The sequence below is a fragment of the Chitinophaga sp. genome, assembly GCF_039596455.1.
Taxonomy (GTDB): Bacteria; Bacteroidota; Bacteroidia; order Chitinophagales; family Chitinophagaceae; genus Chitinophaga.
Genome location: NZ_JBCNJR010000003.1, coordinates 403,701 through 460,723 on the forward strand (window position 1 = coordinate 403,701; position 57,023 = coordinate 460,723).

The 57,023-nt window shown below is 52.5% G+C and carries 56 protein-coding genes (2 of these 56 cut by a window edge); 25 read left to right on the forward strand and 31 right to left on the reverse strand.

From position 1 onward, the window contains the following. From lon to ABDW36_RS14395, 4 genes are all read right to left on the reverse strand, one after another. A protein-coding gene (gene lon / locus ABDW36_RS14380) for an endopeptidase La (RefSeq protein ID WP_343702607.1) crosses the window boundary here: on the reverse strand, positions 1–1,170 show its 5' portion. The gene continues 1,233 nt to the left of window position 1, outside the view; the window shows 1,170 of its 2,403 coding nt (coding positions 1–1,170); the start codon lies at positions 1,168–1,170; its stop codon lies off the left edge, out of view. Positions 1,171–1,340: 170 nt separating this feature from the next. Then, entirely contained in the window at positions 1,341–1,955 is a 615-nt protein-coding gene (locus ABDW36_RS14385; RefSeq protein ID WP_343702608.1) for a porin family protein, read from the reverse strand. 118 nt (positions 1,956–2,073) lie between these two features. Beyond that, the gene (locus ABDW36_RS14390; RefSeq protein WP_343702609.1) at positions 2,074–3,054 is read right to left on the reverse strand and encodes a hypothetical protein; all 981 of its coding nucleotides are present in this window, start codon (positions 3,052–3,054) and stop codon (positions 2,074–2,076) included. Positions 3,055–3,137: 83 nt separating this feature from the next. Beyond that, the gene (locus ABDW36_RS14395; protein WP_343702610.1) at positions 3,138–4,370 is read right to left on the reverse strand and encodes a metallophosphoesterase; all 1,233 of its coding nucleotides are present in this window, start codon (positions 4,368–4,370) and stop codon (positions 3,138–3,140) included. 13 nt (positions 4,371–4,383) lie between these two features. Here ABDW36_RS14395 and ABDW36_RS14400 point away from each other — a divergent pair, with 13 nt between their 5' ends. From ABDW36_RS14400 to ABDW36_RS14430, 7 genes are all read left to right on the forward strand, one after another. Next, on the forward strand, positions 4,384–4,581 hold the full coding sequence (locus ABDW36_RS14400) for a hypothetical protein (RefSeq protein WP_343702611.1): 198 nt from the start codon (positions 4,384–4,386) through the stop codon (positions 4,579–4,581). 80 nt (positions 4,582–4,661) lie between these two features. Further along, positions 4,662–5,342 carry a metal-dependent hydrolase gene (locus ABDW36_RS14405; RefSeq protein ID WP_343702612.1) on the forward strand — a complete coding sequence of 227 codons (681 nt, stop codon included), beginning with the start codon at positions 4,662–4,664 and terminating at the stop codon, positions 5,340–5,342. A gap of 45 nt (positions 5,343–5,387) precedes the next feature. After that, positions 5,388–6,209, forward strand: coding sequence for an AAA family ATPase (locus tag ABDW36_RS14410; protein WP_343702613.1), 822 nt, complete (start codon positions 5,388–5,390; stop codon positions 6,207–6,209). After that, entirely contained in the window at positions 6,193–7,110 is a 918-nt protein-coding gene (locus ABDW36_RS14415) for a ParB/RepB/Spo0J family partition protein (protein WP_343702614.1), read from the forward strand. Before ABDW36_RS14410 ends, ABDW36_RS14415 begins: the two co-directional genes overlap by 17 nt. After that, entirely contained in the window at positions 7,100–7,780 is a 681-nt protein-coding gene (locus ABDW36_RS14420; protein ID WP_343702615.1) for a DUF5683 domain-containing protein, read from the forward strand. The genes ABDW36_RS14415 and ABDW36_RS14420 overlap by 11 nt, the downstream gene beginning before the upstream one ends. Positions 7,781–7,800: 20 nt before the next feature. Next, the gene (gene dapB, locus ABDW36_RS14425) at positions 7,801–8,517 is read left to right on the forward strand and encodes a 4-hydroxy-tetrahydrodipicolinate reductase (protein WP_343702616.1); all 717 of its coding nucleotides are present in this window, start codon (positions 7,801–7,803) and stop codon (positions 8,515–8,517) included. Positions 8,518–8,593: 76 nt separating this feature from the next. Continuing rightward, the gene (locus ABDW36_RS14430; protein ID WP_343702617.1) at positions 8,594–9,010 is read left to right on the forward strand and encodes an Rrf2 family transcriptional regulator; all 417 of its coding nucleotides are present in this window, start codon (positions 8,594–8,596) and stop codon (positions 9,008–9,010) included. A 103-nt stretch (positions 9,011–9,113) separates the two neighbouring features. On the opposite strand, the gene ABDW36_RS14435 is transcribed toward ABDW36_RS14430, so the two are convergent. After that, complete coding sequence (locus tag ABDW36_RS14435; protein ID WP_343702618.1) at positions 9,114–10,037, reverse strand: hypothetical protein; 924 nt, start codon at positions 10,035–10,037, stop codon at positions 9,114–9,116. A 463-nt stretch (positions 10,038–10,500) separates the two neighbouring features. Between ABDW36_RS14435 and ABDW36_RS14440 the strand changes: the two genes are divergently transcribed. From ABDW36_RS14440 to ABDW36_RS14450, 3 genes are read left to right on the forward strand one after another with little or no spacing between them, the layout of a single operon-like run. After that, positions 10,501–11,190, forward strand: a complete 690-nt coding sequence (locus ABDW36_RS14440; protein WP_343702619.1) for a phosphoadenylyl-sulfate reductase — start codon at positions 10,501–10,503, stop codon at positions 11,188–11,190. A gap of 20 nt (positions 11,191–11,210) precedes the next feature. After that, a complete protein-coding gene (cysD, locus tag ABDW36_RS14445) occupies positions 11,211–12,116 on the forward strand; it encodes a sulfate adenylyltransferase subunit CysD (RefSeq protein ID WP_343702620.1) in 906 nt (301 codons plus the stop codon). Between the two features lie 17 nt (positions 12,117–12,133). Further along, positions 12,134–13,378 carry a GTP-binding protein gene (locus ABDW36_RS14450; protein ID WP_343702621.1) on the forward strand — a complete coding sequence of 415 codons (1,245 nt, stop codon included), beginning with the start codon at positions 12,134–12,136 and terminating at the stop codon, positions 13,376–13,378. A gap of 73 nt (positions 13,379–13,451) precedes the next feature. Here ABDW36_RS14450 and ABDW36_RS14455 read toward each other — a convergent pair whose 3' ends face one another. After that, positions 13,452–15,071 (reverse strand): hypothetical protein, encoded by a 1,620-nt coding sequence (locus ABDW36_RS14455; RefSeq protein WP_343702622.1) that lies wholly within the window; start codon positions 15,069–15,071, stop codon positions 13,452–13,454. Positions 15,072–15,262: 191 nt separating this feature from the next. Further along, positions 15,263–16,222, reverse strand: coding sequence for an NAD-dependent epimerase/dehydratase family protein (locus ABDW36_RS14460; RefSeq protein WP_343702623.1), 960 nt, complete (start codon positions 16,220–16,222; stop codon positions 15,263–15,265). Positions 16,223–16,382: 160 nt separating this feature from the next. Here ABDW36_RS14460 and kdsA point away from each other — a divergent pair, with 160 nt between their 5' ends. Next, positions 16,383–17,201, forward strand: a complete 819-nt coding sequence (gene kdsA, locus ABDW36_RS14465) for a 3-deoxy-8-phosphooctulonate synthase (protein WP_343702624.1) — start codon at positions 16,383–16,385, stop codon at positions 17,199–17,201. A gap of 73 nt (positions 17,202–17,274) precedes the next feature. Further along, positions 17,275–17,649 carry a hypothetical protein gene (locus ABDW36_RS14470; protein WP_343702625.1) on the forward strand — a complete coding sequence of 125 codons (375 nt, stop codon included), beginning with the start codon at positions 17,275–17,277 and terminating at the stop codon, positions 17,647–17,649. A gap of 65 nt (positions 17,650–17,714) precedes the next feature. On the opposite strand, the gene ABDW36_RS14475 is transcribed toward ABDW36_RS14470, so the two are convergent. Beyond that, complete coding sequence (locus tag ABDW36_RS14475) at positions 17,715–18,533, reverse strand: DUF4382 domain-containing protein (RefSeq protein WP_343702626.1); 819 nt, start codon at positions 18,531–18,533, stop codon at positions 17,715–17,717. A 152-nt stretch (positions 18,534–18,685) separates the two neighbouring features. Beyond that, complete coding sequence (locus ABDW36_RS14480; RefSeq protein WP_123844707.1) at positions 18,686–18,907, reverse strand: PspC domain-containing protein; 222 nt, start codon at positions 18,905–18,907, stop codon at positions 18,686–18,688. A 204-nt stretch (positions 18,908–19,111) separates the two neighbouring features. Here ABDW36_RS14480 and ABDW36_RS14485 point away from each other — a divergent pair, with 204 nt between their 5' ends. Together ABDW36_RS14485 and ABDW36_RS14490 are read left to right on the forward strand one after the other, a co-directional pair. Next, the gene (locus ABDW36_RS14485; RefSeq protein ID WP_343702627.1) at positions 19,112–21,385 is read left to right on the forward strand and encodes an aconitate hydratase; all 2,274 of its coding nucleotides are present in this window, start codon (positions 19,112–19,114) and stop codon (positions 21,383–21,385) included. 106 nt (positions 21,386–21,491) lie between these two features. Then, positions 21,492–22,121 (forward strand): hypothetical protein, encoded by a 630-nt coding sequence (locus ABDW36_RS14490; protein WP_343702628.1) that lies wholly within the window; start codon positions 21,492–21,494, stop codon positions 22,119–22,121. Here ABDW36_RS14490 and ABDW36_RS14495 read toward each other — a convergent pair. From ABDW36_RS14495 to ABDW36_RS14530, 8 genes are all read right to left on the reverse strand, one after another. After that, complete coding sequence (locus ABDW36_RS14495) at positions 22,118–23,152, reverse strand: DUF4421 domain-containing protein (protein WP_343702629.1); 1,035 nt, start codon at positions 23,150–23,152, stop codon at positions 22,118–22,120. The two genes, ABDW36_RS14490 and ABDW36_RS14495, sit on opposite strands and share 4 nt — an antisense overlap. Before the next feature lie 27 nt (positions 23,153–23,179). Then, positions 23,180–23,653 (reverse strand): metallophosphoesterase family protein, encoded by a 474-nt coding sequence (locus ABDW36_RS14500; protein ID WP_343702630.1) that lies wholly within the window; start codon positions 23,651–23,653, stop codon positions 23,180–23,182. A gap of 14 nt (positions 23,654–23,667) precedes the next feature. After that, complete coding sequence (hutG, locus tag ABDW36_RS14505) at positions 23,668–24,687, reverse strand: formimidoylglutamase (protein ID WP_343702631.1); 1,020 nt, start codon at positions 24,685–24,687, stop codon at positions 23,668–23,670. Between the two features lie 47 nt (positions 24,688–24,734). Then, positions 24,735–25,934, reverse strand: a complete 1,200-nt coding sequence (gene hutI, locus ABDW36_RS14510) for an imidazolonepropionase (RefSeq protein WP_343702632.1) — start codon at positions 25,932–25,934, stop codon at positions 24,735–24,737. Between the two features lie 30 nt (positions 25,935–25,964). Next, positions 25,965–27,638 (reverse strand): urocanate hydratase, encoded by a 1,674-nt coding sequence (hutU, locus tag ABDW36_RS14515; protein WP_343702633.1) that lies wholly within the window; start codon positions 27,636–27,638, stop codon positions 25,965–25,967. After that, positions 27,613–29,181, reverse strand: coding sequence for a histidine ammonia-lyase (gene hutH, locus ABDW36_RS14520; RefSeq protein WP_343702634.1), 1,569 nt, complete (start codon positions 29,179–29,181; stop codon positions 27,613–27,615). Before hutH ends, hutU begins: the two co-directional genes overlap by 26 nt. A 6-nt stretch (positions 29,182–29,187) precedes the next feature. Next, on the reverse strand, positions 29,188–29,706 hold the full coding sequence (locus ABDW36_RS14525) for a MarR family transcriptional regulator (protein WP_343702635.1): 519 nt from the start codon (positions 29,704–29,706) through the stop codon (positions 29,188–29,190). A gap of 64 nt (positions 29,707–29,770) precedes the next feature. Further along, positions 29,771–30,160 (reverse strand): SET domain-containing protein, encoded by a 390-nt coding sequence (locus ABDW36_RS14530; RefSeq protein WP_343702636.1) that lies wholly within the window; start codon positions 30,158–30,160, stop codon positions 29,771–29,773. 91 nt (positions 30,161–30,251) lie between these two features. Here ABDW36_RS14530 and ABDW36_RS14535 point away from each other — a divergent pair, with 91 nt between their 5' ends. Then, on the forward strand, positions 30,252–31,127 hold the full coding sequence (locus ABDW36_RS14535) for a bestrophin family protein (RefSeq protein WP_343702637.1): 876 nt from the start codon (positions 30,252–30,254) through the stop codon (positions 31,125–31,127). 28 nt (positions 31,128–31,155) lie between these two features. Then, positions 31,156–32,532, forward strand: a complete 1,377-nt coding sequence (mgtE, locus tag ABDW36_RS14540) for a magnesium transporter (RefSeq protein ID WP_343702638.1) — start codon at positions 31,156–31,158, stop codon at positions 32,530–32,532. Between the two features lie 3 nt (positions 32,533–32,535). Here the strand turns inward: mgtE and ABDW36_RS14545 are convergent, their stop codons facing one another. Then, complete coding sequence (locus tag ABDW36_RS14545; protein ID WP_343702639.1) at positions 32,536–33,087, reverse strand: histidine phosphatase family protein; 552 nt, start codon at positions 33,085–33,087, stop codon at positions 32,536–32,538. 50 nt (positions 33,088–33,137) lie between these two features. On the opposite strand from ABDW36_RS14545, the gene ABDW36_RS14550 reads away from it, so the two are divergent. The 5 genes from ABDW36_RS14550 to ABDW36_RS14570 all read left to right on the forward strand — a co-directional run bounded on the left by ABDW36_RS14550 (position 33,138) and on the right by ABDW36_RS14570 (position 43,899). After that, a complete protein-coding gene (locus ABDW36_RS14550) occupies positions 33,138–35,489 on the forward strand; it encodes a prolyl oligopeptidase family serine peptidase (RefSeq protein ID WP_343702640.1) in 2,352 nt (783 codons plus the stop codon). Between the two features lie 42 nt (positions 35,490–35,531). Further along, complete coding sequence (locus ABDW36_RS14555; RefSeq protein WP_343702641.1) at positions 35,532–39,137, forward strand: TraB/GumN family protein; 3,606 nt, start codon at positions 35,532–35,534, stop codon at positions 39,135–39,137. A 148-nt stretch (positions 39,138–39,285) separates the two neighbouring features. Continuing rightward, a complete protein-coding gene (gene glmS, locus ABDW36_RS14560) occupies positions 39,286–41,124 on the forward strand; it encodes a glutamine--fructose-6-phosphate transaminase (isomerizing) (protein WP_343702642.1) in 1,839 nt (612 codons plus the stop codon). A gap of 7 nt (positions 41,125–41,131) precedes the next feature. After that, positions 41,132–43,333 (forward strand): DUF4954 family protein, encoded by a 2,202-nt coding sequence (locus ABDW36_RS14565; RefSeq protein WP_343702643.1) that lies wholly within the window; start codon positions 41,132–41,134, stop codon positions 43,331–43,333. Further along, the gene (locus ABDW36_RS14570) at positions 43,330–43,899 is read left to right on the forward strand and encodes a DNA-3-methyladenine glycosylase I (protein WP_343702644.1); all 570 of its coding nucleotides are present in this window, start codon (positions 43,330–43,332) and stop codon (positions 43,897–43,899) included. Before ABDW36_RS14565 ends, ABDW36_RS14570 begins: the two co-directional genes overlap by 4 nt. Before the next feature lie 3 nt (positions 43,900–43,902). Here ABDW36_RS14570 and ABDW36_RS14575 read toward each other — a convergent pair whose 3' ends face one another. From ABDW36_RS14575 to ABDW36_RS14620, 10 genes are all read right to left on the reverse strand, one after another. Continuing rightward, the gene (locus ABDW36_RS14575; protein ID WP_343702645.1) at positions 43,903–44,346 is read right to left on the reverse strand and encodes a septal ring lytic transglycosylase RlpA family protein; all 444 of its coding nucleotides are present in this window, start codon (positions 44,344–44,346) and stop codon (positions 43,903–43,905) included. An 87-nt stretch (positions 44,347–44,433) separates the two neighbouring features. Next, positions 44,434–45,477, reverse strand: a complete 1,044-nt coding sequence (locus ABDW36_RS14580) for a cytochrome c peroxidase (protein WP_343702646.1) — start codon at positions 45,475–45,477, stop codon at positions 44,434–44,436. Beyond that, positions 45,474–46,214, reverse strand: coding sequence for an MbnP family protein (locus ABDW36_RS14585; protein WP_343702647.1), 741 nt, complete (start codon positions 46,212–46,214; stop codon positions 45,474–45,476). Before ABDW36_RS14585 ends, ABDW36_RS14580 begins: the two co-directional genes overlap by 4 nt. A 355-nt stretch (positions 46,215–46,569) precedes the next feature. Next, positions 46,570–47,820 (reverse strand): L-fucose:H+ symporter permease, encoded by a 1,251-nt coding sequence (gene fucP / locus ABDW36_RS14590; RefSeq protein ID WP_343702648.1) that lies wholly within the window; start codon positions 47,818–47,820, stop codon positions 46,570–46,572. Positions 47,821–47,872: 52 nt separating this feature from the next. Further along, a complete protein-coding gene (locus ABDW36_RS14595; RefSeq protein WP_343702649.1) occupies positions 47,873–48,655 on the reverse strand; it encodes an SDR family oxidoreductase in 783 nt (260 codons plus the stop codon). Between the two features lie 13 nt (positions 48,656–48,668). Continuing rightward, positions 48,669–49,493, reverse strand: a complete 825-nt coding sequence (locus tag ABDW36_RS14600; protein WP_343702650.1) for an amidohydrolase family protein — start codon at positions 49,491–49,493, stop codon at positions 48,669–48,671. After that, entirely contained in the window at positions 49,490–49,819 is a 330-nt protein-coding gene (locus ABDW36_RS14605) for an L-rhamnose mutarotase (RefSeq protein ID WP_343702651.1), read from the reverse strand. The genes ABDW36_RS14600 and ABDW36_RS14605 overlap by 4 nt, the downstream gene beginning before the upstream one ends. A 7-nt stretch (positions 49,820–49,826) precedes the next feature. Further along, positions 49,827–50,681: a fumarylacetoacetate hydrolase family protein gene (locus ABDW36_RS14610; RefSeq protein ID WP_343702652.1), complete on the reverse strand. Its 855-nt coding sequence runs from the start codon at positions 50,679–50,681 to the stop codon at positions 49,827–49,829. An 8-nt stretch (positions 50,682–50,689) separates the two neighbouring features. Next, positions 50,690–51,442, reverse strand: a complete 753-nt coding sequence (locus ABDW36_RS14615) for a hypothetical protein (protein WP_343702653.1) — start codon at positions 51,440–51,442, stop codon at positions 50,690–50,692. Between the two features lie 4 nt (positions 51,443–51,446). Beyond that, the gene (locus ABDW36_RS14620) at positions 51,447–52,229 is read right to left on the reverse strand and encodes an SDR family oxidoreductase (RefSeq protein ID WP_343702654.1); all 783 of its coding nucleotides are present in this window, start codon (positions 52,227–52,229) and stop codon (positions 51,447–51,449) included. A 115-nt stretch (positions 52,230–52,344) separates the two neighbouring features. Here ABDW36_RS14620 and ABDW36_RS14625 point away from each other — a divergent pair, with 115 nt between their 5' ends. Together ABDW36_RS14625 and ABDW36_RS14630 are read left to right on the forward strand one after the other, a co-directional pair. After that, positions 52,345–53,019, forward strand: coding sequence for a M15 family metallopeptidase (locus ABDW36_RS14625; RefSeq protein ID WP_343702655.1), 675 nt, complete (start codon positions 52,345–52,347; stop codon positions 53,017–53,019). 45 nt (positions 53,020–53,064) lie between these two features. Beyond that, positions 53,065–53,898, forward strand: coding sequence for a DUF1080 domain-containing protein (locus ABDW36_RS14630; RefSeq protein ID WP_343702656.1), 834 nt, complete (start codon positions 53,065–53,067; stop codon positions 53,896–53,898). Between the two features lie 75 nt (positions 53,899–53,973). Here the strand turns inward: ABDW36_RS14630 and ABDW36_RS14635 are convergent, their stop codons facing one another. Beyond that, positions 53,974–54,249 carry a barstar family protein gene (locus ABDW36_RS14635; protein ID WP_343702657.1) on the reverse strand — a complete coding sequence of 92 codons (276 nt, stop codon included), beginning with the start codon at positions 54,247–54,249 and terminating at the stop codon, positions 53,974–53,976. A 196-nt stretch (positions 54,250–54,445) separates the two neighbouring features. On the opposite strand from ABDW36_RS14635, the gene ABDW36_RS14640 reads away from it, so the two are divergent. After that, positions 54,446–54,646, forward strand: coding sequence for a hypothetical protein (locus tag ABDW36_RS14640; RefSeq protein WP_343702658.1), 201 nt, complete (start codon positions 54,446–54,448; stop codon positions 54,644–54,646). Then, positions 54,634–55,260 (forward strand): hypothetical protein, encoded by a 627-nt coding sequence (locus ABDW36_RS14645; RefSeq protein WP_343702659.1) that lies wholly within the window; start codon positions 54,634–54,636, stop codon positions 55,258–55,260. The genes ABDW36_RS14640 and ABDW36_RS14645 overlap by 13 nt, the downstream gene beginning before the upstream one ends. 409 nt (positions 55,261–55,669) lie before the next feature. Here ABDW36_RS14645 and ABDW36_RS14650 read toward each other — a convergent pair whose 3' ends face one another. Together ABDW36_RS14650 and ABDW36_RS14655 are read right to left on the reverse strand one after the other, a co-directional pair. Continuing rightward, complete coding sequence (locus ABDW36_RS14650) at positions 55,670–56,200, reverse strand: ORF6N domain-containing protein (RefSeq protein ID WP_343702660.1); 531 nt, start codon at positions 56,198–56,200, stop codon at positions 55,670–55,672. Between the two features lie 146 nt (positions 56,201–56,346). Beyond that, a protein-coding gene (locus ABDW36_RS14655; protein WP_343702661.1) for a 2-isopropylmalate synthase crosses the window boundary here: on the reverse strand, positions 56,347–57,023 show its 3' end. It continues 832 nt past the right edge of the window; the window shows 677 of its 1,509 coding nt (coding positions 833–1,509); its start codon lies beyond the right edge, outside the window — the gene reads right to left on this strand; its stop codon occupies positions 56,347–56,349.

The window sequence follows — 57,023 nt, forward strand, 5'->3', positions numbered from 1 at the left end:
GGAGGTTTTACCAATGCCCGGAGGGCCTACAAAACAGAGGATGGGAGATTTCATGTCTCCTTTCAGCTTCAGCACCGCCAGATATTCCAGTATGCGGTCCTTGATGCGGTCCATACCATAATGATCTCCGTCCAGCACAGTTTTGGCCTTCTTCAGGTCATAGCTGTCAAGCGTATATTCCTGCCATGGCAAATCCAGCATCAGGTCAAGATGGTTGTACACCACGGAGTAGTCAGGCGTGCTGGGATGCATCCTTTCCAGCTTTTCAATGCCTTTTGAAAACAGGTCTTTTGCAGCATCGGGCCATTTTTTCAGCTCTGCCTTGCGCTGCATCTCCTTGATCTCCCGGTCATTTGTATCACCGCCCAGCTCTTCCTTGATAGACTTCATCTGCTGCTGCAGGAAGTATTCCCGCTGCTGCTTGTCAAGGTCTGCCTTGGTTTTGTTGTTGATCTTGTTTTTCAGCTCCGCCAGCTGCAACTCCACCTGCAGCAGCTTCATCAGCAATTCCGCCCTTATGCGCAGGTTGTTGATTTCCAGCAGTTGCTGTTTCTCCTTCAGGTCACTGTTCAGGTTGGAAGACACGAAGTGAATAAGGAAGGGCGCATTTTCTATGTTTTTGAGAATGATGCTGGCTTCCGAAGGAATGTTGGGAGACAGCTGTATGATCTGCCCTGCCAGATCCTTGATGGAAGAAACATAGGCGTCAAATTCAGAATCGTTCTCGTCCAGCTGGTCTTCCAGCAGTTCATAGCTGGCCTTGAAATAAGGATCTTCCGCCAGTATGGCCTTTATCTTGAAACGCCGGCGGCCTTGTATGATAATGGTGGTACCGCCGTCCGGCATTTTGATGAGTTTCACAATTTTTGCTACCGTGCCTACATCCGTCAGGTCAGACACTACCGGCTCTTCCACGTTACTGTCTTTTTGCGCTACCACACCAATCATTTTGTCAGTCTTGTAGGCGTCATTTACAGCTTTGATGGACTTATCCCGTCCCACCGTGATGGGTAAAACCACCCCGGGAAAAAGTACTGTATTTCTCAGGGGTAACAGTGCCAGCTCCTCCGGTATCTTCTCTTCCTCCTGCCCTTCGCCATCTTCATTCAAAGGTATAATTGGCATAAACTCCATCTCGTCCTCGTTATTGCTCAAAAAAAATGTATTCATTTGTCAGTTTTAAGTGTGGGGACAATATGGCAGGCCGTTCCTCCAAAATCTCCCCAGTTTGATAGTATACCTATATAGTCAACTTTGATGCCATGCTGAAAGGTATAAAAAAAAGGATACCCGAAAAACGGATATCCTTTTCAACAGATGCAGGATAACAAAAGTTGTTACTAGAGCGTAATACCAACTCCCAGCTGGATGGCCTGGTTTTTCCAGGTGTCCGGGTTCACGGCATTGGAAGCCGTTACGTCACTCACATTGGAAAGGCCTATAACGTAGCGGGCGCTGATGTTAACAATGGGCAATTGCAGCCAGAGGCCGCCCACGGCTGAAAAGTCGCCTGATTTAAAGGCTTCCCTTCCTTCCTGGAACACATTTTTCTTTTTGCTGGTCAGGATGCTGAACTGGGGCCCTACCTGCAGTTTGAAGCGGGGAGAACCCAGGTCAATGTTGGCCAATACCGGTATGCTCAGGTAGTTGAGGTTAGGCTTGTTGTCTTTCAGGTTCTGAAATTCATTGTCTGCCTCAAACTCTGCGGTGTTTTTTACTTCTGCCTTTGAGGTGGAAAATATCAGTTCCGGCTGTATACCGAAACCTTTCACCAGATTGATCTGGGCAAAGCCGCCCAGGTGGTAGCCAAGTTTAAAACTTTCGTCGTAACCGGTACCATCTATTTTACCGAGGTTCGCACCTCCTTTAATACCAAATCTGATCATCTTTTGAGCACTAACGGTGGATACGGTGGCGCAGGTGATGACTGCCAAGGCGAAAAACAGTTTTTTCATATTTGTTTTGTTTAGTGTTAAGCTCTTTAATTTATCTTGATAATGAGTACTTTCCACATGTAAGACGCAGGAAAAACCTGCTCCCCCTACACGTAAGTGCAAAATCCATGCTAAATACTTATAAAGTAACGCTGACGCTGGCGGTAAAGTACCCCGTCAGCCCAGTATCGCTGCCCTGCAGCAGCTTGAAAACGGTATAGGATGGAGAGATGGCCACCCTGCCAATGATGTAGGAAATGCGCACGCCCAGGTCTACCGCCCTGGGGCGGAAACCCGTATTATCGCTCAACGTAAGTACCTCTTCTTCGGGTTGCGGGTTATTCCCGTTCCCGTTGCCATTACCATTGCCTCTGCCTCTCTCCCTGTCTTTCTGTTTTTTTTGTTTTTCTATCATTTTTGAGCGGGATACATATTTCGTGCTTTTGAGGTTACTGTAATAATTGGCCGTGCCCATGGTAAAAGAGGCTACGGGCATAATGAGGATGGCATCATCAGCCTTCAGCAGGTCCATGTAAATAAAAGAATGGCGCAGGTCTGCAATAATATTGAAATCGCTGCCGGTAACGGTATATTCAGTTCCGTCGGAAACGGATCTTTCCCTGTACCTGCCCCAGCCAAAATCGAAGCTCAGGCCTGGCTCCAGCCACCATTTGCGGTAAAAGAAATAAGCAAAGGCCTCATTGGTAATGGGTGTGGCCGGAATGTCAGAAGAATCCGCATAAAAATAACGCGTATAGGAAATACCGGTCAGGAAGTTGCGGTTCTTCGTATAGTCGTACCCGGCGCTGAGGTCCATTTCAAACCAGGGCTTGCGTTCAGCATTCAGCAGGTAGTAGGCATACGCTGAAGCAAAAAGGCCGCTTTTGTGGTTGTAAGATACGTTGGGAGAAAGAAAAGGCTTCATGGTAATGGGGCGGAACGGGTCGGTAGATTTGCCGCCATAGGCAGGATTGTTGCCAAAGCCGAGGCCTATCACCACTTCACTCTTTGCTTCCCGGTTCAATAAGGAATCCAGCTGCCTTTCCAGGTCAGCCAGGGACTGGCCTGCTGCCGGGCGGGCAGCGCAGAGGAGCAGCAAAAAAATGATATGGTACCGCATATAAACACGCCCTTGGGCTGCCTGCAAGATAAACAAAAAAACGGCCGGCTGCTGTGGCAACCGGCCGTTTCCTTTACAGCTGTTTATACCAGTTCTATTACGGTTATTTCAGGCATGATGCCCACCCTGCCCGGATACCCCAGGAAGCCATAGCCGCGGTTCACGTAAAGGCTCTGCTTTCCATCCTGGTACAGGCCCGCCCATTGCTTATAGATGTATTGGGCGGGGCTCCATTTGAGGAAGGGAATTTCCACACCGAACTGCATGCCGTGAGTATGGCCGGCCAGCATCAGGTCAATGTCGGGGTAATTTGTCCGTACCTGCCCGTCCCAATGGGTGGGGTCATGGGAGAGCAATATCTTGAAGGGAACTTCCGCGCAGCCGGCATGAGCGGCGGCCAGGTCTCCCTTCCGGGGAAAACGGGGGTTCATGCTCCAGTTTTCCACGCCCAGCAGGGCTATTTTTTCGCCGTTCCTTTCCAGCACTGCATGCTCATTCATCAGCAATTTCCAGCCCATTTCCCCATGTATGGCCTTGAGGCGTTCCAGGTTCCTGACCTTCATTTCGCTGTGGCGGTTGGCGTCATAATCCGGCCAGGGGAAATAATCCCCGTAGTCGTGGTTGCCCAGCGTGGAATACACGCCGTAGGGCGCTTTTATTTCGCTGAATACGGAAATATAATCCTCCATTTCATCTGCCCGGTCGTTCACCAGGTCTCCCGTAAATACCACCAGGTCAGGTTGTTGGGCGCGGATCAGCTCAATGCCTCTCATCACCGCCTGTTTATCAGTGAAGCTGCCGGAGTGCACGTCAGATATCTGCACTATTTTGAGGCCTCTGAAGGCTTCCGGCAGGTTTTTGAACGTGAGCCTGATCTTCCTTACATGATAGTTATACTTGTTGCTAAGACCGTATAACAGCGTGCCCAGCATGGTACCGCCCAGCAGCAGCCCTGTTTTCATGAGGAACTGGGAGCGGGTGATGCCTTCCACTTCACGGTTGCCTTCTGCGGCAGCTACGGCGGGGGCGGAACGCATTCTTTCCACTATCCACATAATGGCGCGGCGGCCATCATCAGCCAGGAGGAACACAATGACCAGCGCTTTGGCAAAAAACAGCCCGAAGGCAAAGGTGAGGTAATAAGAGCGGGCCATCATGAACTTTTCCCAGGGTATGCGGGAATAGAACACAATGGAAGCCAGTACAACAGCCGAAGTAAGCCAGTACAGGCTGAAAACGATGGTCCTCCATTTAGGGGAGGCAGCCGCCATCATGGAACGGATAGCCACAAACACGTAGGCATCCATGGCTACCATAATGAATATCAGTATGATAGAAGATAAAAGTCCGGGTCCTGCACGCATAACAATGTATCAATCAATGGTTTTTAAAAAAATGGAACAGCAAATTTACCACAATCCTGCCGGTTGGGGGCTTTTTGCTGCCTTTGTAGACGATCATGTGACTGAAAAATTGCAAACCGGCGGAAAAAAACCGCTACTTTTCCCCAAAAACCGGTGTGAATAAATAAATGGAGGGCTTGCCCCATATTTTAGCTATTCGTTGTATTTTTGTCCGATTCAGTTATTATAATATATTATTGCGATATGAAATTCACCTATTACGGCCATTCCAGCTTTGCTGTAGAGGTAAAAGGCAAGAAAATAGTTTTTGATCCGTTTATAACCCATAACGAGCTGGCCCGTTCAATAGATGTCAATCGTATTGAGGCGGATTATATTTTTGTTTCACACGGTCACAGTGACCACGTAGGTGACCTGATGGACCTGGCAAAGAGAACAGGCGCTACCGTAGTGGGCGCTTTTGAGTTGGTGGAATGGGTACGCAAGCAGGGGCATGAGAAGGTCCATCCCATGAACACCGGTGGAAAATGGGCGTTTGACTTCGGAACAGTGAAGTGCGTAGTGGCCCATCACTCCAGCGGCCTGCCAGACGGAACCTACGGCGGTAACCCGCTGGGTTTCATTTTCACTACAGACGAAGGTACTTTTTACTTTGCCGGGGATACGGCGCTCACCTTTGACATGGAGCTGATACCCCGCTGGGCCAAACTGGACTTTGCCGTGTTGCCCATAGGTGATAACTTCACCATGGGCGTTGAAGATGCCATTATAGCAGCAGAATTTATAGAATGCGGCCGTATTGTGGGCGTTCATTACGACACGTTCGGCTATATCAAGATAGATAAAGCAGATGCCACCCGGAAGTTCGAGGCAGCGGGCCTTACCCTGCTGCTGCCGGCTATCGGTGAAACAATTGACATCTAGCAGGTCCTATTATCCTATTCAACCTTAGAATTTAAGACAGAAAAAATGGCAAGAATCATTGCAATCGCCAATCAGAAAGGGGGCGTGGGGAAAACAACCAGCGCTATCAACCTGGCCAGCAGCCTGGCGGTACTGGAGTACAAAACACTGCTGGTAGATGCGGACCCTCAGGCCAACAGCACCACGGGGCTGGGTTTTGACCTCCGCAACATCCAGCAGAGCCTGTACGACTGTATGGTGAACGACGTGCAGGCACGTGACGTGCTACTGGAGTCAGACACCCCTAATCTGAAGGTATTGCCCTCCCACATAGACCTGGTAGGCGCGGAACTGGAGCTCATCAACCACCCCAACCGGGAAAGGGTGATGAAAAACGTGATAGATTCCGTGGCGGGAGATTATGATTTCATTATTGTAGACTGCTCCCCCTCCCTGGGCCTCATCACGGTAAACGCCCTCGTGGCATCCCACTCCGTGATCATTCCCGTACAGTGCGAGTTCTTTGCGCTGGAAGGTCTGGGCAAGCTGCTCAATACCATCAAGATAGTACAGAGCCGGTTAAATACGGACCTCGAAATAGAAGGCATCCTGATGACCATGTACGATGGCCGTCTGCGCCTGAGCAACCAGGTGGTAGACGAGGTGAAACAACACTTTGAGGAAAGTGTGTTCAACACCATCATTCACCGCAATACCAAACTGGGTGAAGCGCCCAGCTTCGGCAAGTCAGTGATCATGTACGACGCTATGAGCACCGGCGCCATCAACTACCTGAACCTGGCGAAGGAAATCCTTCAAAAGCATAACTTTACAAAGATCAAAACAGAAGATAAAATTCTAGCTATTAACGATGACCAATCCGAGTAAGAAAGAGGCGCTGGGGAAAGGCATCCGCTCGCTGCTGCAAAACATAGACACAGACCTGAAGCAAACCTCCGGCGCACTGGCCGAGCAGGTAGTGGCGCAGGCCACCGGCATAGAGCGCATTCCTTTGGACCTGATAGAGGTCAATCCGAAACAGCCGCGCAGGGACTTTGATGAACAGGCATTGCAGGAGCTAAGCCAGTCCATCAAGCTGCACGATATTATTCAGCCCGTTACTGTGGCCAAGCTGGGCAAAAAATACCAGCTGATAGCCGGGGAACGCCGTTTCCGCGCCAGCAAAATGGCCGGCCTGAAAGATATTCCGGCTTATGTGCGCCAGGCTAACGACCAGGAGCTGCTGGAACTGGCCCTGCTGGAGAACCTGCAGCGCGAAAACCTGAACGCTATAGAAATAGCCCTCAGCTACAAACGCCTGATGGAAGAAGTGTCTCTCACACAGGAACAGGTGGCAGACCGCATGGGGAAAGAACGCAGTACCGTTACCAACTACATACGCCTGCTGAAGCTGCCGCCAGACATTCAGGTGGCCGTGCGCAACGCCAAGCTGAGCATGGGCCACGCCCGTACCCTCATTGGCGTGGAAAACGTGGAAAAACAGCTGTACATTTTCGGCGAGATCATGAAAAACGGGCTTTCCGTACGCCAGACAGAAGAACTGGTGCGGAAAGTGAACCATATAGACAAGGGGAACGTAAAAAAGCCCGTTAAGAACACCCTGCCGCCGGCCTATCAGAAGATCCAGGATAACCTGGCCTCTCATTTTTCCACCAAGGTAAACCTGGAAAGGAGCAAGAACGGGAAAGGAAGCATTAACATAGAGTTTTATTCAGACGAAGAGCTGGACAGCATCCTGGAAAAATTATCATTATACGGTGAAAAATAAAACAGGGTACATTCTTGTATATACCCTGTTGTGCCTGTTATTCTTACCCGCCATCACAAGCCATGCACAGGACACAACGGGCAACCGCATGATCAGGGATTCCCTTGCACGCCGCAATGCAATGCCCGTTCAGCGTGACACCGTGATAGTAGACCCTTCTGTGATTGACACCCTCCCCGTTAACTACAAAGCGCTCCACAGCCCCCGCAAGGCCGCGTTTTATTCTGCCGTGCTGCCGGGACTTGGACAAATATATAACCGCGAGTACTGGAAGGTGCCGCTGGTATATGCGGCGCTTGGCGTCAGCACCGGAGTGTTCATCTGGAACATGGACAAGTATAAGGAGTTCCGGGATGCCTATCGCCTGCGGAGGGCCAATCAAAACAACCCGAACTTCAAAGACGAATACCCGAACTATACCAATTCGGACCTTACGTACCTGCGTGACGCTTACCGGCAGTATGTGGACTATTCCGTACTGGTGTTTGTGGCCGCATACGCCCTCAATATTGTGGATGCCACCGTGTTTGCGCACCTCCGGCAGTTCGATATCAGTGACGACCTTAGCATCCGCATTTCTCCCACCCTGCTGAACAACCGCACCCCCGGCCTTGGCCTGCGCCTCTCTCTGGGGCCCCGCAAAGCAAAGCCGGGACTGGCTTTCAGATAAAATTCAGACACACACAGATTATGAAGATAGCATTAATAGGATACGGTAAAATGGGCAAGGCCATTGAAGCCATTGCACAAAACCGCGGCCATGAAATTGTACTCAGGATAGACATCAACAGCCCGCAACTGCTTGAAAAAGAGCACCTGCAGCAGGCAGACGTGGCCATTGAGTTCACCACACCCGAAACCGCCTACCACAACATTTTGAAGTGTTTCGCCGCCAATGTGCCCGTAGTATGCGGCACCACCGGCTGGCTGGAAAAGCTGCCTGCCGTAAAGGCCCAGTGCCTGGAGCAGCACCAGGCTTTCCTGTACGCAAGTAATTTCAGCGTGGGGGTTAATATCTTTTTTGAGCTGAACCGCCGGCTGGCAGAGCTGATGGCCCCCCAGGGCGCTTACAATGTAAGCATGGTGGAAATACACCATACCCAGAAAAAGGACGCCCCCAGCGGCACCGCCATCACCCTGGCGGAACAGATACTGGAAAAACAGCCCGCCAAAACCGGCTGGGTGAACGAAACCACGCAAGACCCCGCCTTGCTGGGCATTGTGTCTGAAAGGACAGACCCGGCCCCAGGCACCCATATTATTCAATATGACTCACCGATAGACAGCATCACCATTACCCATACCGCCCACTCCCGCGAAGGCTTTGCCGCCGGTGCTGTAACCGCCGCGGAATGGCTGAAGGGTAAAAAGGGCATTTTCAGCATGAAAGACGTGCTCAGCCTCTAGGCAGCCCCCGAAAGCCGCCGGTTTTTTGTTATCTTTGTATTTTGAGAGTGCAATTACAGAAGATCTATTACCAAATATGCTATCTAAAAAAACACAGTACGCGTTTCACGCATTAATATACCTGGCAGAGAACGTTGATAAGGGCCCCATTCTCATTTCAGAGATAGCGGCCGAAAAGAACATTTCCATCAAATTCCTGGAAAACATTCTGCTGGAGTTAAAAAATGCGGGTATTTTAGGCAGCAAAAAAGGTAAAGGCGGCGGTTATTACCTGATGCGCCCGCCCAAGGAAATACCGATGGCGCGCATTATCAGGTTGCTGGATGGGCCTATTGCCCTGCTCCCCTGTGTAAGCCTCAACTACTATGAACGCTGTGAAAATTGCAAGAATGAGGCGGTTTGCGGGTTGCACGAAGTGATGAGCAGGGTGAGAGACGCCACACTTAAACTACTGGAAAACAAGTCGTTAAAAGATATCCTGACAAAGGATTAAGTTATTTTATATGGGTTATAAGCAGGGAAAGGCCGCCGGTCTTTCCCTTTTTTGTGCCTTGCTGTTACCCCCGATGCATAACCGGTTTTGCATGACAGCCAGGCTACAACCTTTCTTCCTGCAGAGATTTTATTTGTGCCTGTTGTTGTTCCACCTTTTTGTTAAGATCAATAATGTACAAGGTCAGTTCTTCTATTTTCTGCAACAGCTTTGCCTGTGTGTCTCCCAGGTCTACCCCGTTTTGTTTCACTTCGGCTTCTGTCGGCATGTCCGGCAGGTGTTTATTTTTCCGGATAAACTGCTCCAGTTCATGCAGAGAAGGGAGGTGGTAAGATGCATGAAACACAAAATCCGGCCAAAGGGATTGTGTTACCCTCATTTTAGTGGCATGCACCGTACCATTTACTGATAACCGTGAGCCGGGCGAGAGTGTACCGATGCCCACATTCCCGTTTCCATCAATGATCATGCGGTCGGTGGCATTGGTGGCAAAAATCAGCGGAACGGTAGCGGCGTTGGAAAACCGCGTGCCATTGACGCCGGAAAGATGTTCAACAAAGAAATAATCCATCCCTACACAATCTCCGCCATTTGCGTCCATACACAGCACTGTGCGGCCACTGTTCAATTCGTCACTGAAAATAGACACACCTCTCTTTACAGGCCCCAACGTTGACGAAAACGTAGAGAGGCCGTTGACGACCAGAGCCGCACCGGGATCATCTGCCGCACCATTGACAAGCAAGCGCCCGCCTGCCGGATGAATTGAAGTGACGGACGAAGCGTTCGGCTGCAATACCAGCCGCATCGGCAGGTTAAGATCCCTGTCATACACCTGAATAATACCTTGATTATCAGGGCCGTATGTATATAGTTCCAGTCCCTTTCCGGTAACAGGTACTTTGCCTACGCCAGTAAGCCGCAGCAGGTTATTGGTGGAATTGCCGGAGTCAGTTACTGTTTGAAGATCCTGGGCACAAACAAATAAAGGCTGGATCAACATCAATGCATAAAGTATTCTTTTCATAGGTAAGTTTTCTTAAATCTACTAAAAATACTCAGTTGTAGGTATTGCGCCCGCCTGGGGGCCGCTGTACTTTTGAGGCAGGCAATTACCGGAAGGTGATGGTCCCCCGCGAAAAAAGGCAAACGCCTTTCACCCGACTGGTGGGGTTTAATAATCTTAAAGAAATGGTTGACCAATAGCATTCCGGGAGATGTCTGTGTTTTTCAGGTTTAAAGATTTTTTTCGTTCCCCAGGAAAGTTGGCAAAAGCCCCGGAGTGTCCGGGGCTTTTTGCTTGCCCTGCTCTTTAAAACACTCCCCATACATCCCATCGGGTATACCCGTCCCCCCACCCCTCCGGCCCCTCCTCGCCCTCAAACAAGCCCTGCATCCCCCGTTTCCCACTTTTTTTCCCCGTCAAACATTTTAGTCTATCTTTTTTATAGGATTTATGTATTTTTGTTATCCGGTAGAGGAAGCATTACATGAAAGATTTAACAGGGCTTATTGCCCAGCAAACGGATATAGCCACGGGAATACGCATACTGACGGAAGAATTTCCGGGTGCAGTAGCTTTTTCCACTTCTTTTGGCCAGGAAGACCAGGTGCTGGCAGACATCATCTGGCGCAACCAGTTGCCTGTTCGCGTATTTACGCTTGACACAGGGCGGCTCTTCCAGGAAACGTACGACCTCATGGACCTTACCCGGGCCCGCTACAAACAACCTTTCGAGATATATTTTCCCGAAACGGCCGCAGTAGAGGCTCTGGTGAAAGAAAAGGGCATGAACAGTTTTTATGAGTCTGTGGAAAACCGCAAAGAGTGCTGCTACATCCGTAAAGTAGTGCCCCTGAACAGGGCCTTGCAAGGCACAAAGGTTTGGATAACCGGGCTGCGCGCCGAGCAGAGCGAGAACCGGCACAATATGCCGGTACTGGAATGGGATGAAACCCGCCAGCTTTATAAATACAATCCCCTCATCCATTGGACGTTTGAAGAAATGGTTGCATACCTGGAGAAAAACAACGTGCCCTATAACCGGCTGCACGACAAAGGTTTTGTCAGCATAGGTTGCGCCCCCTGCACCCGCGCCATAGAGCCGGGAGAACATCCCCGCGCCGGCCGCTGGTGGTGGGAAAGCTCCCAGAAAGAATGTGGTTTGCACGCAAGTTGATCAAAGTATAACATCTTTATATGAGTAGTATTCAATGGCAATTTCCGAGAGCGCTGGAAGATGAGGCAATATACATCCTCCGCGAAACAGCCGCGCAGTTTGAACGGCCTGCCATCCTCTTTTCCGGTGGAAAGGACTCCATTACCCTGGTACGCCTGGCCCAAAAGGCCTTTCACCCGGGCAAAATCCCCTTTCCCCTGCTGCATGTTGATACCGGCCACAACTTCCCGGAAACCATACAGTTCCGTGACTGGCTGGTAGAATCCCTCGGTCTCGACCTGATTGTACGCAATGTACAGGATAGCATTGACCAGGGCAAGGTAAAAGAAGAGACCGGCAAATACGCCAGCCGCAACGCCCTGCAAACAGTTACCCTGCTGGATGCAATAGAAGAGCTCAAATTTGACGCCTGCATTGGCGGCGCCCGCCGCGATGAGGAAAAGGCCCGCGCCAAGGAAAGGATATTTTCCGTACGCGACGAGTTCGGCCAGTGGAACGCCAAGATACAACGCCCTGAACTGTTCGATATGCTGAACGGCAAGATCAACATCGGTGAAAACGTAAGGGTGTTCCCCATCTCCAATTGGACGGAACTGGACGTGTGGAACTACATCCGCGAAGAAAACCTCGCCATCCCCTCCATTTACTTCTCTCACGAAAGAGAGATCATTGAACGTGACGGGATGTACTGGCCCTACTCCGAATTTCTCAACACCACGGAAGAAGAAGTGCCCTTCCGCTCCAAAGTACGCTTCCGCACGGTGGGCGATATGACCTGTACGGCCGCGGTGCTCTCTGAAGCAGATAAACTGGAAGACATCATCACGGAAATACTGGCCGCCAAAATCTCTGAAAGAGGCGCCCGTATTGACGACAAACGCTCCGAAGCTGCCATGGAAAAACGCAAGCAGGCGGGGTATTTTTAAGCTTATAACAAGAGAACATGGACGTTTTACGTATAACCACCTCCGGTAGTGTTGATGATGGCAAAAGCACCCTCATCGGGCGTTTGCTGTACGATACAAAATCTATTACACAAGATAAAATGGAAGCCCTCCAGGCGGCCAGCAAACGCAAGGGGCTTGACTTTACAGACCTATCGCTGCTGACTGACGGGCTGATAGCGGAAAGGGAACAAGGCATCACCATTGACGTGGCGCACATTTACTTTTCAACACCCAACCGCAAATACATTATTGCTGATACTCCGGGCCACTTTGAGTACACCCGCAACATGGTTACGGGCGCATCTACGGCACAGGTATCACTTATTCTCATAGATGCCCGCAAAGGCATTGTGGAACAAACCTACCGCCACTTCTTTATTGCATGCATGCTGCGTATTCCGCACCTGGTAGTATGTATCAATAAAATGGACCTGGTGGAGTATGACGAAGCCCGTTTCAACCAGATAGTAGAAGACTTCCAGCAACTGCTGAAAGGTTCTTTCTATGAAGATAAAACCGTGAAGTTTGTGCCTATTTCTTCGCTGTATGGCGAGAACGTGGTGACCAAAACGGAAAAGATCGGCTGGTATAAAGACGGCCCGTTGCTGGAATACCTGGAGCAGATCACGTTTGACGAGAATGACCGCGTTCACCCTGCCCGCTTCCCGGTGCAGTACGTGATACGGCCTAAAACCGAGCAACATCATGATTTCCGGGGCTTTGCCGGTAAAGTGGCCAGCGGCAGCTTTCACGTAGGCGCTGAAATTGTTTCGCTGCCCAACGGCCAGCGCAGCAAAATCAAGTCTATCGAAAAATTTGAACAGCAGCTGCCTTCCGCGCATGCGGGGGAAAGCGTGGTGATCACGCTGGAAGACGAGATAGACATCAGCCGCGGCAACCTGCTGGTAACGCCAGATGCCATTCCCGATGGCCGCAAGGAAATTGCCGCGCAGATCTGCTGGATGGACCAGCAGAAGCTCACCGCCGGTAAAACCTACCTGCTGCAGCACGGCGCCAACCGCATCAAGGTCAAGGTACAGCAGCTGCACAATGTTATTGAAGTAACCACTAACCTGGTGCAGGACAAAACGGAAATGGGCCTGAACGATATTGGCAGAATAACACTGAAAACAGCGCAGCCTGTATTTGCAGACACCTACGCTTCCAACCCTGCCAACGGCACTTTCATACTGGTAGACGAGTTTAGCAATGCTACCGTAGCCGTGGGGTTTGTGGAATAACACCGCATATTTATCAACTGGAATAAAAAAGCCGGAGGCCTGCTGCTTCCGGCTTTTGCCTTTATATGTGGCGTCAATTCACTTCCAGCCACACCAGTTGTACCGCCTTCCGGTTATCCAACGTGCGCTTCAGCGTAACCAGGGTACCTGTGTTCGGATCATAGTCTGCAATGGCAAACAATGCCACGGGGCCGGGCAGTTTGGCGCCGGCATCAAATACCGCATCTCTTGAAGGGATGATCTCCTTCCCCTCCAGCGCGTAGTAAAAACCCTGGGCATCGCGGGCGTCCCGCAGAATGGCGAGCTTGCCTTTTTCAAGCCGGTGATTGTTCTCTTCCAGGTCATTCATAAAAATATAGTCCCGTTGGCTGCCCGGAATATAGGTGAAGAATTTGTACTGGTCTGCCCAGTTCAGTTTTTCGATGGCGTTCTCCCGGTTCTTCTGGTAAAATGCTTTCATGATCACACCGGGGTTCATCTGTTTCTTCGGGATCATCCAGCTGCGCAGGGGCTTTCCTGCTGCGTCAAAGTCCATCACGGCCACATTGGCCAGAATGGTGCTGACCACTACAGGCGTGCCGTTCACCAGCCGCATATGGTTATTCAGCTCTTCAAAGATAATGGTATAGCTGCCATCCTTTTTCACGATCACGTTCTGCGGTACTCCTTCATAGGCAGCTTTGGGGCCGAACACCTCCAGGCTTTTGAGGTTTACCCTCTCCGGAACAATTTCCGCAGCGGCGGAAATGATCATACTGTCAAGCCGCACGGTGCTAAGCCAGGTAGCCGTTTTCTTTTCTTCGTTTACACCGGCCTGCAGTAAAATGAGCTGATTGTTGTAAGGATGATGTTTTATAAAACCGCCTTGTATGGGCATGCCTTTGGGGAAAGGCAGCTCACGGAAGCTGAAAAAAACATGCCCGCTATCCAGCGTGGCCAGCTTCATTTCAGTGCTGGCCGTTTCAAAGAGGGCATTCTGCTCCATGCCCAGGATGCAAAGCATCTTGTCTCCTATCACCGCCATGTCCCAATAACGGAAACGCCTGTCGTCCCTGCTGCCGGAAAAACGGGCGCGACTGATCTCATGGTGGTCAGCGGCAAAGTGTACCACTTCATAGCCTCCGTCCTGCGGGTTGTCTGAATTATAGTACATCCATACGGCATAACTTTCGCTGTACGGGTCTTTGATGACCAGGAAATCCGAGCTGGTGGTGATCTTCCTTTTGCGCAGGTTGACCTTGTCAAGATGGGCCACCGTATCCTGCCGTAGCAGGCGGCCGGTTTCACCGCTTACGCGCAGGCGCAGCAAAACGGGACGTTTGGTAGACCGGTCGCTCACCAGCAGCGTAGCATCTTCACCTGATTCAAAAGCAGCATCCAGGCTGGAGGCCCTGTAACCGGCCAGCGTGCTATCCTGTAACTGGCGGGCTGTGTTGTACAGTTGCACGTTCACGCCCTGTTTTTGGGAAAAATGAACAAAGAGCGTATTGCCGTTTTTAAGCTGCAGCACACGGGCAATGCCTTCCGCCGGCTCCGGGAAGGCCGGGCCTTCAGCAAGGGTGGTCACGCAACTGCCTGCGGCGCTGTGGTGAGTCATATGATAGACTTTTTGGGCATCTGGTTTCACAACCGGCTGGGCCAGGCCCATCAGAGGCACGCCAGCCAGCATGAACAGGCATAGGGCGGTTTTCATGCTTTCATAGGATTTCCTGCAATATACTAAATTTAAATAATATATATATCTGAACGGTCATCATGAAAGGGATTAACCCTGGGGTACAGATCTGCCGGACGGAGAGCTGCCCGGAATAGAAACGGGGCTGATCAATATTTTTTGATCAACCCCGTTATGTTGTAACCTTCTGTTTTGTTGCAGCCTTCACGTTATTTCATCCCTTTCTGCTTTTTCAGGTTCTTCAGCATGTCTTCCGTCATTTTTTGCAGGTCATACTGCGGTTTCCAGCCCCAGTCTTTGGCGGCCAGGCTATCATCTATGCTCTGCGGCCAACTATTGGCTATCTCCTGCCGGTAATCCGGTTCGTAACTGATGGTAAAGCCGGGAATGTGCTGCTGAATGGCCCCTGCAATCTCTTTCGGGGAAAAGCTCATACCCGAAAGGTTATACGCAGAGCGTACGCTGATACGGGCGCTGTCTGCCTCCATCAGTTCTATGGTAGCGCGGATAGCGTCAGGCATGTACATCATGGGCAGGTAGGTGTTTTCGTTGAGGAAACATTTATAATGCCCCTCCTCCAGCGCTTCGTGATAGATCTCCACAGCATAGTCCGTTGTACCGCCGCCGGGCGCGCTTTTGTAGCTGATGAGGCCGGGGTAGCGCAGGCTGCGTACGTCTATACCGTAGCGGTGATTGTAGTACTCACACCACCGCTCCCCTGCAAATTTGCTAATGCCATAAATGGTGGTAGGCTCTATGATGGTGTGCTGAGGCGTGGTCTCTTTGGGAGAATCAGGGCCGAACACGGCAATGGAGCTGGGCCAGTAAATTTTGTCGAGCCCCTCTTCCTTGGCAATGTCCAGCACGTTCAGCAGGCTTTGCATGTTAATGTGCCAGGCCAGCAGGGGGTTCTTTTCACCGGTGGCGGAGAGTATGGCGGCCAGCAGATAAACCTGGGTAATATTGTGGCGTATCACCAGCACGTGCAGCATTTCCTTGTTCATCACGTCCAGAGATACATAAGGGCCGGTACCCTTCAGCAGCTCATGCTCCTCGCGCAGGTCCGAGGCCACCACGTTATTGTCTCCGTACATTTTACGCAGTGCCAGGGTCAGCTCTACGCCTATTTGTCCGCAGGCGCCTATTACCAGTATTTTATCTTTCTTCATAAAGGTTTAAAAATTGTTGTCAAATTAACGGCATGCGGCAATATTAGATGAATTGCCGTTCCAAACAATGACAATACAATAACAATTTGCCGCTCTGCAGGTTGCAATTCGTTGGGGTATTATCAGGAGCCAAGTCGGGAAATAACTTTAATTTTGCGCCATGAAAACTTTAAAATCACTGTTCAAAGAACAATATAATCCTGAAAACTTCTTCCTGATTGCCGGCCCCTGTGTAATAGAAGACGAAGACCTGGTGATGGGCGTGGCGGAAAAGGTGTCTGCCATCTGCAAGCGCCTGAACATTCCCTATGTGTTCAAGGCCTCCTACCGCAAGGCCAACCGCACCAGCATTAATTCTTTCACCGGTATTGGCGATGTGGAAGGGCTTGACCTGCTGCAAAAAGTGGGGCAAACCTTCAACCTCCCCGTTACTTCAGATATTCATTCGGCAGCCGAAGCGGCCATGGCGGCTGCTTATGTAGACGTGCTGCAGATACCGGCCTTCCTCTGCCGGCAAACAGATATTCTGCTGGCTGCCGCAGACACCGGCAAGGTGGTGAACGTGAAAAAAGGCCAGTTCGTAAGCGGAGACGCCATGAAGTTTGCCGTGGAAAAGATCAGGCAGGCGGGCAACGAACATATTTTGCTGACGGAAAGAGGCACTACTTTCGGTTATCAGGACCTGGTGGTGGATTACCGGAATATTCCCATCATGAAAGGCCATGGCGTACCGGTGGTGATGGATTGCACCCACTCCCTGCAGCAGCCCAACCAGACCAGCGGCGTAACCGGGGGCAATCCTAAAATGATCGGCACCATTGCCAAGGCGGCTATTGCCACCGGGGCAGACGGCCTGTTCATCGAAACCCATCCGGAACCCGCCAAAGCCAAGTCAGACGGCGCCAACATGCTCCGGCTTGACCTGCTGGAGCCGCTGCTGGAAGAGCTGGTAAGGCTGCGGGAAGCAGTAAAGGGCTAAATCGTTCCCGGCCTTTAGTGTTGGTTGTCATTACTTTTTTCGCTATATTCAACTACACTAATTAAATAGCACCATGATTAATTTTTCAGAATTAAAAGTCGGTGATATAGTGCTGGCGAAATTTGAGGAACAATTGACCGAAGGCAACATTGTGCAGATAGACGTAGACAACAGGCAAGCCTGCGTACTGCACGGAGAACAGGAGATCTGGTATTCCCCGGAAGATCTTTTCCCCATTCCCCTCACAGAGGAACAGCTGATCAGGCTCAAGTTCAAGAAAACGGACAACGGCTATGAGCGGGGGCCGTTCACCGTACAACTGCCCAATGGCAGCGACCCGCATACGGTGCTGCACTACCGTGACGAAACCCGCAATATTCCCGGCAGCCTCATGGTGCACCAGTTACAGAACCACTACCAGGGAATGACTTTGTACCACCTCGATTAGGACATAAAAAAAACCGTTCCAGCTCACGCCGGAACGGTTCTTCATTGGTATGCGCAGCAAATATTTTACTTCTTTTGCAGTCTCACCGTATCTACCGTAGTTACCTGGCCCAGGGTAACAGTTACACCGTCTTTTACTAACGGCAGGAAGGTAGTGTCTACCGGCAGGTAATGCATGGAATAGGTACCGGCTTCAATACCTCTCAGCACGTAGCCACCGGCGGCGGTGTAGGTGCTGGCAATGGTATCTGTACCGCGGATGGCCAAGACGGCCGTTTGTACCGTATCAGGCAGCACGGACCCTTTAATGTTACCGCCTACTGCTTCCAGTACTGCGCGGATCACGGGTTTCAGAATGTACTTTCCGCTGTTGCCTGCTTCCACAATAGATTTGGCCACGTCAAAGTCGAGGGTAAGCTTGTTGATGATACCGCCAATCACCGGCTGGTGAATGTTCAGCTTCAGGCCTGATTGCTGCGCGCTGGGCGTGGTCAGCATCAGTTTTTCGCCCCGGTTGGTGATGATGTAGTTGTTCTCTCCCAGCACCAGCCTGATTTGGCTGAGACGGCCGCTGGGTATTTCGGCATCTGCCAGAATGGTGTCTTTGTCATTCACCAGATCCAGCAGGTTGTACATACCGGGGTGAACGCCAGGCAGGCTGGTCCAGTTTTGATCGTCCGCGTCAGATACGTTGATGCGGATGTCTTTTACGTCGATCCATACTTCCTGGTAGTCTCCCGGATCGTCTGTCAATGCGATCTGTAATCTGGCCTTGCCTTCGTTCGGATTGCCGTCAGTTTCGCTGCAGGAGGCCATAAAGCCCATCCCACCCAGCAGCAGGGCGCCAAGCGCCAGGTTCTTCAATGTCAGAAAAGGTGTCGTCATATACTTGTTTAATGGTTTACGTGATCTATCACACCCACGTTACAAGATTAGAACAACAGTTTTGGGAAAAGTTTAACGGGGTCATAAATAAACTTTTCCACTCTTCCGTAAACGCCTGTAAAGAAGAAGATTAAGAAAGAAAAATATATGTTTTAAAGATAACGCAGCGGGTTTCTGCGTGCTTTGGAGATGTAATTTTTGATATTCATCCAGAAGGCCAGGATCATGTAAACTATCAGGGGTGATCCCATTGTCAGAAAGGTGGCATAAATAAAAAAGATGCGGATCCTGGAGGTGGCGATGCCTAATTTTTCACCCAGGGCCGCACACACACCAAAGGCCTTCCATTCTACAAAGTCTTTGATCTTATTCATCAGTAATGTTTGTCTTTTCAACGATCTTGGATGTAACCGACATAAATCATGCCCGGTTTCATATATCAAATTTATTCCAAATCAAAGAAAATAGCAAATGAAAATTCCCGGAACAACCGTGATGCTTAACTTTAAAAACTTTACGAAAATGATTAACTTCGCGGTGCAATTTTTAATGTAATCGCTCTTAAATTATTTATTTCCATGGTGTTTGATATTGAAATGATTAAAAAATTGTATGCGGAGCTGCCCGGGAAAGTAGAAGCAACCCGGAAGTTATTAGGTCGCCCGCTTACATTGGCCGAAAAGATCCTCTACGCTCACCTGTACGCACCTACCACTTCTTCTTATGAAAGAGGTAAATCTTATGTGGAGTTTGCCCCTGACCGCGTAGCCATGCAGGACGCCACCGCGCAGATGGCGCTTTTGCAGTTCATGACCTGCGGGCGTGACAAGGTGGCGGTGCCTTCCACCGTTCACTGTGACCACCTGATACAGGCTAAAACGGGCGCTGCGGCGGATCTGGCCACAGCTATCGACACCAACAAGGAAGTTTATGATTTTCTGGCCTCTATTTCTGATAAATACGGCATCGGTTTCTGGAAGCCCGGCGCCGGTATCATTCACCAGGTAGTGCTGGAAAACTATGCGTTTCCCGGCGGCCTCATGATCGGTACGGACTCCCACACCCCCAATGCAGGCGGTTTGGGCATGCTGGCCATTGGCGTGGGTGGTGCTGACGCGGTAGACGTGATGGCAGGTCTTCCCTGGGAGCTGAAAATGCCGAAACTGATCGGTGTGAAGCTCACGGGCAAACTGAGCGGCTGGGCCTCTCCGAAAGACGTGATCCTCCGCGTGGCTGGCATCCTCACCGTAAAAGGCGGTACCGGCTGCATCGTGGAATACTTTGGCGAAGGGGCAGACAGCCTGAGCGCCACCGGTAAAGGCACCATTTGTAACATGGGTGCGGAAATAGGCGCTACCTGCTCCGTATTTGCGTACGACACCAAAATGTCTGACTACCTGAAAATTACGGGCCGTACAGAAGTAGCCCAGCTGGCAGACGGTGTAAGAGAGCACCTGCGGCCCGATGAGGCGGTATATGCAGACCCTTCCAAATTCTATGACCAGGTGATCGAGATCAACCTGGACGAGCTGGAGCCTTATGTAAACGGCCCCTTCACGCCAGACCTGGCATGGCCCATCTCCAAATTTGCACAAGCCGTAAAAGAAAACAACTGGCCTGAAAAGCTGGAAGTAGCCCTCATCGGCTCCTGCACCAACTCTTCCTACGAAGACATCAGCCGCTCCGCCTCACTGGCAAAGCAGGCTATCGATAAAGACCTGGAAGTACATTCCGAATTTACCATCACTCCCGGTTCAGAACTGGTACGTTACACCATTGAAAGGGACGGCCTGCTGAACACGTTTGACCAGATCGGCGGCGTGGTGCTGGCTAACGCCTGCGGCCCCTGCATTGGTCAATGGGCCCGTCATATAGACGATCCTAACCGCAAAAACTCCATCATCACTTCCTTCAACCGCAACTTCGCGAAGCGTAACGACGGCCTGGCCTCTACCCACGCCTTTGTTGCTTCTCCCGAAATTGTGACCGCGCTGGCCATTGCCGGTTCTCTCACCTTCAACCCCTTAACGGACAAGCTGAAGAACAAAAAAGGCCAGGAAGTGCAACTGGACGAGCCTACCGGTTTTGAACTGCCGCCCCAGGGCTTTGACGTGAAAGACGCCGGTTACCAGGCCCCTGCTGAAGACGGCAGCGGCGTACAGGTAATTGTATCTCCCACTTCAGACCGCCTGCAGCTGCTGGAAGCGTTCTCCGCCTGGGAAGGTACTGACCTGAAAGGGCTGAAACTGCTCATCAAGGCCAAAGGCAAGTGTACTACTGACCACATCTCCATGGCAGGCCCCTGGCTGAAATATCGCGGCCACCTGGACAATATCTCCAACAACATGCTCATTGGCGCTATCAACGCGTTCAACGACAAAACAGATACCGTTAAGAACCAACTCACCGGCGAATACGGTGCAGTGCCTGCCACCCAGCGCGCTTACAAGGCCGCCAAACTAGGCTCTGTAGTAGTAGGTGACGAAAACTATGGTGAAGGCTCCAGCCGCGAGCACGCCGCCATGGAGCCCCGCCACCTGGGCGTTCGTGCCATACTGGTGAAATCTTTTGCCAGGATACACGAAACCAACCTGAAAAAACAAGGCATGCTGGCCCTTACCTTTAATGATAAGGACGATTATGAAAAGGTCCAGGAGGATGACAGCATAGACATCCTGGGCCTCACAGAATTTGCTCCGGGCAAACCGCTCACCGTTGTGCTCAACCACAAAGACGGCAGCAAAGACAGCATCACTGTTAACCACACCTACAATGAACAACAAATCGAGTGGTTCAAAGCAGGTGGTGCGTTAAACGTGATCAGGGCCCAATTTGCAGCTGCAAAAAAATAACAGGCCTTTAACACTTTTTATATGGCCCCGTTCCCTCCGGAACGGGGCTTTTTCTTGCCCGCTGGCCCGTTATTTGCAAATATTGGGAGAACCCACCCTGTACAATATGCAAATTGCAGAGATCAAAGAGCACTGGATGCAGCTGGCTAACAAAACAGGCGCTACCACGGAAGTTGCGCAGGCCGGCATAGAGAAGATCATCCGGCAATATTCCGAGGCAGGGCGCCATTATCACAACCTGGAGCATCTGAGCAACCTGCTTTGCCTGCAGCAGCAATACGCCCCGCTCATTATCGACAATGACAGCCTGCTGTACGCCATCTTTTTCCACGATATTATCTACAGCGTTACGCATAAAGACAATGAAGAAAAAAGTGCGCAGGAGGCCCTCCATTTCCTGAAAAATACCAGCCTGCCTGCTGACCGCCAGCAAAAAATTTACGGCTATATTGCCGCTACTGCCGGGCATCTGAACCCGCTGGCAGACCCTGACCTGGATTACCTCCTTGATTTTGACCTCCACATACTGGGCGCGCAGCCGGCACAATACAACACCTATACAAAAATGGTGAGAAAAGAATACTGGCTTTATCCTGATTTTATGTACCGCAAAGGCAGGAAAAAAGTGCTGCAGCATTTCCTGGGCCAGACCCACATTTACAAAACGCCCGCATTCCGGGAAAAGTACGAACAGAAAGCAAGGGAGAATATGGAGCGTGAATTGGAGGGGCTTTAAAAGAGCGGCTTTTTCAGGGTCAGCCTCCGCGCAATACTGAACCGCAGGTTACCGGTGCCAAACACCTGGTGCGCGCGCGGCAGCGGCGCATTGCTGCGGGTGATCATGTCTGTATAATGCAGGCCTATAAAATAGCGGCTGGAATTATACCCGGCCGCCAGCCGCACCGTATTGTTAAACTGCCAGCCCCAGCCGGTGGTGCTGGAGCGCCCGTCGCTATAACGCAGGCGGGTATGGTTAAGACCTGCACCGGCTGATACGGAAGCGGTCACAAAAAAATATTTGGCCAGCACCAGCGTATAGGCGTAACCGGCATTGGCCGCAAAACCCACCGTATAAGTAGCTTTGAACGGATCATCCCCAAAAAAGCCGGGTACGTTGAGGCTGGCAGGTATCAATGCAGAGTCTCCACGCAACTGCCATGTAAATATCTCACCGCCTGCCAGGAAAGACCCGGCGCTTTTTTTCTGGTACTCGTTCTGCATAAAGGCAGCGCGATAAGAAAAGCGCTCGTCGTTAAAAATATATTGCACATGCAACCCCAGGTCTGTGTTGAATATATCCGGCCTGAAAGATACCGGCGGGCGTGTTAATGCATTGCTGATGCGCTTTTCCGGCGCGGCTTCGTAATAACCTTTATAGTACTGGCCATAGAAATCAACTACCAGCTTGCGCAGGTACAAATGCGCCTGCAGGTCGAGGAACTTTGTATTGCCGTAAGTATCGTCATCATCATTGATGAAAGGAAGGTTGAAGGCGAAGTTGAGATTGATGAATTTGTAAGCAGCCCCCACACCTATGTTGTTGGCCATATTGGGGCGGTAACGCACGCGTTCTTTCAACCCTCTGTCTGCCATATCGTAATACGTGTATTTCCGCGAGCCGAAGAGGCGCAGGGTAAGCTTATCCGTATGGTCTTCTATATAGCTGGAATCATTGTTCACCTGCAGCAGTTGCAATATTTTTTGGGCCGTGGCTACACGGGCAGGCAACATACAAACAGTCAGCAGTACTACCGGTAATAACTTCATAAGCAACAGTCGCTCTATAAATATACGCTAATCCGGCAATTCTATCACTTCCAGCGCTTTGATCTCGCCATTGTCCAGCTGGAAGCGCACCAGGGTCTTTACTTTGTGCCAGCCCTGTTTGCCGCATGCACCCGGGTTGATGTGCAACAGCTGTAATGAAGGGTCAGGTATTACTTTCAAAATGTGGGAGTGGCCGGTGATATAAAGCTGCGGCTTTTTCTGCCGGATATGGGGCTTCAGCGCGGGCGTGTATTTGGGTGGGTAACCGCCGATGTGCGTCATCCAGACTTTCACTCCTTCGCAGATAAACAGGTTATGCTCCGGGTAACGGATACGGATATCCTGCCCGTCTATATTTCCATACACGGCGCGGAGCGGCTTGAACGCTTCCAGCTCGTCTGCCAGCGCTACGCTGCCAAAATCTCCGGCATGCCATATCTCATCTACTTCCGCAAAATATTTGAACACCTGCGGGTGCAGGTACCCGTGTGTGTCAGACATCAGGCCTATTTTCTTCATACCGCGAAAGTAGAATAATAATTCATCACTATTTCGAACACCAGTGATGCCGCGAGTTTTGCCGTGCGCTGGTCCGCATCCAGCAAAGGATTGAGCTCGGCTATGTCTGCACCGGCCAGCTTGCCGCTGCGCAGTACGGTACGGAAACAGTCAAGGAACAGGGCGTCTGGTATCAGGCCGTTGTAGGCCGGGGCACTCACGCCTGGTGTGTAGGCGGCGGCAAATACATCCAGGCAGGTGGTGAGGTAAATTTTGTCGTTTTGCCGGATGAAGGCCTGTATAGCGCCAATGAGGCGCTCCTGGTACTTGAGCTGGAAGAGCGATGCCGGCAAATACTGGACGCCCAGTGTTTCCGCGGCCTGGAAGAGCCGCGGTGTATTGCTGTTTTGCTGGATGCCCAGCGCCATGTAGTGAAAAGGCTGCCCTGCCTCCGCACGCTCCTGCGCTATTTGCCAGAAGCCCGTACCGGAGCTGGGGCCTGCGGCATCCGGCGCCCTCAGGTCAAAATGCGCATCGAAGTTGATGATGCCTGGAGGCTGCGCCTCATTGTACCGCCTGATGCCACGTTCATGGGCATACGCAATTTCATGCCCGCCGCCAAACAGCACCGGCAGGTAGCCAGCCTGCAGAATGTGCTGCACCGTAGCGGACAGCACTTCCTGCGCCGCTTCCAGCCGGCCGTCCCGGCAAACCACATCCCCGGCGTCTACCAGCGCATGCGCGCCGAAATGCACGGGAAAGGAAGCACAGGCTTGTCTCAAGGCCAGCGGCCCCTCTGCAGCGCCTGTTCTCCCCTTGTTTCGGCGTACGCCTTCATCGCAGGCAAAGCCAAGAAAGGCAATGCCTTTGCGGCCGGGAGGCAGCGCGGGCAGTGGGTGGCGACTGATATCTGCCACCTCAATCACCTGGTGCCAGCGGCGCACGTCAGGTTCTTCTCCGTCTATGCGGCCCTGCCAGGTATCGGCGGCGGTGGGTTGATAATATGCCAGCATGGTATTAGATGTTATGATGGACATGTATGCTAATTTTGTATGTTGCAAAACAACTGGTCCACAGACGTTCCTCAGGTGTTTTCTACTTCTTCCCCGCCCTTCCACACGGTTACCGGCTTCATGCTGCCCTGGTAATAAAGAATGTCACGATGGTCTTTACAGGGGTATGCCTGCAGATCTCCCGCAGGCAACGCCATGCCCAGCGCTTTGGCAGCGCGAACGGTGAGGCCGGCCAGCACTTCCGCGGTAGATAGTTTTTCCGCGGCGCTCATCACGGCGGCCTGCATCAGCAGGTCGCCCATGGGGGCGGAACCGGGGTTCCAGTCGCTCGCAATGGCCACACAGGCTCCTGCGTTCAGCAGTTTGCGGGCCGGCGCATAGTGCATGCCCAGGCCCAGTGAAGCACCAGGCAATACCACCGCCACTGTGGCGGAGCTGGCCAGCCTTCGTATATCCTCGTCCGTAGACGCCTCCAGGTGGTCTGCAGAGAGCGCGCCGGCTTCTACCGCAGCCTGCGAGCCGCCACTGCTGAACTGGTCTGCATGCACGGTAATTTTCATACCGGCCTGCTGCAGGAACTTTCGGGCGTCTGCAGCTGAAAAGGCCGTTTCTTCAATAAAAATGTCTACCCGGTCTGCCAATTGCTCTGCTTTTACCAGCGGCAGCAGTTCGTTGATGATCCAGCGCAGGTATGCCTTTTCATCTCCGTCAAAATCTTTCGGGCGCATATGCGCGGCCAGGCAGGTAGGTACCAGGGTGGCTTTGGTGTGCAAACCGGCTGTTCTGATGGCGCGCAGCATCTTCAATTCATCCTCCCTATTCAGGCCGTAGCCGCTTTTTACTTCTATGGTGGTAACGCCATTCAACAAATGACGGTTGGCGCGGGCTACGGTGTTTTCCGCCAGCTCCGCGTCAGTAGCTTCGCGGGTTTTCAGCACAGAGTCCCAGATGCCGCCGCCGGCGCGGGCAATGTCGAGATAAGACTTGCCGGCTATCCGCATGGCATAGTCACGGCTGCGGCTGCCGGCAAAACAGATATGGGTATGTGCGTCTATGAACCCCGGTATCAGCACCTGCGGCACTTCCACTATCTGCAGGGTGGCTTTCGGGTTTTCTTTCCGGAGCTGCTCAAAGCCGCCGAAAACAACTGCGCCTTCATGCATCAGCACCCCGCCGTTCTCAATGATGTTCAGTTGTTCATCCCGGATAGGGCCTTTCTCCGGCAGGCCGGCCAGCGGCAATATCTGTGAAAACGGGCCAATGAGTTGCATATGGTCGTTTTTAGTGTCAGTAAAAATTTGCTACTGGTGCAGGCCAAACTTCCTGCTCCACTCTTCCGCTCTTTCATACCCTGCGTCTGCATGGCGGAAAATACCCAAAGCGGGGTCATTGTACAGCACACGGCGGAGGCAGGCCGCCGCGCGGTCTGTACCGTCTGCCAGCACCACCATGCCGGCATGCTGGGAGTACCCCATCCCCACGCCGCCGCCGTGATGGAAAGACACCCAGGTAGCGCCGCCGGCGGTGTTAGACATGAGGTTCAGCAGCGTCCAGTCACTCACCGCGTCAGAGCCGTCTTTCATGGCCTCCGTTTCCCGGTTGGGCGATGCTACAGAACCACAGTCCAGGTGGTCTCTGCCAATTACCATGGGCGCTTTCACCCGGCCGCTGCGTACCAGCTCATTGAAGAGCAGGCCTGCCTTTTCCCTTTCACCCATGCCCAACCAGCAAATGCGTGCAGGCAGGCCCTGGAAGGCCACCCGCTCCTGCGCTTTTTGCAGCCAGTTGATAAGAGGCGTATTATCAGGAAAGGCTTCCATCAATGCGCGGTCTGTGGTATAAATATCTTCCGGGTCGCCGGAAAGGGCTACCCAGCGGAAGGGCCCTTTACCTTCACAAAAGAGGGGCCGGATGTAGGCCGGCGTAAAACCGGGGAAATTGAAAGCGTTGGCTTCCCCGCCTTCACGGGCAAACTCGCGGAGGTTGTTACCATAATCGAACGTAACCGCGCCGCGCTGTTGCAGTTGTAGCATGAACCCTACATGGCGCGCCATGCTGGCTAGTGACAGTTGTTTGTACCGAACGGCATCGGAGGTACGAAGCTCCGCTGCTTCCGCCAGGCTGAGGCCATTGGGCACATACCCGTTCACGGGGTCATGCGCGGAGGTCTGGTCTGTGAGAATGTGCGGCGTAATGTTATCCCGCAGCAGCTTCTCCAGCATATCTCCCGCATCGCTGACCAGGCCTATGGACAAGGCGTCCCCTTTTTCCATGGCTTCCCTGGCCCAGGCAATGGCTTCATCGTAAGAATGCGTCATGCGGTCTATGTACTTTGTATCTATGCGTTTCTGTATGCGGGCCGGGTCTACATCTGCGCCCAGGAACACCCCGCCGGCCATGGTAGCCGCCAGCGGCTGTGCGCCGCCCATACCGCCAAGGCCTGCGGTTACCAGCAGCTTGCCCTGCAGGTTACCGTTAAAATGTTGGCGGCCGCATTCCACAAAGGTTTCGTAGGTGCCTTGCAGTATGCCCTGTGTACCGATGTAGATCCAGCTGCCGGCCGTCATCTGCCCGTACATCATAAGGCCTTTGGCTCGCAGCTCGTTAAAATGTTCCCAGGTAGCCCATTTGGGCACCAGGTTGCTGTTGGCCAGCAGTACGCGGGGGGCTTGCGGGTGTGTGCGCACAATGCCTACCGGCTTGCCGGATTGCACCAGCAGGGAGTGATCTTCATCCAGCGTCAGCAATATGTTGATGATCTGCTGCAGCGCTTCGCGGTTGCGGGCCGCCTGCCCGATACCGCCGTATACCACCAGCTCATCCGGGTTTTCCGCCACCTCATGGTCAAGATTATTGAGCAGCATCCGGAGCGGGGCTTCCGTTTGCCAGGAGCGCGCGTTGAGCTGTGTGCCGCGGGGCGCCTTATAATGCGGGTGTGCCGCGTAAGTATCAAAGAAGCTGGAATTGTTTCTCATAAGGGCCGTTTAAATTGATCTGGTGAGCGGCAGCTGTTTCGTTAGCTGCCTGTACAAGCGAACCGCTGCTTACCAACTGGTGCAGCGCGGCAATGTCTGTGGCAAACACACGGTCTTTTTTGGCAAAGGCCACATGTTCCCGTACGTGGTGGTGGCAGGCTTCTATCACCGGGGCGGATTTTAGCGGCCGCCTGAAATTGATGGCCTGCGCAGCGTACAGCAGCTCTATGGCCAGTATGTACTCCAGGTTGCCGATCACCTGCATCAGCTTTCTGCCGCTGATAGAGCCCATAGATACATGGTCTTCCTGGCCTAGGGAGGTGGGCACGCTGTCTGCGCTGGCGGGGAAGCACAATGTTTTGTTTTCCGTTACCAGCGCCGCCGTGGTGTATTGCGGTATCATAAAACCGGAGTTGAGGCCGGCATCTTCTATCAGCAGCTTCGGCAGGCCGTAGCGGCCTTCTATCATCATGTAACAGCGGCGGTCTGCAATATTGCCCAGCTCCGCGGCCGCAATGGTAGCATAGTCTAGCGGCAGGGCCATAGGCTGGCCGTGAAAGTTGCCGCCGCTGATGGTGTCTTCCGCGGAGAAAATAATGGGATTGTCTGTTACAGCGTTCAGCTCTATGGCCGTCAGCTCCGCCAGGTGCAGCCAGGCCGTGCGCGAAGCGCCGTGTACCTGCGGCATGCAGCGGAGGGAATAAGGGTCTTGCACCCGCCCGCAGTCTGCATGAGACGCCATGATCTCAGACCCGCGCAGCAGCGCGTCAAGCCGGTGCGCCACCAGCTGGTTGCCGGGAAACGGCCGTATGGCGTGCAACCGCGGGTCAAAAGGTTTGGCGGTACCCATCAGCCCTTCCAGAGACATGGCGCCAATCACGTCTGCCGCCTCCAGCGCGTTCCAGAGGCGCTGCACGGCTTTGGTGGCAAAGGCCAGTATAAATTGCGTACCGTTAATGAGGGCCAGCCCTTCCTTGGGGCCCAGCACCACTGGCTGCAAGCCTTCCCGCTGCAATACTTCCGCAGCCGGCAACTGTTTTCCCTTATACCATACCTCCCCCAGGCCGATCAGCGGGAGGAACAGGTGAGACAGCGGCGCCAGGTCCCCAGACGCGCCTACAGAACCTTTCTCCGGCACCAGCGGGGTAACGCCCTGCTCAATATGCCAGATGATGCGCTGCAGCGTAACGGGGTTTACGCCGGAGTAGCCTTGCGCCAGCGCGTGCACTTTGGTGATCAGCATCAGCCGCGCAATTTCTTCCGGTATGGGCGCGCCCACACCTACGCTGTGGCTTTGCAGAATGTTGTACTGCAGGGCGCGGGTATCTTCTTCTGAAATCTTGGTATCGCAGAGCGGGCCAAAGCCTGTGTTGATACCGTACACGGTGGTATGCTCCTGCACAATGGCCTGCACATGCCGGTGGCTGGCTTCCACGCGGGCCATTGTTTCCGGCAGCAGCACGCCCTTGATGCGGCCGGCCGCTATGCCTAGCGCCGCGGCTGCCGTGAGGGGGTCTTTGCCGTAATTAAAAACCTTGCTCATGTAATATTATTTTGGTGTTGATGGGGCCGTAGCCTGCATGCCGCCCGGCAACTGCCGCCGGATGCGCTCCGCCAGCGGCAGCGCTTCCACCGCCTGCTCCAGCGTGTTAATGGCCTCCAGTATCTTGCTGCTTTGTTTATGCTCCGCCACCAGCTCCTGCATGGCGGCGTCTATGCCTTTCCACACCGGCAATATCTGCTCCAGCAGTGCGCTCCCCTTTTTGGTCAGCACCACCCATTGCCGGCGCCCGTCTTCCTCGCACCGGCTGGTTTTTACCAGCCCTTTCTTTTTCAGGTTGGTGACCAGCTGGCTCACGGCGGAATGGGATACTTCCAGCTCTGTGGCAATGTCCATCAGCGTGAGCTGCTCTTTTTCAGACAACAGGTAGAACAACGGGAACCAGCTGGCATCAAAGGCAATGCCGGCCTGGCCGTACACCTTGTTCACCTCCGCCAGGAAGTATTCGCTCAGCCGCCGCAGCCTGCTGCCAAAGATCAGGTAACCCAGTTTCGGATAAAATCCCATAAATATATAAGTGCTTATATAATTTACAATATTAGGAAATCCGAAGCACATGGCCCGGATTTTTTTATTTGCGTTTTACATCAAACCAAACGGGTGATTTGTCTTCCACCTCGCCATTGTAGTTAATGGAAAGCTCCTCTCCTTTTTTGATATCGCGGCGGGTTTTGATGGCCATGGTTTCCGCTTCAAAGTCCATTTCATACTCGCAGTTCGGGTCATACGCATGGTTGTAAATGGAACAAAAGCCAAGTGCAATACAGGAGCGGGTTTCCCTTACTCCCCAGAGGAAGATGTAGTTGTGCAGTTTAGTTTTGTCTACAATTTGCGTATCGTTGTTGGACAGTACCAATACAGGAGATATTTCTATTTGTGTACCGGCGGGAATAGGTTCTTTGGTGAAAACACCACGGCCTTTTTCTTTCGTTTTCTGAATGTATAAATACGGCTTGATCATAATCTCACGTAATAAAGAGACGTAAAATAACATCAAACCGGGCAGTTAACAAAATGCAGGGGAATCAGAATTGATATTTATTTTTGCCGGTATGATCAACTATAATCCAAAGGACTGGTTTACGTTCATTTTCCGCATTCATAAGGCAGATACCGTTAAAAAGCTGTTCCCCATGTTTATTGCCATTGCTGCCTATTCAGCGGCAATAGCCTGGCTGGAGCTGGAGGTGTTCCGCCTGTCTGAAAAGGACCATATCCGGAACATCACCGCCATGCATGGCCTGCTGGGTTTTGTGATCTCCCTGCTGCTGGTGTTCCGTACCAATACTGCTTATGACCGCTGGTGGGAAGGCCGCCGCCAATGGGGGCTGCTGGTGAACAACAGCCGCAACCTGGCCCTGAAGCTGCAGGCCATACTGCCCACCGGCCATCCGGCACGGCAGTATTTCCGCTTCATGATACCCAACTATGCCTTTGCCATGAAAGACCACCTGCGGGGGGAGTTCAATATACATTCACTGGAAGGGCTCACGGCTGATGAAACGGCCGCCCTTGACGGTCAGCGCCATATGCCCAACCAGGTAGCCGCGTTCATCATGAACAAAACCGGCGAGCTGTACCGGCAGCAGGTGATCACCGGAGACCAGCTGATCACCATCAACGCGCAGCTGGAGTCTCTTACAGACATTTGCGGCGCCTGCGAGCGTATCAAGAACACGCCCATCCCCTTTTCGTACAGCGTGTTCCTCAAAAAGTTCATTTTCTTTTACGTGATGACGCTGCCCATGGGCTATGTGTTTGGGCTGGGTTACCTGGTAATACCTATGGTGGTGTTCATTTTTTATGTGCTGGCCAGCCTTGAGCTGATTGCGGAAGAAATTGAAGACCCCTTCGGCAAAGACGCAAATGACCTGCCTACAGACGTGATCAGCGGTAACATCCGCAAGCACGTGCAGGAGATAATATAATAATGTTTTCACGCAAGGCCTGTTTACTATGGAAAATGCAGCATTACTGGAGCGATTTGAAGAGCTGGTCAAAGAGCAGCCCTCCCGGGAACTGAAAACGTTCCTGGACGATCAGCTGATCACAGACATTGCGGAGCTGATCTATGAAGTGCCGGAAGAGGCCGTGGTGATCATGGAACATCTCACCCTGGGCCGCGCGGCCGCCGCTTTCAGGATATTGGAGTTCCCCACCCAGGAAGACATCATCAGGGCCCTCCCCGCCGCTAAAACGGCGGAGCTGCTGAACGAGCTGCCGCCTGATGACCGTACCGCCTTCCTGGAAGAGCTGCCCTCCCAGGCCGTACAGGAACTGATCAAACTGCTGCATCCCGAAGAAAGAAAAGTGACCCTCTCCCTCCTCGGCTACCCGGAAAGCAGCGTGGGCCGCATCATGACGCCTGACTACATTGCGGCCAAAGCACACTGGACGGTAGAGCAGGTATTGCAGCATATACGGATGTACGGGCGGGATAGCGAGACCATTGACGTGATCTATATCATTGATGATGAAGGCAAGCTGCTGGACGATTTCCGTATCCGGGAATTCCTGCTGGTATCTCCGTCTACACAGGTCAGGTCCCTGATGGACGACCGCTTTGTGGCCCTGCACGTGAACGATGAGCAGGAAGAGGCCATACAGGTGTTCAGGCTGGAAAACCGCGTGGCCCTGCCCGTGGTAGATGACAAGGGCGTGATGCTGGGCATTGTGACCATTGACGACATGTTGTGGATTGCCAATGAAGAACATACGGAAGACATACAGAAGATAGGCGGTACGGAAGCGCTGGACGAACCGTACCTCGACATGCCCTTTTTCAGCCTCATCAAAAAACGCGTAGGCTGGCTGGTGATACTCTTCATCGGGGAAATGCTCACGGCCACCGTCATGACCTACTTTGAAGATGAAATAGCCAAGGCCGTAGTACTGGCCCTGTTTGTACCGCTGATCATTTCCAGCGGCGGCAACAGCGGCTCCCAGGCCTCCACCCTCATCATCCAAGCCATGGCGCTGGGCGAGCTGACCACCCGTGACTGGTGGCGGGTAATGCGCCGGGAAATATTCTCCGGTTTGATGCTGGGCAGCGTACTGGGGCTGGTGGGCTTTTTAAGGATACTGATCTGGAATTCCTTTTTCCATACTTACGGCGAGCATACTTTCCTGATTGCTGTTACCCTGGGCGTATCCCTCATCGGCGTTGTGCTCTGGGGCACCCTGTCCGGCTCCATGCTGCCGTTACTGCTGAAAAGGGCGGGCGCTGACCCGGCCAGCTCTTCAGCCCCCTTTGTAGCCACGCTGGTAGACGTAACGGGGCTGCTGATCTATTTCAGCGTAGCGTATATGTTCCTCAACGGCATTCTGTTATAGGCATTAATACCGCTGCTTCACTAATTTGCTGCCCTTTCTTGTTTTGTATACGATGAAGAGGTTGCCGTAATCCTTGTCTGCAATAGAATCCATCCGGGGGTTCACATCAAGGCTTTTGAGGAGAGGAATGAGCGTGTTGCTGTGGCCTATTACAAGAATGCGCTTGCCCCAGTCCCCGCGCCGGCTGATCTCGTACAACAGGGATTCACCCGTACTGTCCGGCTGGTACAGCACCGTGTCTATGCCGAAGCGGATGCGCAGGCTGTCTCCCGTTTGCATGGTGCGCTTGTACTTTGTGCTGTATATCTTGCTGATAGACGAATCTTTCAACAGCCGGTACAGTTTGCCCGCGCGCTGCATGCCGGCTGCGGTAAGCGTAGAATCTGCCCCCGGGTTCTTCTCCGCATGCCTTACCAAAAAGAGGGTACCCGTCAGAAAAGTGGTATCTTCCGTTACCGGCACCTGCTCCCTTAACGCCTGCTGCCTTTGCCCGCAGGCCGCCAGCAGGAAAGGAAAGAGCATGCCGGTCATCATATTGCGCGCTGTTGTGCCCATGTTGTTCGTTATCTTGCAACAAATTATAAAATTCTACACTATTAACCAATATGAAAATAGTACTCACGTCCATGGCGGGCATGTTGCTTGCCGCTGCCAGCCATGCCCAGCAACTGACGGTAGAAAAGATCATGCGTGACCCGAAATGGATCGGCACTTCGCCCGATAATGTTGACTGGGGCGGAGACAGCAAAACGGTATATTTTCTCTGGAACCCTGAAAAGGCCTATGCGGACTCACTGTACAGCATCAGCCTCACGGCGCGTACGCCGGTAAAAACCCCGGCGGCTGAACGCGGCCTCATCAACGCGCGCAACAATGCCACCTATAACCAGGCCTACACACAAAAAGTGTATACCTACCAGGGAGATGTGTACCTGCAGGACGCGGCCACCGGCAAGGAGACGCGCCTCACCCGCACCGCCGAGCAGGAAACCGCCGTTGGTTTTTCATTTAACGATACCCGGGTTGTATTCCGCCGCAGCCGCAACCTGTTTTCCTGGAACATTAAAACCGGGGAAACGGAACAATTGACAGACTTTACCAGCGGCGCCAAACCTTCAGACAAACCGGCCACGCTTACGCCCCAGCAGCAGTACCTTCAAAACCAGCAGCAAGACCTGTTTGCCGTATTGCGGGAAAAGAAAGCCAAAACAGAAGCAGCCAAGGCATTCAGCAAAAGCCTGCCGGAAGCGCAGCAGCTGCGCACTATTTATATCGAAGACAAGGTGGTGACGGACGCGCGCATCAGTCCAGACGGGCGTTTTGTAGTATACCGGCTGTACAAGGCGCCTGGCGGCAACAGCAGCACGCAGGTACCTAACTACGTTACCGACAACGGCTATACGGCAGAGCTGACCGCCCGGCCGAAAGTTGGCAATCCGCTGGGCGCTTCTTACAGCTATGTATTTGACAGGGAAAAAGACACCGTGCTGCCCGTGAGAACGACCGCATTGCCCGGCCTGGGAGACAAGCCTGATTACCTGAAAGATTACCCCGGCAAAGACACCGCCAGGAAAACGCGGGGCGTTTCCGTGTACGGCCCGTTCTGGTCTCCCAAAGGCACTCATGCCCTGGTGAACATCACTTCAGACGATAATAAAGACCGCTGGATCATGTTGCTGAACTGCGCCACCGGCGCCCTGCAACCGGTAGACCGCCAGCGTGATGAAGCCTGGATAGGCGGCCCCGGCATCAATGGCGCAAACATGGGCTGGATAGATGAACAGACCTGCTGGTTCCAGAGTGAAGCCACCGGCTATTCTCACCTGTATACCTACAACGTGGCCGCCAAACAGAAAAAGGCCCTTACGCAGGGCAACTACGAAGTACAGGAAACAAAACTCTCCCGGCACCGTGATTACTTCTACCTGCTCACCAATGAAGTGCACCCCGGCGAAAAACAATACTACCGCCTGCCCGTAACCGGCGGCCGTGCGGAAAGGCTTACTTCCATGCCCGGCGCCCATAGCGTAAGCCTGAGCCCTGATGAAAAGTGGCTGGCCTACCGCTATTCCAGCTCCAACCAGCCCTGGGAACTGTACCTGCAGGAAAACAAGCCAGGCGCCAAACCCGTGCAGATCACCAGCCTGGCGCAGTCTGCCGAATTCAAGGCCTACCCCTGGCGCACAGCCAATGTAGTTACCTTCAAAGCGCGTGACAATGAGACCGTGCATGCCAGGCTCTATACGCCGGATGCGGCCAGAAAGAACGGCGCGGCCGTTATATTCGTACACGGCGCGGGCTACCTGCAAAACGCGCACAAATGGTGGAGCCAATACTTCCGGGAATACATGTTCCACAACCTGCTGGCAGACCTTGGTTATACCGTGCTTGACATAGACTACCGCGGCAGCGCCGGCTACGGCCGCAACTGGCGCACGGGCATTTACCGGCATATGGGCGGCAAAGACCTCACAGACCAGGTAGACGGCGCCCGTTACCTGGCGCAGCAGCATGGCGTAGATCCCAAACGCATCGGCATTTACGGCGGCAGCTACGGCGGGTTCATTACCCTCATGGCCATGTTCACGACGCCCGATGATTTTGCGGCCGGCGCTGCCCTCCGCTCTGTAACAGACTGGGCGCATTATAACGACGGCTACACCGCCAACATCCTGAACCGCCCGGCAGAAGACAGCATCGCCTTCCGCCGATCCTCTCCCATCTACTTCGCAGAAGGCCTCAAAGGCCATTTGCTGATGTGCCATGGCATGGTAGATGTGAACGTACACTTCCAGGACATCGTGCGCCTTTCCCAGCGCCTCATTGAGCTCGGCAAAAACAACTGGGAGCTGGCCGTGTACCCTGTAGAAGACCATGCCTTTACTGAGCCCGCCAGCTGGACGGACGAGTACAAGCGCATCCTGGCCCTGTTTGAGCGGGTACTGCAACGCCGCTAATTTCAGTATATTTGGAGGTACCTAAATCCCTGGAGTCTCCATATGAACCGTCTGAAATGCGTTGCAAGCTGCTGCCTGGCCCTGATGTTCTCTACCATTCTGCATGCACAGTCAAAAAAATACCAGGGCCTGTTGTGGGAAATTTCCGGCAAACAGCTGCCAAAACCTTCCTACCTGTTCGGTACCATGCACGTCAGCAGCAAACTGGCCTTTCACCTGAGTGATTCCTTTTACCATTGCATCAGGAGCTCCGATATAGTAGCGCTGGAAACTGACCCGCGGCAATTGCAGGAAGACTTTTCCAAAAGCAAAATGTTGCGGCTCAGCTCCCGCTACCTGAATGACCTGGGCAGCGGCGCCATGGGGCCGGACGCCTTTACCATCGGCGCTTATGCAGACCTGGTGCGCACCGGCCTCACCTACCGCCCTGAAATGATCAACCACCTGCTGTACCGCTCCTTTGCCGCGCAGGAAGACTTTGAGGAAGATACTTTCCTTGACATGTATATTTACCAGGTAGGCAGCAAGCTGGGCAAAAAAGCCACCGGGGTGGAAAGTTTTGAAGAGTCTGAACGGCTGATGCTGGAATCTTACCGTGACGCCGCCAACGACCGCAAGGCGAAGAGAAACAACCGGCCGGCCGAGAACCCGCAGCAGGCCCGCATCAAGCTGAACGATGCCTACCGCCGCGGGGACCTGGACATGCTGGATTCCATTTCAACAGACCAGTACGCATCACCCGCTTTCCTGGAAAAGTTTTTGTACAAGCGGAACGAGAACATGTTCCATGCCATTGACTCCATCATCCGCCGGGGCTCCCTCTTTGCCGGCGTAGGCGCCGCGCACCTGCCCGGCGAGCGCGGGCTGATAGAAATGTTGCGGAAGGCGGGCTATACCGTCAGGCCCGTCACCACCACCAACCGTGACAGCGAGCAGAAGGAAGCGCTGGAAAAGCTCAGGGCGCCTGTATCTTTCCGGCACTACGCGTCTGAAGACGGCTGGGTGGAGGCAGACGTGCCGGGCAAGCTGTACAACTTCAGCAACCTCACCATGCTCAACCAGCTGCAGTATGCAGACCTGGCCAACGGCGCCTATTACCTTGTAAGCCGCATCAAAACCAACGCCCTCAGCCTGGGCCAGCGGGAAGAAGACGTATACCTGAAAGTAGACAGCCTGCTGTATGAGAACATCCCCGGCCGCATCATTTCAAAAAAAACCATCCACCTCAGCGGCTACAAGGGTTTTGACATCAGCAACCGCACCCGCCGGGGAGACCTGCAGCGGTACAACATCTTCATCACGCCTTTCGAGATCATTATTTTCAAGCTCAGCGGCAATGGAGAATATGCGGCCGGGGAAGAAGCCAACCGTTTCTTTTCCTCCATCCGCCTCAAACCTTTCAGCGGAGGGAACTGGGTGAACTACCACGCCGCTGCTGCCGGCTTCAGCATTAAAATGCCGCACCCGCCTGTAATAGCAGACAATGTAACCTTGCGCACCCTCAGCAAACGCAAGGAATATGAAGCGCTAGACAGCCGGAACGGCAACAGCTACCTGGTGATGCACAAAACCATACCAGACTACTCCGCGCTGGAAGAAGACACGGTAGACCTGAGCTTTGCCGAGGAAAGCTTCCTGCAATCTCAATTCATCAAACAGCAGAAAAGCCGCCGCTTCACCAACTGGCAGGGCTACCCCTGCCTGGAGCTGCTATACCTCAATACAGACAACAGCTACACCCAAACCCGCATACTACTGCGCGGCCCCCACTACTACCTGCTTTCCGCCCGTTACAGGAATGACAAAAAGCCCGTGCAGGAATTCTTCAATTCCTTTACACCCGGCCAGCCCGCGTACCAGCGCTTTGAGCAGTACCGTGATACAGCGCTGCATTTTTCCGTGAAAACCGCCGCCGTGCCTAATGACGATGAAGCGCTCATGGAAGCCTTCACCGGCAGCAGCAGCCACGAAAACAACGATCACCTGAACCGTGTGCGCAACAAGGTGTTCAGGGTAGACAGCACCGGTGAGGAAATAAGGGTGATATTCCGCAAGTTCAACCGCTACTACAGCACTAAAGACAGCGCTAAATTCTGGCAAGACCAGGTGGAAGACCTCAGTGACCGTGGAGACCTGGTTATACACCAGCAGCAGTACGAGCGCCTGCCCGGCTGGGAAAGCATGCTGCTCCAGATGCGTGACACCAACAGCAGCCGCAGCCTGCAGTACAAAGTAATATTGCGCAACGGCGTGCAATACACGCTCTACAGCGTAACAGACAATGTGAAAGGGCCGTCTGATTTTGTACGCACCTTCTTCAGCAGCTTCACCCCCGGAGATACGCTGATAGGCGCCCCCATCTATGCCAGCAAAGCCGCCGGTCTCTTCGCGGACTTTTATAGTAAAGACAGCACCACCCGCCAGCAGGCACGCAGCTCCGTTGGTACGCCTAACTACAAAGATGAAGACGCGCCCGTGCTCATCAGCATGATACGCGGCTGGAGCGCCACGGAGAAAAATTATATGGACGTGAAAACGGACCTCATTGGTGAGCTGGGGCATATCAGGCATCCGGAAATACTGCCCTTTTTACAGCAAGCCTATGAGGCCGCCAACGATACCGCCAGCCTGCAACGAAGCGTGCTGCTCAGCCTGCTGCGCCAGCAAACAACGGCCGGCCACGCGCTGTTCAAAAACCTGGTGCTGAAAGAGATCCCGATTTTCAGTGACGGTGAGAACATTTACTCCCTCTTCCGTCCCCTCTATGATTCCCTGCAGCTGGCCCGCGCCCTCTTCCCTGACCTGCTGGAGCTGACCGCGCTCACAGATTATAAAGAGCCTGTGTACAGCCTGCTTTCCACACTGGTAGACAGCAACCTGGTGCAGCCCTCCTTGTATGCAGACCACGTCAGCCAGCTGGCCTTTGACGCGCGCATAGCTTTGCAAAAGGAACTGGCAGACCAGCAGAACCGGCTCAACCGGAGAGATGATGACGAGATGGAAGAGGAAACCTGGGAAGCCAACAGCACCCTGCATGACTTTGCGGTGTTGCTGCTGCCCTTCCGCCAGACCAACAAAAACGCCGAACGCTTTTTTGCCCGCTACGAAACCGGCAACAATCCCGCCCAGCAAGTATTGCTGGCACAGCTCTATATCAAGAACAACCTGCCCGTGGCAGACAGCCTGCTGCAAAGTATTGCCGCGCAAGACCGTTACCGGGTTTCTCTCTGGACGGCCCTCAGCAGCATCAGGCGGCAAGACCGCTTCCCCGCCGCTTACAACAAACAGGAGCTGATGGCCCGCAGCCTCTTGTACGGCGCCATGGAGTACAATGTGAAAATAGACACCCTCGTATTACTAGGCAGGAAACAAACTTATTACCGCTTCCGAAAAAGCAACGTGTACGTTTACAAATACCGCCAGAAAGATGCAGATACCTGGTACCTGGGCATTAGCGGCCCGCAACCGGAAGATGAAAAGAAATGTGCTGACAACGACCAGCTGTCTCAATTCACCCGCATCCGTTATAAAACAGACAAGCCGCTATCAGAGCAGATTACAGGGCTTATACGTCATGTAAAATACAGGAACCGCACAGGTTGGAGCGGAGATAATTCTTTTATGGACATGGCCGGCGGAGATTATTGATCTTGCTACTTTTCAACCCTCGCAAACAGGTTGGGATGTGCCTCTAACGGGGCACATTTTAATTTTTTTTATTTACTGCTTTTCCTTTCCCTGCTAAAATTTTTGCTGCATATTGCGGGGATAATTCATCAAAACCTGATATACAACTATGTGTGGAATTGTAGCCTACATTGGTAACCGGGAAGCATACCCGGTAGTATTAAAGGGTCTGAAAAGGCTGGAGTACAGGGGATATGACAGCACGGGCGTTGCTTTACTGAACGGAGGGGGCCTGAAAGTGTACAAGAAGAAAGGCAAGGTAGCCGAACTGGAAGATTATGTGCTGGGGAAAGACCTGAAAAGTCATATCGCCATTGGCCATACCCGCTGGGCCACCCACGGCGAACCGAATGACCGCAACGCACACCCCCAGCTTTCGGGAGACGGGAAGCTGGCCATGGTACACAACGGCATCATTGAGAACTATGCGCAGCTGAAACAGGAGCTGCTGAACAAAGGGCACGTTTTCACCAGCGATACAGATACCGAAGTGCTCATCCACTTCATACAGGAAATCAAAAAGAGCAACCAGTGCAGCACGGAAGAAGCCGTGCGTATTGCGCTCAAAAGAGTAGTGGGCGCATACGTGATAGTAATAGTGGACGAAGACGATCCCGCCACGCTCATTGCTGCCCGTAAAGGCAGCCCGCTGGTGATCGGCGTGGGCAAAGGCGAGCACTTCCTGGCCTCAGATGCGTCTCCCATTGTGGAATATACCAAAGAAGTGGTGTACGTGAACGATTACGAGATAGCTATTCTCCGCGCAGACGAGCTGGTATTGAAAAATATTGCCAACGAAATACAAACGCCCTACATCCAGAAGCTTGACATTGAGCTGGCCGCCATTGAAAAAGGCGGGTATGATCATTTTATGCTGAAGGAGATCTTTGAGCAGCCGCAAACCATTTTTGACAGCCTGCGCGGCCGCCTGGATGCCAGAAACGGGAAGCTCACGCTGGGCGGCCTGCGGGAGCATCTTGACATGCTCACCAATGCCAACCGCATCATCATAGTGGCCTGTGGCACCAGCTGGCATGCCGGCCTGGTAGCCGAATACATGATAGAAGAACTGTGCCGCATACCGGTAGAAGTAGAGTACGCCTCCGAGTTCCGCTACCGCAACCCCGTGGTGGGCAAGGGAGACGTGATCATTGCCGTATCGCAGTCCGGCGAAACGGCAGACACCCTGGTAGCCATGGAAAGCGCCAAGGAAAAAGGCGCCATCATACTGGGCGTATGTAACGTGGTAGGCTCTTCCATAGCCCGCCTCTCTAACGGCGGCGTGTATACGCACGCGGGCCCTGAAATAGGCGTAGCCAGCACCAAGGCCTTTACCGCGCAGCTGGCCGTACTGGCCCTCATTGGCCTGAAAATAGCCGAGGCCAGGGGTACCATTACGCAGCAGCGCTTCCAGCATTTGCTGGACGAGCTGGAAAGCGTATCCGAAAAAGTGGCTACCGCGTTGGAGCTGAACGATGCTGTGAAGAAAATTGCGGACAAGTATAAAGATGCGCATGATTTCCTTTACCTGGGCCGCGGCTACAACTTTCCCATTGCCCTGGAAGGCGCGCTGAAGCTGAAAGAAATTTCCTACATTCATGCGGAAGGCTATCCCGCCGCAGAAATGAAACACGGCCCCATTGCGCTGGTAGATGAAAACCTGCCCGTAGTGTTTGTAGCCACCAAAGACAGCTACTACGAAAAAATAGTGTCTAACATCCAGGAGATAAAAGCCCGTAAAGGCAAGGTAATAGCCGTTACCACGGAAGGAGACCAGGTAATACCCGGCATGGCAGACGATGTAATAGTAGTGCCCGAAGCAGACGAGCTGGTAGCTCCCCTCATTTCCGTGATACCCCTCCAATTGCTGGCTTATCATATCGGCGTGGCAAAAGGATATGACGTAGACAAACCCCGCAATCTTGCAAAGTCCGTAACCGTAGAATAATACGCTTATGAACAGGATAGAAAAAAAACCGCTCAGCCAGCTGGGCTACCAGTTCATTGAACCAGCTTACCTGCCCCAGGGCAAAAACGAATATTACCTCCGGGACCAGCAGCGCGGCCGCGAAACGGTACACCGCAAGCTGAAAGCATGGGAAATTGAAACGCTGGTGCGGAATGACAATACTTCAGACGACTGGAACAATATTTTTGTAGACAACGAATTTGATCCCAACCTGGTGCAGCACTGCCACTTCTACGGCATGGTGCGCATCGGCAAGCTGGAGCCTTTTTACCTGGAGTTCCACAACCTGCGCCTGCCCGTGGGGCTGTACAACAGCACCATTGCTTCCTGCGATTTTGGTGACAACGTGGTGGTGCACAACGTGAACTTCCTCTCCCATTACATCATCGGCAACGAGGTGATCATTGCCAACGTCAACGAAATGGGCGTAACAGACCACGCCAAGTTCGGCAACGGCATTGTGAAAGAAGGCGAGCCGGAAAGCGTGCGCATATGGCTGGAGCTGTGTAACGAGAACGGCGGCAGAAGCGTAATGCCGTTTGACGGCATGCTGCCCGGCGATGCATGGCTGTGGACGCGCAACCGGCACGATGCCACGCTGATGGAACGCTTCAAGGCCTTCACCGAAAAACAGTTCGATAAAAAGCGGGGGTATTACGGCATGGTGGGAGACCGTACCGTGATCAAGAACTGCAAGATCATTAAAGACGTGACCATTGGTACCGATGCCTATCTTAAAGGCGCCAACAAGCTGAAGAACCTCACCATCAACAGTGAGGCCGGCGCTCCTTCCCAGATAGGTGAAGGCTGCGAGCTGGTGAACGGCATCATTGGCCTGGGCTGCCGCGTGTTTTACGGCGTAAAGGCCGTGCGCTTTGTGATGGCCTCCCACTCCCAGCTTAAATATGGCGCGCGCCTCATCAACTCGTACCTGGGCAACAACGCCACCATTTCCTGCTGCGAAGTACTGAACTCCCTGATATTTCCCGCACATGAGCAGCACCATAACAACTCTTTCCTCTGCGCCGCGCTCGTAATGGGCCAAAGCAATATGGCCGCCGGCGCTACCATCGGCTCCAACCACAACTCCCGCGGGGCAGACGGCGAAATCATTGCCGGCCGCGGCTTCTGGCCCGGCCTGTGCGTAAGCCTCAAACATAATTCCCGCTTTGCCAGCTTCACCCTTATTGCCAAAGGCAACTACATGAGCGAGCTGGACATTCCTTTCCCTTTCAGCCTGGTAGTGAATGACGAGCATGACAATATGCTGCGGGTAATGCCCGGCTACTGGTTCATGCACAACATGTACGCGCTGGCCCGCAACGCCTGGAAATATGTAGACAGGGACAAGCGTACAGACAAAACGCAGCTGATCGAATATGATTACCTGGCCCCTGATTCAGCGGAAGAGCTGCTGCATTCCCTTGAGCTGATGGAGTATGCCGTAGGCAAAGCCTTTTCCGGCCAGAAAGAAAAAGCCGGCAAAAAGGCCCTGCAGCAAAAAGGCAAGCAAATGCTGCTGGAAGAAAATGCGAAAGTAGGGCGTACGGAGATATTGGTGGATGGTATAGAGAACTCTTCCCGCAAGGCGCAGTTGCTCAAAGTGCATAAAGCCTACCCCCTCTTCCGCGAGCTGGTGAACCTGTACGCCATGCGCAACCTGGTAAAGCTGGCGGCCGGTTTCAACATCAGCTCCTTCAAGACCCTGCAGGCCTTCTGCAAAAACAGCCAGCGCTCCGCATGGTACAACGTTGGCGGGCAACTGGTAAAGGCAGATGCGCTGGAAGACCTGAAAAACCGCATCCGCAAGGGAAAAATCACCGGCTGGCCGGAGCTGCACGAAGCCTACCGCCAGCTGGGCGCTATGTATGAGCAAGACAAGCTGCATCACGCCCTGGCCTGCCTGCTGCACCTGCACCAGGTTAGCGCCAAAGAGCTTACACCGGCCTTGCTTAGAAAATACCTGGAGCAGTCTGTCATCACAGCAGGCAACATCACGGAAGGCATTTTCCACTCCAGGGAGAAAGATTACCTCAACCCCTTCCGTCGCATGGCGTATGAGAACGAAGCGGAAATGAACACCGTAGTGGGAAAGCTGGAAGACAACAGTTTTATACAACAAACACAGGCAGACCTCAAAGCCTATAAGAAGCAGGTTAAAGAGATCATTAAGCACTGGGAATTATGAAAGAGGAAAAGACACGCTGCGGCTGGAGCCTGAAAGACCAGTTGTACAAAGACTATCATGATCATGAATGGGGCATTCCCAGCCATGACGATACCCATTTGTTCGAAATGCTAAACCTGGAAGGCGCGCAGGCTGGCCTCAGCTGGTATACCGTGCTCACCAAGCGGGAAAATTACCGCAAGGCCTTTGACAACTGGGACGCGCAAAAAATTGCAAAATATTCCGATAAGAAGATGGAAAAGCTGCTGCAAGACCCCGGCATCATCCGCAACCAGCTAAAGGTACGTGCCGTAGTAACTAATGCAAAGGCCTTCCTGGCCGTGCAAAAGGAATTCGGCAGCTTTGACCGCTACATCTGGCAATTCGTGAACCACCAGCCCATTGTCAATCACTTCAAAAGCCTCGCTGAAGTACCCGCCAAAACAGCTGTGTCAGACGCCATGAGCAAAGACCTGCTGAAACGCGGGTTCAAGTTTGTGGGCTCCACTATCTGTTACGCGTACATGCAGGCCACCGGTATGGTGAACGATCATGTGATGAGCTGTTTTACACGGAAGAAAAGGTAACCCTTAGTTAGACGCCAGTTCCAGGTCAAGCATGGGCAGGCTGTTCATGAACGCGCCAGATACTACCTCCACTTTCACTTTGGTAAGCCCCCAATGAATGAAACCCAGCCTTTTGGCCGCGGCTTGCGTAAGGTCTACAATGCGGCGGTTGGCATGATGCAGGCGGTCTGTTACTTTTACCACCACCCAGCGGTGGTTGCGCAGGTTGGTAACTTTTATGAGAGTGCCCAGGGGCAGGGTGTTATGAGCGGCCGTCATGGCTGTGTTATCAAATACTTCACCACTGGCCGTTTTCCTGCCGTGGAACTTCTGCGCGTAATAGCTGGCAACACCCGTAGAAGGCGTTTTTGCCTTCTGCTGTGCCATAGCCGGCGCAGTGCCCATGAACAGTACTACCAGCACTGCCGTCACACACTTTACAACATTATTTAATACATCTATTTTCATGACCCCTGGAATTGGCAAATTTCCTGCCAGAAAGCGTTAACAAAAGCCCTCAAAAATGTTAATGAAACCCAACTACCTTATTAACAATTAGTTATCGATCAATATTTCAGACAAGGATTTACTATTGATGAACGTATGATCTGTCAACGTATTCAGGAAAAAGTACAATTCACGCTTTTCCGATACGGACAGCGGGATGCCGTTCTTCACCAGGGGGTCTATGGTAGGGGTTTGTTCAATGCCCTCGGAATAGTGGTCGAATACGTTGAATATGTCATAAAAACGGCCGTCATGCATATATGGCGGGCTTTTCAGGATATTACGCAGGGAAGGTACCTTGAATTTGAGGTAATCTCCCGTGCTGTTGGTGATGCGCATGCGGCCAGCATCATGAAGATAGGGGTTGTAAGGCAGGCCGTTGTTGCGATAGGAGCCGTCTGTGAACAGGGGCTCCTTATGGCAGGAAGCGCATTTTTCCTGGAAAATGCGATAGCCGTTGGCCTCTTCCAGGGTAAACTGCGCGCCGGGGAGCTTGCGCATCACGCTGTCATATTTCGAATTGAAGGAGTTCATGGTGGCCATAAACTGCGCCAGCGCCCTGAACAGCTTCTGGCTGTTGATCTCCCCTTCCCCGAACGCATCATTGAACAGGGCCCGGTACTTTTGGTCCGCGTTCAGGCGGCTGATGAGGCGGCCCAGGTCTTCCCCCATTTCATTCGGATCTGTAATAGGCGTGAGCGGCTGTATCTCCAGGTGGTTCACCCCGCCGTCCCACATAAAATCCTTCTGCCAGATAAGGTTAAAGAGCCCCGGCACTGACCGGAAGCCGGTGTTGTTATCTATGCCATGGCTGAGCGGGTGGTCAAAGTGCGCGAAGGCCGCAAACTGCTGGTGGCAGAAACCGCAGGAAATGGTACTGTCCCTGGAGAGGCGCGGGTCATAAAAGAGGCGGCGGCCCAGCGCAATGCCCTGCACGGTGAGCGGGTTCTGGCCCATGTCATACACCGGGGCGGGAAACTCTGCCGGCAGCTCCAGCGTATACGGCTGCGGCCCCGGCCTCACGGAGGCGGTTTTCCTGCAACTCCAGATCAGCAGGAACAGGCAGCCCATATAGATCACATAACGTATCACAGGTCGGTCACACTGGTAATGCGGAACATATTGCTATAGTTCACTGATATTTTCCGGGCCTCTTCCCCCGGTACATGAATGGTAGACGTTTGTGCAAACTGCACCTGGTTGGGCAGGCTGAACCAGGTGTACAGGTCTGCCTTGATGGTAACGTCCGGCTTGCGGTCTGCCCCTACGGTAAGACTGATGGGGCTCACCAGGCTGATGCGCTGCACGGCGTTGTGCTCCCCTTTGAAACCGCCGATGTGAAAGGTCAGCGCCTGGCCTGCCGCAGTGGAAGCCGGAGAAGTACCTTCCATTTTGGCCATGATGTACCCGCTGTTCCAGCTCCAGAACATGCCGTTTACCGGGTCTAAAGCCCCCGTTTGCGCCCCGCTTACATTGCGGAGGCTATCTACCCCCAAAAGGAAGGAAAAACCCCTGTATTCGCCCCGTGGCGCCATTACCTGGATGGTTTTGGAAGCCGGTTTGCTTTCATCTATGAGGAAATAGGTGTCTGGCAGCTTTATCTCGCTGTTATCCATCTTCACAAGGGTGATATTGCTGATGTAGTATTTGAAAGCGCTTACTGTAAAGGCCTCTCCCGCGGCATTGGTGTAGCTGGCCGCATTGAGGTCCAGCGCAGCGCCGTTCACCACGCTGGTAAAGGTTAGCTGAAGCGTTCCCTGCTCCTGTTTTTCCTTCTTGCAGGCCATCAATAGTATGAAAAAAACGCAGAGGAGGGCTTTTGGTTTCATATGCGGAGGTTTCTGTTGCGAAAGGTACAAAAAAGGCGGCACCTCCCCTGTTATTTCGTCCTTTCCGGGAGGTAACGGTATGCCCGCCCGCTGGCCCACTTTTGAACATCTCACTGATAACCAATGCTTAAACCAAGGATATAACATAGATAACATACCCCTATATAGGGGTGAGACATGGGTGGGATATCCTTATGACATGGGTGGGACATGGGTAAGATATCCTATCTCAAACCCAATACCAGCAAGACTTTTGGCTTTTAGCAACCGGCCGGTTGCGAAGCCCGTGCCGGGTGGCAAAAAAAAGTCCCGGCAGCGCCAGGCCACCGGGACAGTTATACAATCAATGAACGGCTTACCTGATCTTGTAGCCTCTCCATCCGTAGAAGAATACGATGATGAAGCAGATAAGCGGTACAATGAAAGAGAAAGCGGTTGACTGTGTTTCCGCCACTGTGCCCATTACGTACGGCACCAGCGCGCCGCCCACAATAGCCATGATCTGGTAGGAAGACCCTTCCTTGGTATGATCTCCCAGGCCTTTCACGGCCAGGGCAAAAATGGTGGGGAACATGATAGACATGAAGAAGAAGATAGCCATCAAACCGTATACAGACACTGCACCCTGGCCAGACATTACCAGTGCGCACAGCGCGGTATTGATCAGCGCGTAAATGGTCAGCAGCGTATTGGGCGCTATTTTGCGCATCAATGCCGTGCCTACGAAACGCCCTACGGTAAAGAGCCCCAGCGAAACGCCCAGCATAGCGGAGCCTTTGGCGCTGGTAGCGCCTTCCCAGTATTCCGTTACATAATTGATGAAGAGCGCGCCAACGCCTACCTGGGCAGCTACGTAAAAGAACTGTGCCACTACGCCCCATACAAAATGGCGGTGGGCAAACAATCCTTTTCCGGTGCCGCCTTTAGCCGCAGCGCCTTCTTCCGCCACCGAAATTTCCGGCAGGCGGGTGCGGTAAAAAAGGAACGCAATGAACAGCACAACGGCCGCCATCACGATGTATACCAGTTGTACAGAAGAAAGATCAGAGCTGGCGCCGGCGCCTTCTCCCTCCTCCCCGAAAAACAACCGGGAGGCAATCAGCGGGCCCAGGAAAGAGCCCAGCCCATTGAAACATTGCGAGAGGTTGAGGCGAAACTCGGAGCGCGCTTTATCTCCCAGCACCGTTACGTAAGGGTTGGCCGCCGTTTCCAGGAACGTGAGGCCTGAAGCCAGTACGAACAAGGCCAGCAGGAAAAAGTTAAAGTTGGCAAAATGTGCCGAAGGGTAGAACAGCGCCGCCCCGGCAGCATACAGCAGCAAGCCGAAAATAATGCCTGACTTGTAGCTGTATTTCTTCATAAAATAACCCGCCGGCAGCGCCATAATAAAATACGCGCCGAAGTAAGCGGCCTGCAGCAGCGTGGAACGGGCCTTGTCTATAGACAAGGCTTCCTGGAAGTGTTTGTTCAGCACGTCCAGCAGCCCGTAAGCCAGGCCCCACATGAAGAACAGGCTGGTTACAAGAATGAAGGGAAATAGATACTTCTGACCGTTTTGTGTACCGGTGGGTGTATAACTGGTTGTGGAAACTGCGCCCCCTGCCATATACAATTGCGTTTAGAGTGAATAATTATCAGTGGAATTTTAATGCACGGTATTAACTGATAGAACGGTCAAGATGTGTATACCCTCCGTCTACATACACTATTTGCCCGGTAGTGTGCGCGGAAAGGTGGCTGAGCAGGAAAACCGTCATGGCCGCAATTTCATCCGCAGTGGTCATGCGCTGTTCCAGCGGGATTTTGGATACAATGGACTTCAGCTTTTCTTCCGGGTTGGGCAATGAATTGATCCAGGTTTCGTACAGGGGCGTCCATACTTCCGCCGGTATTACCGTATTCACGCGCACGGAATAAGGCAGCAGCTCTACGGCCCATTCACGGGTAAGCGCGTTGATGGCGCCTTTGGAAGCAGCGTAGCCGGAGGTGTTGCCCTGCCCGGTGGTGGCTACCTTGGAACCGATGTTCACAATATTGCCTTTGGTGGCTTTCAGATACGGCAGCGCGTAATGGGCCAGGTTGTAATAGTGGGAAAGATTGTTCTGCAGGGAAGCCATGAATTTTTCAGGACTGCCGTTTTCAAGCCCCACCCCGTCATTTGCACCGGCGTTGTTGATGAGGCCGTCTATTCTGCCGTACTCTTTCACGGTAAGGTCTATCACCTTTTTACAATCTTCCACCTTGCCCAGCTCCGCCTGTATGCCGAAAGCCTTACCACCTGCCTGGCGGATGGCCGCCACGGCCTTTTCATTGTCTGCCTCTTTACGGCCGGCAATTACGGCCACGCCGCCTTCCGCCGCTACCAGTTTTGCCACCGCTTCCCCAATGCCTTTGGCGCCGCCGGTAACTATCACCACCTTGTCCTGTAATCCAAGATCCATTTTGATGTATTGTTTAAATTAATTTATAAAATGCTGCTGCATTGCCGCCCATGATCTGCGCCTGTTCTGCCGCGGAAAGGCCGGCAATATAATCTGTCACTATTTGTTTCACCTGCGGGTAGGATGCCGCCATGAGGCATACCGGCCAGTCTGACCCGAACATCAAACGGCCGGGGCCAAAGGCTTCCAGCGCCACATCAAGGAAGGGGATAAAATCATCCTGCTTCCAGTTTTGCAGGTCTGCTTCCGTTACCATGCCGCTGAGCTTGCAATGCACGTGGGGCATGGCGCCCAGCGCGCGGATATGTTGCTCCCAGCCTTTCAGCTCCCCTGTTTCGAAATCGGGCTTGGCCAGGTGGTCTATTACCAGGCGCTGCTCCGGGAACTTTTTTGCGAAGGCTACGGCAGCGGGCAGCTGGTGCGGGTAAATGAGAACATCGTATGCCAGGTCGAACTGCTTCAGTGCGGCAATGCCTTGCCCGAAATCCTCCCGCAGCAAAAAATCCTTGTCCGGCTCGCCCTGCACAATATGCCTGAAACCTTTCAGCAAAGGATACTGGCAGAAATGCGAGAGGCGCTCCGTTACGTTAGGGCTGCGCAGGTCTACCCAGCCTACCACGCCTTTGATAAAATCATTTTCTGCCGCCAGCTGCAGCAGGAAACTGGTTTCCGCCTCACTCTGGTCTGCCTGAACGGCCACGCAACCGTCTACACCGTTGGCTTCCAGCACAGGCGCCAGGTCTGCGGGCAAAAAGTTTTTGCGGATGTTGTCATCCGTCATCCAGGTATCCCGTTCGGGATCAAATATCCAGAAGTGCTGGTGTGCGTCTATGGTCATAATGAAAATATCTGGTGCATGAGTACCCACTTCTCACCGGGTTTGGCGGTGGGTATGGCTTGCTGGAAAGTCCACATGTAGGCCTCCCATTTCTGTACAATGGGGCTGGCCGCATCCATGGCTTCCTTTCTCTCAAAGGTGAACGTATCGTCTACTTCCATGATCATGAACAGGCGGTTGCCCGTGCGGTAAATGTCCATCACGGTAATGCCTGCGTCAATAATGCTCTTGTGGATCTCCGGCCAGATGCTGCGGTGTATCTTTTCATACTCCGCTATTACGGCCGGGTCATCTTTGAGATCGAGTGTATAACAATATCTTTTCATGGCCGTATTATTTTTTCCAGGCCACGGCCGTTTGTTTGGAAGCGCCGAGGCCGTCAATGCCCAGTTCCACCACATCTCCCGCTTTCAGGAACACCTGCGGGTTGAGGCCCAGGCCTACGCCTGCGGGCGTACCGGTAGAGATCACGTCGCCCGGCAGCAGGGTCATGAACTGGCTGAGATAAGATACAATGAAGGGAATGTTGAAGATGAGGTTGGAAGTGCTCCCGTCCTGGTATTTCTTGCCATTCACGGTAAGCCAGAGGCGGAGGTTGTTCACATCGACAATTTCATCTTTTGTTACCAGCCAGGGGCCGAGCGGCGCAAAGGTATCGTTGCTCTTTCCTTTTACCCACTGTCCGCCTCTTTCCAGCTGGAACTCCCGTTCGCTGTAGTCATTATGCAGGCAGTAACCGGCCACGTAATCCATCGCATCCTTTTCATCTACATAGCTCGTTTTTTTACCGATCACTACGGCCAGCTCCACTTCCCAGTCTGTTTTTACGCTGTTGCGGGGAATTACCAGGTCGTCATTCGGCCCTACCAGTGAAGAGGTAGACTTGAAGAATACGATGGGCTCCTTCGGAATGGCCGCGCCGGTTTCTTTTGCATGGTCTGCATAGTTCAGGCCTATGCAAATGATCTTGGAAGGACGTTGAATGGGAGCACCCAGCCTTGTACCAGCCGGCACCTGCGGGCATTTGCCGCTATTGGCGGCCCACCAGGTGGCAAAACGGCTGAGGCCGTCCGTTTCAAAAAAACGTTCGCCAAAATCTTCCCCGAAAGCGGAAGCGTCAAACATACCTGTTGCTGTTGCTACACCCGGTTTTTCTTCTCCCGGTAACCCGAACCTGATCAGTTTCATATCTTGTATTATTTTATTACTGTTTGCAATGTTTTATAGCCTAAGCGGCCGTTTACTACTTTTACCTGGTAAAATTCTTCCAGCTCGCCGTTCACCTCCACGCCCACTATCACCTCGTCATCCGCCAGCGCCTGTATGTAAGGTTTTCCGCCATTGGGCACCGGCATTTCCAGCGTGCGCTCCACGCCCGCGAATTTCATGTACACATTTGTTACCTCCTTGCTGCTGCCCGGTTTGAGGGCAACAATGAAGTCTTCCAGGATGAGGCCGGACTGGATGTTCTTTTCATACCGGCTGAGCTTCGGTTGCTGGCGGATCACGTCTCCCAGGCCCATCACCTTTTCCATGTGCCGGTATATTTTCTGCGGCGGAGAGGGCACCCACAATACTTTCAGCCGTTTTCCCTCCTGCGACGCGTGATAGTATCTCGTATCCCGGTTGGGTTTGATAAACCCGATCCAGACGCTGTTGGGCTCGTCCCAGAATACACGGTAGATGGCCGTATCCGGAAAGTCCTTTACCAGCGGCAGGTCTTTATATGTTCTTTCGTACCGCATGGTGTCTATCGTGAAATGGAAAGTAACGCTGGAAGTATCTTTATCCCTGTCTTGTATCACCACCTGCATGGTACCGGCAGGCTTGGCCGGCTGCAGTGTTTTTTCTTCATCCGTGGCTGTTGGTCCTTCGCCGTTCTTCTGCCCGCCGCTGTTACAGGCGGCAGCAGCCAGCAACAGGGCCATGGCGGCATATCTTATTTTCATAGGTCTAGTTATTGAGCTTAATGAACCCGCCATCTATCGGGTAATCGCAACCGGTAATGAAGCCCGCCTCATCAGAGCAGAGGTATAAGGCCAGGAAGCCCACTTCCTCCGGCTTGGCCATGCGGCCTATGGGCTGCGTTTTAGACAGCTTGTCAAACATTTCCGCTTCCTTGCCCGGATAATTTTTGGCAATGAAACCGTCTACGAACGGCGTATGCACCCTGGCGGGAGAAAGGCTGTTCACGCGGACCTTGTCTGCCAGGTAATCTTTGGCCGCGGAAAGCGTCATGGTCATTACCGCTCCCTTGCTCATGGAATAGGCAAAACGGTCTGGAATACCCACCGTGGCCGCAATGGACGCGATGTTGAGGATCACGCCGCCGCCTTGTTTTTTCATTTGCTCTATTACGGCGTACATACAGTTATACGTACCTTTTACGTTTACCGCAAACACCCTGTCAAAGTCAGCCTCCGCCGTACTTTCCAGCTTGCCTACATGCGCAATGCCCGCGCAGTTGACCAGGATGTCAAGCTTGCCGCGGCGCTGGATAATACCCTGCATCACGGCTATTACCGCTGCCTGGTCTGCCACGTTGCAGCCATGCACCTGCGCCTGGCCGCCCGCGGCTTTAATTTCATCTACTGTACCCTGGCCACCCGCCTCATTCAGCTCCAGCACATGCACCAGCGCACCGCTGGCCGCCAGACATTTGGCAATGGCCTGCCCTATACCGCTTCCGCCGCCTGTTACAACGGCCACCTTTCCATCTAACCGGAAAAAACTCATCTTCGTGTAATTTTAAAGGTTCTAAAATACCTCAATTATAAGGTTAAATACTATTGTTTTTTAGCCACATTGTGTACTTTTTTATCTATTTTTAAAATCGTCTAAATCGATTTTTGTGAAAAATGTATTCATCCTCTGCCTTTTACTGGCGCCCCTGTACCTGCAGGCGCAGGAAATCCCCCTTAACAAATACGGCCTTCCGGTAGTCAACTCCCGGCAGTTGTATGACCAGCTGGTGAAGGCAGACGGGCAGATGCGGCTCGTAAAAGTAGATAATATGGCTATAGATGTAAAGTACGCCACCCCCAATAATTTTACGAAGAAAACACTGTACCCCTTTGCCGCCGTGTACCTGCGGCAGCCAGCTTATGAAGCCCTGGTGCGCCTGCAGGAGTTCCTGAAGCCTATGGGCATCGGCATCAAAATATTTGACGGCTACCGCCCCTACCGCGTCACGGAAAAAATGTGGGAAATTGTGCCGGACGAGCGTTACGCCGCCGATCCGAAAACCGGCTCCGGCCACAACCGCGGCGTGGCGGTAGACCTTACGCTCATTTACCTCAAAACCGGGCAGGAGCTGCCCATGCCCACGCCTTATGACGATTTCACAGAAAAAGCCCACCACAACTATATGGACCTGGACGCCGAAGTACTGGAGAACCGCGCCCTGCTGCGCTCCCTCATGGAAGCCCACGGCTTTGTGGCCCTGGAAACGGAATGGTGGCACTACTACCTGAAAGACCCCTCCCGTTTTCCGCTGATGGACATCGGGTTTGAGGAGCTGCAATAATTTTTATAGCTTAACAGCCTAATTCGCTACTCGTCTATGGTAAAAATGAAATTACTGATGACCCTGGGGCTTGCGCTCATCTGCGGCATCAGCGCAGCACAGAAGCCCAAGAACGGATGGTACCAGCTTTTTAACGGCAAAGACCTGAAAGACTGGGACATCAAGATCACAGGCCACCCCCTGAATGACAACAACGGCAACACCTTCCGCGTGCGGGACGGCAAGCTCTGCGTGTCTTACGACAACTACACGGCCTTCAATGAACAGTACGGCCACATTTTCCACAAAAAGAAATTCTCCGCCTACCTGCTGGTAATGGAATACCGCTTTATTGGAGACCAGGTGAAAGGCGGCCCCGGCTGGGCCTTCCGCAACAGCGGCGCCATGCTGCACTGCCAGCCCGCCTCCAGCATGGGCAAAGACCAAGACTTTCCCATTTCCATTGAAGTGCAGCTCCTGGGCGGCAAAAGCACCGGCAACCGCACCACCGCCAACCTCTGCACACCCGGCACCAACGTGGTGATGAACGGAAAACTGTTCACCCCGCATTGCGTAGACTCCAAGTCAAAAACCTATCGCGGAGACGTATGGGTGCGCGCGGAAGTGCTGGTACTGGGAGATTCCATCATCAAACACATTGTAGAAAAAGACACGGTGCTGGTATACGAAAAACCGCAGATAGGCGGCGGCAACGTATCCAACTACGACCCGGCCTACAAGCAAGACGGAAAGCTGCTGTCAGAAGGTTACATAGCCCTGCAGAGCGAAAGCCACCCGGTAGAATACCGCAAGGTGGAGCTGTTTGACCTGGCGCCGTATATGAAAGACAGGAAGAAGCTGGAGAAGAAGATAGCGGAGCTGCAGAAGCGGCGGAATTAATGACGAACTTTTTTTATTGCCCCGGTGATCCATTTGCCGGGGCTTTTTTATTGGCTTCCCGCGTGATCATTGAGACTAGCTGACCACCACGTTGAGGTTGTGGCGGGATGCGGCATCCTGCAATACATCCAGCACGTTGTTGCGGGTAGTGTCTGATTCTTCTATCAGGAAAAAATCAAAATCCGTTATCTCTATTTTGCTGCTGTTGCTTAGTTCAGAGAGGCAGTCTGACAATGCATCGAGATTGTTGCCGAAGTGCGCCGGGAATGCGAGAGCTTTGGCGATTGTCTTATAGAAATCGTCTAGCGTCTGGCATTTGCGGCTGTCTATGGTGGTGTGTTGGGTGGTCATGGCGCTTGGTATGGATTGTGGGTAAAATTAGCCTGTTTTGCAGCAAAAATGAAATTTTAGTTTGGTGAATGAGGGACGATCAGGATGATTTATTATTTATCAAATCTGATAAATTCAATGCTTTTTGCGAGATATTATCGGGCTAATTTTTAGGGTGGAAAAGATGCTTTGGGTAATTTTGTGTAAACGGAAAAAGATGATGACTGAAAAAGATATCAAAGCAATCCATGCCCTGTTTGATGAGTGTGCACGAACACCTAAAACAAAGGAGGAAGCACTGTTTTTATTACGAAACGCCGGCATACTTGATGAGAATGGAGAGCATACTGAGCCATACAAACACCTGGGAATGGCTGTTAAAAGATTTAATGAACAGAAAGCCAAATGTACGAAGTAAGACCCTCTCTAACACTTGGATTTCATGGGTGTGATGCAGCGGTGAGAGATACCCTGTTGCTTGACCCGGATAATATCAAAATATCAAAAGCGCCGTTTGACTGGCTAGGCACCGGGATGTACTTTTGGGAAAACAACTACTACCGTGCGTTACTATGGGCCAAAGAAAAAATGAAACGGGGGCATATAAAACAACCCGCGGTGCTGGGAGCTGTACTTGACCTTGGTCATTGCTGTGATCTCCTGGATAGCCAGCATATTCTCGCTCTTAAAAAAGCTTATCAAAGAATGGCAACTATCTATTCTTATTCAGGTATCGACCTTCCCCAAAATAAAGATCTACCGCATGATCAGCACAACGGCAAAATTCTCAGGGAACTGGATTGTGCTGCCATAGAGTACATGCACTCGTATATACGTCTAAAACAACAAACACAACAATCTGGCGCCACTTCAAAACTGTATGACTCCACCCGCAACGTCTTTATTGAGGGCGGGCCGGTCTTTCATGGCTCCGGCATCTATGAAAAAAGTCACATACAGATATGCGTCCGGAATGCAAATTGTATTAAAGGCTTTTTTATGCCAAGGAGAGAGGTTGAATTTGCAGGGTAGTATCAAGCCACTGTTTCGAAGCAAGAAGGAAATTTTAGTTAGCGCTGCTAATAGGGGATCAATTTATATGGAATCAAGCCCATAAACCCTGCCACCGATAAAAAACCTATAACTAATATCAGTATCAAATATTGACAACTTTTGAAATTCCATCCATAAAGCCGATATTTCCTAACAAAAAAGAATAACAGAACAGCCAGGTGTATAACAGTTCCAGGGATATAGGCATAACTTTCATATTTGTAATGATCAGCAGCGCCCATCCCGAATAAGAAAGCAGATAACAATGATAAGTACCTGACGGCGATGAAAATGGTGATGTTTAATATAGCCACAAGCAAAAACTTCATAGGCATAGTTATTTTGATAATGGCTGCGATGCAGTGAGAGGTTCCCTGTTGCTTGCCGGTTATACGGTATCTTCTCTCCTGAAACCGATCCGCACACGTGGTTCTGCAGGGTAGCTCAATAGCTGCCTTAAGTGCTTAAATATTAGCTCAATCTGGCCATCGTGTACGGTAACTCTTTTCTCCAATTGTTCCAACCTAAGCAGGACGTCCTTGTGCATCAGCAGAGCTTCCCTCATTTGAACAAACATACGGACAATCTGGACATTTACAGCAATAGCCTGATCGCTATTTAATACGCTTGCTAACATGACTACTCCGTGTTCAGTGAAAACATACGGGAGATGTGATGAGAACTTGATATTTTTAAGGTGGTCGCATTTTGCGACCACCTCCTCTTTTTCATCAGCAGTTAACTGAAACATGAAGTCTTCCGGAAAACGTATCAAGTTTCTTTTTACCTGCTCATTCAGGCGTTTGGTGGGTACGCTGTAAAGTTCTGCTAAATCCTTATCTATCATCACCCTCTTACCTCTTATTGACAAAATTTTACTTTTAATTTCATCATCTGTCGCCAACATAAGCTTGGTCATCGGATTATATTTTAATGGGTCAACAATAAAGTATTTCTCACTCAAGATGAAGTTTTCTCCCAATATGGGTGAAGAGATTTTCTCCTTTCTAAAAAAAACGCCGCCCCAATCCAGGGCAGCGCTTTTTATACAGACAAAATAACTCCTTAGTAAATCTTGTTCAACGCATCTACGTAAGCATGTACGCTTGCGTTCACGATGTCCGTTGAGTAACCGAAGCCGTAATAAGACTTGCCGTCATGCAGCACGCGCATGTTCACTTTGCTCACGTCTTCGCTGCCGCCATGCATGGCCTGTATGCTGAACTCGTCTATGCAGATCTTGTCTTTAATGATCTCGTGAATAGCGTTGATGGTGGCATTCACCGGGCCGTTGCCGGCAGAGCTGGCTTCTTTTTCTTCGCCGTTCACTTTCAGCTTCACGGTAGCCATGGGGCGCAGCGGGTCTCCGCAAACTACCTGCAGCAGCGTCACCTTGATGCCTTTATTGTCATCATAATGGTCCTGGTTGCCGTCTCCCATGAGGGTTTGGAGGTCGTGGTCAGTAATTTCTTTTTTGGAATCCGCCATTTCGAGGAAGCGGGTGTATACTTCGTCAAGATTGATCTTGTCTATTTTGTAGCCCAGTCTTTCCAGGTGATGCTTCAGGGCGTGGCGGCCGCTGCGGGCGGTGAGGATGATGGAATTGGACTGCAGGCCGATGTCTTCCGGGTTGAGTATCTCGTAGTTCTCGCGGTGTTTCAGCACGCCGTCCTGGTGAATACCGGAGCTGTGGGCAAAGGCGTTGCGGCCTACAATGGCCTTGTTAGGCTGTACGGGCATGC

Coding starts and splice junctions, on each gene's coding strand:
- ABDW36_RS14385 (WP_343702608.1), bottom strand. CDS start 1,955: ATGAAAAAACTGTTTTTCGCCTTGGCAGTCATCACCTGCGCCACCGTA.
- ABDW36_RS14390 (WP_343702609.1), bottom strand. CDS start 3,054: ATGCGGTACCATATCATTTTTTTGCTGCTCCTCTGCGCTGCCCGCCCG.
- ABDW36_RS14395 (WP_343702610.1), bottom strand. CDS start 4,370: ATGGTAGCCATGGATGCCTACGTGTTTGTGGCTATCCGTTCCATGATG.
- ABDW36_RS14400 (WP_343702611.1), top strand. CDS start 4,384: ATGATAGAAGATAAAAGTCCGGGTCCTGCACGCATAACAATGTATCAA.
- ABDW36_RS14405 (WP_343702612.1), top strand. CDS start 4,662: ATGAAATTCACCTATTACGGCCATTCCAGCTTTGCTGTAGAGGTAAAA.
- ABDW36_RS14410 (WP_343702613.1), top strand. CDS start 5,388: ATGGCAAGAATCATTGCAATCGCCAATCAGAAAGGGGGCGTGGGGAAA.
- ABDW36_RS14415 (WP_343702614.1), top strand. CDS start 6,193: ATGACCAATCCGAGTAAGAAAGAGGCGCTGGGGAAAGGCATCCGCTCG.
- dapB (WP_343702616.1), top strand. CDS start 7,801: ATGAAGATAGCATTAATAGGATACGGTAAAATGGGCAAGGCCATTGAA.
- ABDW36_RS14430 (WP_343702617.1), top strand. CDS start 8,594: ATGCTATCTAAAAAAACACAGTACGCGTTTCACGCATTAATATACCTG.
- ABDW36_RS14435 (WP_343702618.1), bottom strand. CDS start 10,037: ATGAAAAGAATACTTTATGCATTGATGTTGATCCAGCCTTTATTTGTT.
- ABDW36_RS14440 (WP_343702619.1), top strand. CDS start 10,501: ATGAAAGATTTAACAGGGCTTATTGCCCAGCAAACGGATATAGCCACG.
- cysD (WP_343702620.1), top strand. CDS start 11,211: ATGAGTAGTATTCAATGGCAATTTCCGAGAGCGCTGGAAGATGAGGCA.
- ABDW36_RS14450 (WP_343702621.1), top strand. CDS start 12,134: ATGGACGTTTTACGTATAACCACCTCCGGTAGTGTTGATGATGGCAAA.
- ABDW36_RS14455 (WP_343702622.1), bottom strand. CDS start 15,071: ATGAAAACCGCCCTATGCCTGTTCATGCTGGCTGGCGTGCCTCTGATG.
- ABDW36_RS14460 (WP_343702623.1), bottom strand. CDS start 16,222: ATGAAGAAAGATAAAATACTGGTAATAGGCGCCTGCGGACAAATAGGC.
- kdsA (WP_343702624.1), top strand. CDS start 16,383: ATGAAAACTTTAAAATCACTGTTCAAAGAACAATATAATCCTGAAAAC.
- ABDW36_RS14470 (WP_343702625.1), top strand. CDS start 17,275: ATGATTAATTTTTCAGAATTAAAAGTCGGTGATATAGTGCTGGCGAAA.
- ABDW36_RS14475 (WP_343702626.1), bottom strand. CDS start 18,533: ATGACGACACCTTTTCTGACATTGAAGAACCTGGCGCTTGGCGCCCTG.
- ABDW36_RS14480 (WP_123844707.1), bottom strand. CDS start 18,907: ATGAATAAGATCAAAGACTTTGTAGAATGGAAGGCCTTTGGTGTGTGT.
- ABDW36_RS14485 (WP_343702627.1), top strand. CDS start 19,112: ATGGTGTTTGATATTGAAATGATTAAAAAATTGTATGCGGAGCTGCCC.
- ABDW36_RS14490 (WP_343702628.1), top strand. CDS start 21,492: ATGCAAATTGCAGAGATCAAAGAGCACTGGATGCAGCTGGCTAACAAA.
- ABDW36_RS14495 (WP_343702629.1), bottom strand. CDS start 23,152: ATGAAGTTATTACCGGTAGTACTGCTGACTGTTTGTATGTTGCCTGCC.
- ABDW36_RS14500 (WP_343702630.1), bottom strand. CDS start 23,653: ATGTCTGACACACACGGGTACCTGCACCCGCAGGTGTTCAAATATTTT.
- hutG (WP_343702631.1), bottom strand. CDS start 24,687: ATGTCCATCATAACATCTAATACCATGCTGGCATATTATCAACCCACC.
- hutI (WP_343702632.1), bottom strand. CDS start 25,934: ATGCAACTCATTGGCCCGTTTTCACAGATATTGCCGCTGGCCGGCCTG.
- hutU (WP_343702633.1), bottom strand. CDS start 27,638: ATGAGAAACAATTCCAGCTTCTTTGATACTTACGCGGCACACCCGCAT.
- hutH (WP_343702634.1), bottom strand. CDS start 29,181: ATGAGCAAGGTTTTTAATTACGGCAAAGACCCCCTCACGGCAGCCGCG.
- ABDW36_RS14525 (WP_343702635.1), bottom strand. CDS start 29,706: ATGGGATTTTATCCGAAACTGGGTTACCTGATCTTTGGCAGCAGGCTG.
- ABDW36_RS14530 (WP_343702636.1), bottom strand. CDS start 30,160: ATGATCAAGCCGTATTTATACATTCAGAAAACGAAAGAAAAAGGCCGT.
- ABDW36_RS14535 (WP_343702637.1), top strand. CDS start 30,252: ATGATCAACTATAATCCAAAGGACTGGTTTACGTTCATTTTCCGCATT.
- mgtE (WP_343702638.1), top strand. CDS start 31,156: ATGGAAAATGCAGCATTACTGGAGCGATTTGAAGAGCTGGTCAAAGAG.
- ABDW36_RS14545 (WP_343702639.1), bottom strand. CDS start 33,087: ATGGGCACAACAGCGCGCAATATGATGACCGGCATGCTCTTTCCTTTC.
- ABDW36_RS14550 (WP_343702640.1), top strand. CDS start 33,138: ATGAAAATAGTACTCACGTCCATGGCGGGCATGTTGCTTGCCGCTGCC.
- ABDW36_RS14555 (WP_343702641.1), top strand. CDS start 35,532: ATGAACCGTCTGAAATGCGTTGCAAGCTGCTGCCTGGCCCTGATGTTC.
- glmS (WP_343702642.1), top strand. CDS start 39,286: ATGTGTGGAATTGTAGCCTACATTGGTAACCGGGAAGCATACCCGGTA.
- ABDW36_RS14565 (WP_343702643.1), top strand. CDS start 41,132: ATGAACAGGATAGAAAAAAAACCGCTCAGCCAGCTGGGCTACCAGTTC.
- ABDW36_RS14570 (WP_343702644.1), top strand. CDS start 43,330: ATGAAAGAGGAAAAGACACGCTGCGGCTGGAGCCTGAAAGACCAGTTG.
- ABDW36_RS14575 (WP_343702645.1), bottom strand. CDS start 44,346: ATGAAAATAGATGTATTAAATAATGTTGTAAAGTGTGTGACGGCAGTG.
- ABDW36_RS14585 (WP_343702647.1), bottom strand. CDS start 46,214: ATGAAACCAAAAGCCCTCCTCTGCGTTTTTTTCATACTATTGATGGCC.
- fucP (WP_343702648.1), bottom strand. CDS start 47,820: ATGGCAGGGGGCGCAGTTTCCACAACCAGTTATACACCCACCGGTACA.
- ABDW36_RS14595 (WP_343702649.1), bottom strand. CDS start 48,655: ATGGATCTTGGATTACAGGACAAGGTGGTGATAGTTACCGGCGGCGCC.
- ABDW36_RS14600 (WP_343702650.1), bottom strand. CDS start 49,493: ATGACCATAGACGCACACCAGCACTTCTGGATATTTGATCCCGAACGG.
- ABDW36_RS14605 (WP_343702651.1), bottom strand. CDS start 49,819: ATGAAAAGATATTGTTATACACTCGATCTCAAAGATGACCCGGCCGTA.
- ABDW36_RS14610 (WP_343702652.1), bottom strand. CDS start 50,681: ATGAAACTGATCAGGTTCGGGTTACCGGGAGAAGAAAAACCGGGTGTA.
- ABDW36_RS14615 (WP_343702653.1), bottom strand. CDS start 51,442: ATGAAAATAAGATATGCCGCCATGGCCCTGTTGCTGGCTGCTGCCGCC.
- ABDW36_RS14620 (WP_343702654.1), bottom strand. CDS start 52,229: ATGAGTTTTTTCCGGTTAGATGGAAAGGTGGCCGTTGTAACAGGCGGC.
- ABDW36_RS14630 (WP_343702656.1), top strand. CDS start 53,065: ATGAAATTACTGATGACCCTGGGGCTTGCGCTCATCTGCGGCATCAGC.
- ABDW36_RS14635 (WP_343702657.1), bottom strand. CDS start 54,249: ATGACCACCCAACACACCACCATAGACAGCCGCAAATGCCAGACGCTA.
- ABDW36_RS14640 (WP_343702658.1), top strand. CDS start 54,446: ATGATGACTGAAAAAGATATCAAAGCAATCCATGCCCTGTTTGATGAG.
- ABDW36_RS14645 (WP_343702659.1), top strand. CDS start 54,634: ATGTACGAAGTAAGACCCTCTCTAACACTTGGATTTCATGGGTGTGAT.
- ABDW36_RS14650 (WP_343702660.1), bottom strand. CDS start 56,200: ATGACCAAGCTTATGTTGGCGACAGATGATGAAATTAAAAGTAAAATT.